At 59.8% G+C, this 57,671-nt stretch carries 26 protein-coding genes, 3 rRNA genes and 2 pseudogenes (1 of these 31 running past the window's edge); 12 read left to right on the top strand and 19 right to left on the bottom strand.

Annotated elements, in window-relative coordinates; genetic code table 11:
• A protein-coding gene (locus ACIP66_RS05185; RefSeq protein WP_038367377.1) for an efflux RND transporter periplasmic adaptor subunit crosses the window boundary here: on the bottom strand, nt 1-429 show its 5' portion. Its footprint begins 351 nt before the window's first position; the window shows 429 of its 780 coding nt (coding positions 1-429); it begins with the start codon at nt 427-429; its stop codon lies beyond the left edge, outside the window.
• Between the two features lie 486 nt (nt 430-915).
• On the opposite strand from ACIP66_RS05185, the pseudogene ACIP66_RS05180 reads away from it, so the two are divergent.
• Nucleotides 916-1,606 (top strand): annotated as a pseudogene (locus ACIP66_RS05180) (NYN domain-containing protein).
• Here the strand turns inward: ACIP66_RS05180 and ACIP66_RS05175 are convergent.
• The 11 genes from ACIP66_RS05175 to ACIP66_RS05125 all read right to left on the bottom strand — a co-directional run bounded on the left by ACIP66_RS05175 (nt 1,587) and on the right by ACIP66_RS05125 (nt 16,043).
• Complete coding sequence (locus ACIP66_RS05175) at nt 1,587-3,140, bottom strand: efflux transporter outer membrane subunit (protein WP_400646025.1); 1,554 nt, start codon at nt 3,138-3,140, stop codon at nt 1,587-1,589. The pseudogene ACIP66_RS05180 and the gene ACIP66_RS05175 sit on opposite strands and share 20 nt — an antisense overlap.
• Nucleotides 3,137-4,207 (bottom strand): HlyD family secretion protein, encoded by a 1,071-nt coding sequence (locus ACIP66_RS05170; RefSeq protein ID WP_400646022.1) that lies wholly within the window; start codon nt 4,205-4,207, stop codon nt 3,137-3,139. Before ACIP66_RS05170 ends, ACIP66_RS05175 begins: the two co-directional genes overlap by 4 nt.
• Before the next feature lie 27 nt (nt 4,208-4,234).
• Nucleotides 4,235-5,773 (bottom strand): MFS transporter, encoded by a 1,539-nt coding sequence (locus ACIP66_RS05165; protein ID WP_400646019.1) that lies wholly within the window; start codon nt 5,771-5,773, stop codon nt 4,235-4,237.
• Between the two features lie 224 nt (nt 5,774-5,997).
• Nucleotides 5,998-6,915 (bottom strand): LysR family transcriptional regulator, encoded by a 918-nt coding sequence (locus tag ACIP66_RS05160; RefSeq protein WP_400646016.1) that lies wholly within the window; start codon nt 6,913-6,915, stop codon nt 5,998-6,000.
• 175 nt (nt 6,916-7,090) lie between these two features.
• On the bottom strand, nt 7,091-7,957 hold the full coding sequence (locus ACIP66_RS05155; RefSeq protein WP_053116439.1) for an ABC transporter permease: 867 nt from the start codon (nt 7,955-7,957) through the stop codon (nt 7,091-7,093).
• A 21-nt stretch (nt 7,958-7,978) separates the two neighbouring features.
• On the bottom strand, nt 7,979-8,839 hold the full coding sequence (locus ACIP66_RS05150) for an ABC transporter ATP-binding protein (protein ID WP_400646013.1): 861 nt from the start codon (nt 8,837-8,839) through the stop codon (nt 7,979-7,981).
• A gap of 5 nt (nt 8,840-8,844) precedes the next feature.
• Entirely contained in the window at nt 8,845-9,870 is a 1,026-nt protein-coding gene (locus ACIP66_RS05145; RefSeq protein ID WP_400646011.1) for an ABC transporter substrate-binding protein, read from the bottom strand.
• An 18-nt stretch (nt 9,871-9,888) separates the two neighbouring features.
• Complete coding sequence (locus ACIP66_RS05140; RefSeq protein ID WP_400646009.1) at nt 9,889-10,785, bottom strand: TauD/TfdA dioxygenase family protein; 897 nt, start codon at nt 10,783-10,785, stop codon at nt 9,889-9,891.
• Between the two features lie 361 nt (nt 10,786-11,146).
• On the bottom strand, nt 11,147-12,514 hold the full coding sequence (locus tag ACIP66_RS05135) for an HlyD family type I secretion periplasmic adaptor subunit (RefSeq protein WP_053116435.1): 1,368 nt from the start codon (nt 12,512-12,514) through the stop codon (nt 11,147-11,149).
• Nucleotides 12,504-14,660, bottom strand: a complete 2,157-nt coding sequence (locus tag ACIP66_RS05130) for a type I secretion system permease/ATPase (RefSeq protein ID WP_053116434.1) — start codon at nt 14,658-14,660, stop codon at nt 12,504-12,506. Before ACIP66_RS05130 ends, ACIP66_RS05135 begins: the two co-directional genes overlap by 11 nt.
• Before the next feature lie 33 nt (nt 14,661-14,693).
• Nucleotides 14,694-16,043 carry a TolC family outer membrane protein gene (locus ACIP66_RS05125; RefSeq protein WP_053116433.1) on the bottom strand — a complete coding sequence of 450 codons (1,350 nt, stop codon included), beginning with the start codon at nt 16,041-16,043 and terminating at the stop codon, nt 14,694-14,696.
• 358 nt (nt 16,044-16,401) lie between these two features.
• Here ACIP66_RS05125 and ACIP66_RS05120 point away from each other — a divergent pair, with 358 nt between their 5' ends.
• Together ACIP66_RS05120 and ACIP66_RS05115 are read left to right on the top strand one after the other, a co-directional pair.
• Nucleotides 16,402-35,934: an immunoglobulin-like domain-containing protein gene (locus ACIP66_RS05120; RefSeq protein WP_400646006.1), complete on the top strand. Its 19,533-nt coding sequence runs from the start codon at nt 16,402-16,404 to the stop codon at nt 35,932-35,934.
• A gap of 148 nt (nt 35,935-36,082) precedes the next feature.
• On the top strand, nt 36,083-36,421 hold the full coding sequence (locus ACIP66_RS05115) for a hypothetical protein (RefSeq protein WP_053116431.1): 339 nt from the start codon (nt 36,083-36,085) through the stop codon (nt 36,419-36,421).
• 211 nt (nt 36,422-36,632) lie between these two features.
• On the opposite strand, the gene lapD is transcribed toward ACIP66_RS05115, so the two are convergent.
• Together lapD and lapG are read right to left on the bottom strand one after the other, a co-directional pair.
• A complete protein-coding gene (lapD, locus tag ACIP66_RS05110) occupies nt 36,633-38,579 on the bottom strand; it encodes a cyclic di-GMP receptor LapD (protein ID WP_400646003.1) in 1,947 nt (648 codons plus the stop codon).
• A gap of 14 nt (nt 38,580-38,593) precedes the next feature.
• Nucleotides 38,594-39,286 carry a cysteine protease LapG gene (gene lapG, locus ACIP66_RS05105; protein ID WP_212551643.1) on the bottom strand — a complete coding sequence of 231 codons (693 nt, stop codon included), beginning with the start codon at nt 39,284-39,286 and terminating at the stop codon, nt 38,594-38,596.
• A 194-nt stretch (nt 39,287-39,480) separates the two neighbouring features.
• Here lapG and ACIP66_RS05100 point away from each other — a divergent pair, with 194 nt between their 5' ends.
• The 5 genes from ACIP66_RS05100 (at nt 39,481) to ACIP66_RS05080 (ending at nt 46,556) form a co-directional block, all read left to right on the top strand.
• Nucleotides 39,481-40,191 (top strand): GntR family transcriptional regulator, encoded by a 711-nt coding sequence (locus tag ACIP66_RS05100; RefSeq protein WP_053116428.1) that lies wholly within the window; start codon nt 39,481-39,483, stop codon nt 40,189-40,191.
• A gap of 769 nt (nt 40,192-40,960) precedes the next feature.
• Complete coding sequence (locus tag ACIP66_RS05095; RefSeq protein ID WP_400645999.1) at nt 40,961-41,737, top strand: DUF3050 domain-containing protein; 777 nt, start codon at nt 40,961-40,963, stop codon at nt 41,735-41,737.
• Nucleotides 41,734-42,663, top strand: coding sequence for a diiron oxygenase (locus ACIP66_RS05090; protein ID WP_400645997.1), 930 nt, complete (start codon nt 41,734-41,736; stop codon nt 42,661-42,663). The genes ACIP66_RS05095 and ACIP66_RS05090 overlap by 4 nt, the downstream gene beginning before the upstream one ends.
• Nucleotides 42,664-42,673: 10 nt before the next feature.
• Nucleotides 42,674-46,066 carry a non-ribosomal peptide synthetase gene (locus ACIP66_RS05085; RefSeq protein ID WP_400645995.1) on the top strand — a complete coding sequence of 1,131 codons (3,393 nt, stop codon included), beginning with the start codon at nt 42,674-42,676 and terminating at the stop codon, nt 46,064-46,066.
• Nucleotides 46,067-46,088: 22 nt separating this feature from the next.
• Complete coding sequence (locus ACIP66_RS05080) at nt 46,089-46,556, top strand: SRPBCC family protein (protein WP_400645992.1); 468 nt, start codon at nt 46,089-46,091, stop codon at nt 46,554-46,556.
• A gap of 142 nt (nt 46,557-46,698) precedes the next feature.
• Here ACIP66_RS05080 and ACIP66_RS05075 read toward each other — a convergent pair whose 3' ends face one another.
• Both ACIP66_RS05075 and ACIP66_RS05070 read right to left on the bottom strand, forming a co-directional pair.
• The gene (locus ACIP66_RS05075) at nt 46,699-47,484 is read right to left on the bottom strand and encodes a methyl-accepting chemotaxis protein (protein WP_371262348.1); all 786 of its coding nucleotides are present in this window, start codon (nt 47,482-47,484) and stop codon (nt 46,699-46,701) included.
• 69 nt (nt 47,485-47,553) lie between these two features.
• Nucleotides 47,554-48,579: pseudogene (locus ACIP66_RS05070) on the bottom strand (cache domain-containing protein); the annotation flags it as partial.
• 359 nt (nt 48,580-48,938) lie between these two features.
• On the opposite strand from ACIP66_RS05070, the gene ACIP66_RS05065 reads away from it, so the two are divergent.
• The 4 genes from ACIP66_RS05065 to ACIP66_RS05050 all read left to right on the top strand — a co-directional run bounded on the left by ACIP66_RS05065 (nt 48,939) and on the right by ACIP66_RS05050 (nt 54,290).
• A complete protein-coding gene (locus tag ACIP66_RS05065) occupies nt 48,939-49,439 on the top strand; it encodes a sigma-70 family RNA polymerase sigma factor (RefSeq protein WP_026000801.1) in 501 nt (166 codons plus the stop codon).
• Nucleotides 49,439-50,440, top strand: coding sequence for a FecR domain-containing protein (locus tag ACIP66_RS05060; RefSeq protein ID WP_400645990.1), 1,002 nt, complete (start codon nt 49,439-49,441; stop codon nt 50,438-50,440). The genes ACIP66_RS05065 and ACIP66_RS05060 overlap by 1 nt, the downstream gene beginning before the upstream one ends.
• A gap of 88 nt (nt 50,441-50,528) precedes the next feature.
• A complete protein-coding gene (locus ACIP66_RS05055; RefSeq protein ID WP_400645987.1) occupies nt 50,529-53,033 on the top strand; it encodes a TonB-dependent siderophore receptor in 2,505 nt (834 codons plus the stop codon).
• A gap of 78 nt (nt 53,034-53,111) precedes the next feature.
• Nucleotides 53,112-54,290: a PepSY-associated TM helix domain-containing protein gene (locus tag ACIP66_RS05050; protein ID WP_400645984.1), complete on the top strand. Its 1,179-nt coding sequence runs from the start codon at nt 53,112-53,114 to the stop codon at nt 54,288-54,290.
• Between the two features lie 72 nt (nt 54,291-54,362).
• Here ACIP66_RS05050 and rrf (ACIP66_RS05045) read toward each other — a convergent pair.
• The 3 genes from rrf (ACIP66_RS05045) to ACIP66_RS05035 form a co-directional block, all read right to left on the bottom strand.
• A 5S ribosomal RNA gene (gene rrf, locus ACIP66_RS05045) occupies nt 54,363-54,478 on the bottom strand.
• Between the two features lie 105 nt (nt 54,479-54,583).
• A 5S ribosomal RNA gene (rrf, locus tag ACIP66_RS05040) occupies nt 54,584-54,699 on the bottom strand.
• A gap of 156 nt (nt 54,700-54,855) precedes the next feature.
• Nucleotides 54,856-57,671: ribosomal RNA gene (locus ACIP66_RS05035) — 23S ribosomal RNA — on the bottom strand; the annotation flags it as partial.

Raw genomic sequence — 57,671 nt, 5'->3', positions numbered from 1 at the left:
CACTTGATAAACCTGGGATTGCGCCTGGGTTTCGCTGACCTTGGCCTCGGCCCGCGCCACTTCGAATCGGCCGACAGAATTGAGGGCGGCCAACTGTTTGTTGTGCGCCAGCTCTTCACCAGCACCACGACTGGCCGCCTGTGCGGCATTGAGTTGCGCCTGATAGGCCGAGCAATCGAACTTCGCCAGCGTATCGCCCTTCTTGAACGACTCGCCCTCGCTGAAGGGCAACTCGACAATCCGCCCGGAAAGCTCACTGGCCAGCGTCGCCTGATCACGCGCCCGCAACACCCCGCGCGCCTCACTGCTCACGGTGGCCGCCGCCGTCCCCGGATTATCCAGCAGCGGATCGTCTGGCCCGGGCGTTTGCGCCTGAACTGCACACGTAACTAAGGTCAATCCGACAACCCAACCACGAAAACGCTGCATAACCGCTACTCCCTGACGGATGTGCGGAGTCTACGACAGCGGGGGTTAGCGTCAAGCGAAAGGCCATCACTCTTCGGAAATGTAATGTTTCAAAAGAGAAAGCCGCTCAATGACCGTTTAAGAGATGTAGGCAGGCTCCGCTTTCCTACACGAGTTAGGAATGCTACCGATAGCGCATTGCGAATAAGGCGATAGACAGGCTACCTATGGAAGTAAACACGGGCCGAATGTACCTCTTTCTGCAACAACTTCTAATATTGGCGCCCTTAAATGGCTTGACCCTAGTCGGCACTGGTAGCCAAAACTGGCAAGCCGGTGCTGGAAATAAACCAGTGGAGTGAGCCCGCAATTATTTGGTGATTGACCTGCATGACGCACTCAATCTAGGATTGCCTTACTCAACCCCGTACGTAGCGATTCAGTTCGCTGGCAGTTGGGGATGAAAAAACCGGCTTAGGCCGGTTTTTTCGTTTCTGAGGATTTTTTGTGCGCACCGCATTTTTTGTTGATGGCTACAACCTGTTTTACGGCTTGCTCGCTGGCACACCCTATAAATGGCTGAACTTGCACAGCCTGCTGACGCATATTGCCCTCATCGAAAACCCTCAGAGCTCAATAGTCTCGATTGACTACTTCACTTCTCCAATCAAACCCCAGTTGGCAACTCGCGGCCGCGTTTCCAAGGAAGCACAAGATGCCTACATAAGGGCATTGCGAGCGAGCAAAGTCACCGTGCATTTCGGACGGCATCAATTAGATGCCAGCCAAAGCACCAAGGTTTATAGATAGGAACACCCATGCGTCACGTCAAGACAAAGTCGATATCTGGAAACTGGAAGAAAAAGAAACCGATGTGCATATAGCAATCAGCATGTATCGCACTGCAAGCCGGCAAACAATGTCCGAATGTGCAGGGCGCATTGATCAAATCATTCTGGTTTCCAGTGATACCGACATGACACCTGCTCTGAAGGCGCTCCGAACAGATTTTCCTGCCCTGATCATTGGAGTGATCCTTCCTCATCGGACCGGATCTATCCGCCCGCCCCCAGGCTCATTGAAAGACAACTCAAACTGGTTGAGACGCGTTATTTCGACTGAAGAGCTGAGACTTCATCAGTTTCCAAAACAAGTAGCCACTCACAAAAAACCAGCGATCAAACCGGATTATTGGTAGTTACTTGCGCCGGATACACCGACTCCCAGCCCCCACCCAGCGCTTTGTACAACCCGACCATCGCCAACGAAACGCCGGTCGAACTTTCGACCCACTGTTCCTGCGTCGCCAACAAAGCACCCTGCACCGTCAGGACGTTAACGAAATCGACCACGCCTTCGACGTATTGCTGTTGCGCGGTGCGCAGGGCGATCTGGTTTTGCCGTACGGCTTCGGCGAGGCTGTCGCGGCGGCGCTGGCTGGCGTTGTAGGCGGTGAGTTGATCGTCGATTTCGTGCCAGGCGCGCAGCACGGTTTGCTGGTAGGCGATGGCCGCTTCCTGTTGCTGGGCTTCACGCAGTTGCAGCACGCCGCGCAGGCGACCGCCGTCGAACAGCGGCAAGCTGAATTGCGGGCCGATGCCGAACGCGCGCGAGCCCCACGAGCCGAAATCACTGAGCTGCATGGCTTGCGAACTGAGGTTGCCGGACAAGGTGATGCGTGGATAGAAATCGCCCTTGGCGACGCCGATATTGGCGGTGGCCGCGTGCAGCCGTGATTCGGCCTGACGGATATCCGGACGACGTTCGGCCAGTTGCGACGGCAGGCCGATGGCGACTTGCAGCGGCGACTGTGGCACGGCAGCATCTGTGGATAACTCTTTGGCCAAGGCTTGCGGTGGTTCACCCATCAACAGGCTGATCGCGTTGATCAGTTGCGATTGGCGTTGCTCCAGCGCCGGTAAGCGCGATTCGATGGCAGCCACTTGCGCGGCGGCTTCGGCGACGTCCAGATCAGTCGCGACACCATCGGCCAGACGCAGCTGCGAGAGGTTCAGGCTGTGTCGGGCGACGTCGAGGTTTTGCTCGGTGACGGCGCGGGTGTTTTGTACGCCGCGCAGCTGAATGTAGTTTTGCGCGGTATCGGCGAGCACGGCCAGCAGCACACCGCGACGGTCGTTTTCGGCGACTTCGAGATTGGCGTCGGCGGCTTCGGTTTCGCGGCGCACGCGCCCCCAGAAATCCAGCTCCCACGAGGCGGAGAAACCGGCGTCCCACAGGTTGAAGGCGGAATCACCGTCGAGTCCGGATGGATCGCTGAGGCCTCTGCCGCTGTTGCGTTCGCGGCCGTAACTGCCAGTGGCGGCGGTGTTCGGGTAGCGGTCGGCGCTGATGACCTGGCGGGCGGCGCGGCTTTGTTGCAGACGGCTGCTGGCCAGTTGCAGGTCGAGGTTGCTCTTCACCGCACGTTGGGTCAGCGTGGAAAGTTGCGGGTCGTGGAAGACTTCCCACCAGCGTTCGTTGAGGGGTTCGCTGACGGCTTGGCTCGGGGCCGATTTGGCGGGTTTGGTCCAGTCGCTGATTTGAGTGGCTTGGGGTTTTTGGAAGTCTGGGCCTACGGTGCAGGCGGTGAGACTGGCGGCGAGCAAGGCGCTCAGAGTGAGTTGCTGCCACTGGCCTCTTCGCGAGCAAGCCCGCTCCCACATTTTGGAATGCGTTGCCCCTGTGGGAGCGGGCTTGCTCGCGAAGGCGTCGGCGCGGTCAACACGGCTCATCGCTGGGTCACCTCACGCACAGACTTCGCCGAGCTGGCGGTATCAATCCGCGCCTCCACTGACATGCCCACCCGCAACCGCTCAGCCAACGGCTGACCCGGTTCGAGCATGATCTTCACCGGAATTCGCTGCACCACCTTAGTGAAGTTACCCGTGGCGTTGTCCGGCTTCACTGCTGCAAACGTCACACCCGTGGCCGGCGCAATGCTTTCGACGCGACCGCTCAAGGCTTCACCACCCAGACTGTCGACACGCACCTGCACCTCCTGCCCCGGCTGCACATCCGTCAGTTGAGTTTCCTGAAAATTCGCCACCACATACGCCTGCTGCAACGGCACCACCGCCAGCAATTTGCTGCCCGGCGTTACATAGGCGCCGACGCGCACCGCGCGCTCGCCGATCATGCCGTCCTGCGGCGCGGTGATGCGTGTGTAGGAGAGTTCGAAACTGGCGATTTCCAGCGCCGCTTGCGCGTGCTTCAGGCTGCCTTCGGCGGCATCACGTTGGGCGGTGAGGATGTCGACTTGCTTGCGTTCCGCCGCCAGTTTCGCGGAGGCGGTGTCGAGGTGCGCCGTCGCTTGATCGATACGCGTACGCGCCTGCTGTGCATTCTGCACAGTGCCGGCACCGACGCCGGCCAGGTGGTTGTAGCGATTCAATTCCTGCTGGGCAAAGGCCATTTCTGCTTTGGCCGACACCACCGACGCCTGCGCCTGAGCGATCACCGAGGTCTGCCGTTCCAGCGTCGCCTTGGCGTTCTGCAACTGCGCCCGCGCCACCAGTGTCTGCGCGTCCGCCGCTTCGGCGGACGCACGCAAATCGCGATCATCAATCAGCGCCAGCAACTGCCCGGCCTTGACGCGCTGGTTGTCTTCGACCAGCACTTCTTTGATAAACCCGGCCACACGCGGCACCACCAAGGTGTAGTCGGCAGAGACGAATGCGTCGTTGGTATTTTGCTGGGTGCGCTTACCAAACAGGCCCGGCATCGCCAGATACACCAGCACGCTCACGGCCAGCGCGGCGGCCACGGCCACGGCGAGTTTTTGCTTTGCTTGAGTTGTCATAAAAACCTTCATTGTTCAGTGCAGCAATCAGGTCGGCGCGCGCGGTGGAAAGATCCGCGTCGGCAGCCAGAAAATCAGCAGGATCAGCATCACCGCGACGCCAGCCATGCACACATAGAGATCGGAAGAAGTCAGCACCACGGCCTGTTCGTGCAGGCGATGGGCGAGGCCCGGATCGCTGCGATCGGCCAGCGGCGAATTGCCGAGGCTGTCGATCAACATGTTCGAATGGAAATGCAGACGCGACGTGGTCAGCGCTTCGATCACCCCGGTGGCGACCACGGCCGACAGGCCTTTCACCGTGTTAAACCACGCCGAAGCGAACGGCCCTTCCAGCGGCGAAATGCTCCCGGTCGACAACATCAACAACGGCAACACCGCCATCGGCTGACCGAAAATCTGCAGCCATTGCAGGACATAAAAGTCGTCGCGAATCCACGCCGACGTCAGTTGCGAACCACCGAGGCACGACAGCGCCAACATGCTCAAACCGATCCCGAGCACCCAGCGACAATCGACCCAACGCAGGTTGCACAGCGCCGCCACCAGCGGCAGCGCGATCAACTGCGGCAACGCGGCGAGCAGCATGATCGGCGCGGTTTGCACCGGGCGATAACCCTGCACCTGTGCCAGATAGCTCGACGGAATCAACACCACCGCCAGCAAAATCACCAACACGCCGGCCAAAGTCATCAGGGCGAATGACAGGTTGCGAATACCGAGCATCTGCAATTTGAAAAACGGAATCGGCTGCGACCATTCATTGATCAAAAACGCTACCAGCAACAGCGAACCAGCGCCGAGCAAGCCGCAGATCAGGCTCGATTCAAACCAGTCCAGTCGATTGCCCTGCAGCAAACCGATCACCAACATGCAGATCGCCGGGAAGCCCAGCAGCAGGCCTTTCCAGTTGAATGCCTTGAGGCGTTCCAGTCGTAGCGGATCCTGCGGAATGCCGTAAGCCACCATCGCCATGGCGATCAGGCACGGCACGATGATTTGCCAGAACGTCCATTGCCAGCCGACGTATTCCGTCCACAAACCGGCGAGCGGCGTACCGAGGCCGGGGCCGAAAGTCGCGGTCAGCGCGTAACCGGCCAGACCGTAGAGTTTGATGTTCGCCGGCAAGAAGCGCAGGGCCACGGTCATCAGCATCGGCGGCAGCGCACCGCCGGCCAGGCCTTGCAGAATGCGCATCAGCAGCAGACTTTCGTAATTCGGCGCGAACGGGCACAGCACGCCGAGCACGGTGAACAGGCCGATTGCGCAGAGGGTGAAACGGCGCAGCGAGAAGGTCACCGAGCACCACGGCGCAAACGCCATGGCCGCGACCGAGGTGGCGGTGTAACTGGCGACCAGCCAGGTGCCTTCGTCGTAACCGATGTGCAGCGCGCCACGGATGTCGGCGAGGGCCACTTTGGTGACCATCTCGTTGAGGCCCGACACCAGCACCGCCAGCAGCACGCCGACCAGACCGGTGATGATCCGCGCCCCGAACACCGGAGGCGCGGCCGCCGTCGCCGGGCTGGCCGCAGCGAGGGGCGCCGAGACCGTCAGGGATGTCATGAATGAAAACTCCGGGGGTGGGAAATACCGGAGCATTTTAGTGGGGCTTATCGCTGACGAAAATTGACTTATTGGCAGGTTATAAGTGCGCCAGACACAATGATTAACCCCTGTAGGAGTGAGCCTGCTCGCGATGGCATCGTGTCAGCCAACGTATGAGTGACTGACACGACGCCATCGCGAGCAGGCTCACTCCTACAAGGGAGTTTTGTGATGGCTGGTGATTAAGGTTGAGCAGCCAGCCAGGTTTCGTCGCAGCAGGTTTTCAGGGTTTCACGCAGCCAGCGGTGCGCCGGATCCTTGTCGAAACGCGGATGCCAGGCTTGTGTCAGCATCAGTGTTGGCAACGGAATCGGCAGGTCGAACGAGCGCAGTTTCAAACCCAATCGCCGCACGCTGAGCAGCGCTTCCTTGGGCACCGGCAGGATCAAATCCGAGTCCGGCAAGGCAAACATCGCCGCATGAAAACTCGGCGCAATCACCGCCACCCGCCGCTCCAGCCCCAACGCGTTCAACGCCGTATCAATCGGGCCCCGAGCGATACCTCGGCGCGACATGCTGATATGGGAAAAACCGGCGTAGAGTTCGGCGGTGATCTCACCGTCAAGCAGCGGATGATCTTCACGAACCAGACCGACGAAGTGCGTGGAGAACAGATTCTGCACTTTCACTTCAGGGCTGACCGGCCGGGTGTTGCTGACGCTGAGGTCGATCCGTCCTTCGCGCAACGCTTCATCATCGCCATCGCCCTCAGGGACAAAACGCAGCTCGCAGTGCGGCGCTTGTTGGTCGAGGGTGTCGAACAGCTTGCCGCCGTAGACGCCGATGAAAAAGTCATTGGCGCGAATGCTGAAGCGCCGGCGCAGCGTGCCCAATTCCACCGTGTCAGCGGAGCGGAACAGCAGCGCGGCTTGTTCGACGACGTCGCGCACCTGCTCACGTAATTCCAGTGCTTTGGGGGTTGGCACCAGGCCACGGCCGGCGCGCACGAGGATCGGATCGCCGATGGCTTCGCGGATGCGCGTGAGGGTGCGGCTCATCGCGGCGGGGCTGAGGTTCATCCGCCGCGCGGCGCCGACCACACTGCCCTCGTCGAGCAAAGCGTCGAGGGCGACCAGAAGGTTCATGTCCGGGAGCTGCATGGCAAGCACTCGTGGCGGATCAGGATTGATCTGCGTGCAATGCTAGCAAACATCTACCGCTCCTGTAGGAGCAAAGCTTGCTCGCGAAGAACGATTACGCAGGTCGTGAATTAATGCGCTGCCGAAGGCCTCTTCGCGAGCAAGCTCAGCTCCTACAATAAATCGAGCACACAGGTCAGCGCTGCATACCCCAGCGCTTCACAGTCACCCGCTCCAGCGTGTCAAACACCAGATTCTCCACCAGCAAACCAATCAGAATCACCACCGCCAACCCGGCAAACACCTTGTCGGTGTACAGCTCATTACGATTCTGAAAGATGTACCAGCCCAAGCCACCCTTGCCACTGGTCGCACCAAACACCAATTCCGCCGCGATCAACGTGCGCCAGGCAAACGCCCAGCCAATTTTCAGCCCGGCGAGAATCGACGGCAGCGCCGCAGGAATGAGGATGAACAGCACCAGCCGCAAACCTTTCAAACCATAATTGCGCCCGGCCATGCGCAGCGTCTCGGACACCCCAAGAAACCCCGCATAAGTATTCAGCGCCAACGCCCACAACACCGAATGCACCAGCACAAAAATCAGGCTGTTCTGCCCCAACCCAAACCACAGCAACGCCAATGGCAGCAGGGCAATCGCCGGCAACGGGTTAAACATCGAGGTCAGTGTACTCAGCAGATCGCGCCCAAACTGGGTCGACACCGCCAGTGTCGTCAGGGCAAACGCCAGAACGATGCCGATCAGATAACCCTTGAGCAGCACCACCAAGGATATCCACACCTTGCTCAGCAACTCGCCGCTGAGCAGGCCGTCGTACAACGCATGGCTGGTCTGCAGAAAACTCGGCAGCAACAGATCGTTGTTTTGCACACGCGCGACGATTTCCCAAAGCACCGCGAGCAATATCAGGATCAGGCTTTTGCGCAGCCAACCCTGTTGCCACAGCCGCGTACCGAGCGACAGTTCGCGTTCGACCGGCACTTCAGTCAGCGGCTCTAAAACAATTTCGAATTCTTCACGCACAGATGATGAATGGCTCATCGGGTTGATCCTCCTGGCCGCTCAATAGGCGATGCGAATGTCGTTGAAGTCGTGGTCACGCTCGGTTTCCGGCGACTGGCCTTCGTCGAACAGCAGACGATGAATGCGCCGCGCCGATTCCTGAAACGCCACGCCACCGAGGCTGTGCAGATCGTATTGATGGCTGTGCACTTCGGCGCGCACCCGCCCCGGATGTGGCGACAGCAACAAAATGCGATTGCCCACCACCAGCGCCTCCTCAATCGAGTGCGTGACGAACAACAGGGTGAAGCGCACTTCTTCCCAGAGCAGCAGCAATTCTTCCTGCATCTTGCGGCGGGTCAGCGCATCCAGCGCGGCGAACGGTTCGTCCATCAAGAGGATTTTCGGCTGCATCGCCAACGCCCGGGCAATCGCCACGCGCGCTTTCATGCCGCCGGACAAGGTGTGCGGATAAGCGTCGGCAAACGCTGCCAGCCCGACCTTCTCCAGATAGTGCAGCGCGCGTTCTTCGGCCTCTTTTTTATTCAGCGTGCGCGACGCCAGCAGCGGAAACATCACGTTCTGTTTGACAGTTTTCCACGGCGGCAGTTGATCGAATTCCTGAAACACCACAATCCGGTCTGGCCCCGGCGCGTCGACGCGCTGGCCTTGCAGACGGATCTCGCCTTCGCACGGTTGAATGAACCCGGCGACCGCTTTAAGCAAAGTGGATTTGCCGCAACCGGACGGGCCGAGCAGCACGTAACGATCGGCCGGGTCGATTTCAAAACTGACCTGGTGCGTGGCGCGCACCACACGTTGCGGCGTGCGGTATTCGAGGCTGACATGATCGACCGCCAACAGCGCTTCGCGGTTGACGATCAGGTTGCTGGCCGCGTGGCCTTGCAAAGGGGCGTTCATCTCGATCAGCTCCCTTGCAGCGGTTTGGCGTCCTGGAAGAAGTAGTCCTTCCACGATTCAGGTTTGTTTTTGATCGCGCCGACGCGGTAGAGGAATTCGGCCAGTGGATAAGTATTTTTCGGCGTCACGCTGAATTCGAACTGCGGGTTGTCGATGATTTTCAGCAACGCTGCGCGGTCGATTTTCGCTTTGGTCACGCGGATATAAGTGTCGGCCGCCGCGCCCTTATCGTTCTGCGCAAATTGCGCCGCCTCGGTCAGTGCTTCAACGAAGGCTTTGTAGGTTTTCGGGTTTTCCTCGCGGAATTTCTCGGTGGCGAACAGCACCGTCGGCGAGTTCGGGCCGAGCACGTCATACGAGTTGAGCACGACGTGAACGTTAGGATTTTCCAGCGCCTGATCCTGGAACGGCGGGTTGGAGAAATGCCCGGTCAGCTCAGTGCCGCCGGCGATCAACGCAGCCGTGGCGTCCGGGTGCGGAACGGCGATGGTGTATTTGTCGAGGCGATTGAATTCCTTGTCGCCCCACTGCTTGGCCGCCGCGTATTGCAAGATGCGCGACTGCACCGAAACGCCAACCGCTGGCACTGCGATGCGATCCTTCTCGGTGAAATCGGCGATGGTTTTGACCTTCGGATTGTTGCTGACCAAGTAGTAAGGGAAGTTGCCCAGCGAGGCGACGGCTTTGACGTTTTGCTTGCCGTGGGTGCGATCCCAAATGGTCAGCAGCGGCCCGACGCCGGCACCGGCAATGTCGATGGAACCGGACAACAGCGCATCGTTGACCGCGGCGCCGCCCGAGAGCTGCGTCCAGTCGACCTTGATGTCGATGCCTTCTTGCTTGCCGTATTTCTCGATCAGGCCCTGATCGCGCACCACGTTGAGCAATAAATAGACAATGCCGAACTGTTCGGCGATGCGGATTTCACCTTCGGCGTGGGCCACGGTCGGTGCCACCAGGCTGCCGGCAATCAGGCTGAAACCGAGGCCGATGGCGGCGGCCAGCGGGGCAAATGGAAGTCGTTTGGACATGATCGAATCTCCGGCAAATCAGAAAGGCGCGTCGCCCTGAATGGTCGTGCGATACAGCTTGCGGCGCAGGTGCGCGGGGCAGCCGGCGGCGAGGTGGATCAGCGAACGGTTGTCCCAGAACACCAGGTCGTGGGGCTGCCACTGATGGCGGTAGATGTTTTGCGGCAACACGCTGTGGGCGTAGAGCTCGCTCAGCAGTTGCTGGCTCTCGTCGTCCGGCAGACCAACGATGCGCGTGGTGAAACCTTCGCTGACGAACAGCGCTTTGCGGCCGTTTTCCGGGTGCGTGCGCACCACCGGGTGCACCACTTCCGCGACCTGAGCGAGTTGCTCCGGGGTTAGCGTCGGGCGCCAGTTGCCTTCGAATTTGGTTTCGCTGTAACGCGCGGTGTAGGAATGCGCGGCGCTGCGCCCTTCGACTGCTTTACGCAGCTCGGCGGGCAGGTTGTCCCAGGCTTTATGCATGTCAGCGAATAAGGTGTCGCCGCCCTCGGAAGGCAGCTCTTGCGCATGCAACATCGAGCCAAGGCTCGGCAGCTCTTTATAGGAAAGGTCGGAGTGCCAGAATTTGCCGGCGTCGCCGAGGCCGATGTTTTGGCCGTTTTCGACGATGTTGGAAACGATGAGAATTTCCGGGTGATTGGCCAGCAGGAACTGCTTGAGCACGTGGATCTGCAACACACCGAAGCGGCGGCTGAAGTCGATCTGCTGTTGCGGGGTGATTTGCTGATCTCGGAATACCACGACGTGGTGGTCGAGGTGCGCGCGATGGATGCGCGCAAAGTCTTGATCATTGATCGGCCGGGTGAGGTCGAGGCCAACGATCTCGGCGCCAACGGCACCGCTGAACGGGCGAATTTCGAAGGTTTGCGGCGCGGCGCTCGCGGCGCTTGGGGTAGCAGTAGCTGCGGACATCTTTCAATCTCCCACGCACGGCGCGCTCATGGGCGCGCTCGTCGATCAGACACTCACGCTGGATTGCGTGTCGGTTCAGGTCGTGCGGCGCGCCGATTGGTCGGCAGGTACGCAGGGGAGTGACTTTATAGCTATAAGAATCGGAAATTAAATACCGTTAATGAATAACGATATGGCGAATGGTGAGGAATGGACTGGGTGGTGAGTGACGGTTTTTGTCACTTGCTGACAGAGAAGTGCTGTTCCGGCTGACGCTATCGCGAGCAGGCTCACTCCTACAGGGATCGCATTCCATCTGGAGAAATGCGATTCCTGTAGGAGTGAGCCTGCTCGCGATGAGGCCAGCGAAGCCACTATAGAATCAACGCTCGTGTAGTGCCTCAGCCCGCGCGCGGATGATCGGCTTGAGCAGGTAGCTCAACACCGATTTCTTGCCGGTAATGATATCCACCGACGCGACCATCCCCGGAATGATCAGCAACGGCTTGTCATCCGTACCCAGATGACTGCGCTCCGTACGCACCTTGATCACGTAATACGTGGTCTTCTTGTCTTCATCGGTAATGGTGTCGGCACCGATCTGCTCAAGCTTGGCTTTCAGGCCACCATAAATGGTGTAGTCGTACGCGGTGAATTTCACCGTAGCTTCCTGGCCCGGATGCAGGAACGCGATGTCCTGCGGGCGGATTTTTGCTTCGACCAGCAAGGTGTCGTCCAGCGGTACAATTTCCACCAGATCGCTGCCCGGCTGGATCACGCCGCCGATGGTGTTGACCAGCAACTTGTTGACGATGCCCCGCACCGGCGAGGTGACCAGCGTACGGCTGACGCGATCTTCCAGCGCCTTGCCGGTAGCGCTGGCCTTGTTCAGGTCGGTGCGCGCCTCGTTGAGTTGGGTCAGCGCTTCGCTGCGGAATTTGCCGCGCGTCTCGTCGATCTTGCGCTGCACTTCCTTGATCGCCGATTCGGCACGCGGAATCGCCAAAGTTGTGGCATCGAGCTGACCACGGGTTTCCACTTCGGCACGCTTCAGGCGCAGCACTTCCACCGGGGACACTGCGCCCTGCGCCACCAGCGGCTCGGACATGTTGATTTCCTGACGCTGCAAGCCGAGTTGCTGGCGGTATTGTCCCTGCTTCGAGCCAAATTCGCGAAGCTCTTGCTGACGCTGAATCAACTGCTCCTGCAGACCGCCAATCTCGTCGTGCAGTTGCTGGCGGCGGCTGATGTACAGCGACTCTTCGCTTTTCGCCTGCCCCGGCACGGCTTTCAGCACGTCCTCAGGAAAATTCAGCGGACGGTCATCGACTTCGGCGCTCAGACGCTCAACGCGCAGCAACATCGACAGACGATCGGCCTCGGTTTCGCCGACGTTGGAGGCAAATCGCGTGTCGTCGAGACGAATCAGCGGTGCGCCGGCCTCAACGATCTGGCCTTCCTTGACGAACAGTTCGGAGACGATCCCGCCCTCAAGGTTCTGGATTTTCTGGATCTTCGACGACGGAATCGCCTTGCCGTCGCCCTTGGTCACTTCGTCGATCACGGCGAAATTGGCCCAGAGCATAAGAAAAACGAAGAAGCCGATGATCGCCCAAATGGTCAGGCGCACGACGCGCGGGGCGTCCTCGATCAGCGCCTTGTTCACCTCTGGCAGCGGCTGGCCCTGCAACGATGCCGAGCCCTTGAAGTAGCGACGGATCGAATCCTTGAAACCCGACTTAAGCAACACTGATCTGCCCCTTCTTCAACGCTTCCATCACGGCGGCTTTCGGGCCATCGGCGAGAATCTGACCACGGTCGACCACCAACAGGCGATCGACCAGCGACAACAGTGAAGCCCGGTGCGTGACCAGTATCACGGTCTTGTTTTCAATTACTGCCGCGAGGCGTTGCTTGAGGCGTTCTTCGCCGGTGTTGTCCATCGCGCTGGTGGGTTCATCCATCAGCAGAATCGGCGGATTGAGCAACAGCGCGCGGGCCAGCGCGACGTTTTGTCGTTGGCCACCGGAGAGGTTCTGCCCGCGCTCGCCGACTTGCAGCTCGTAGCCTTGCGGGTGCAGACGCGCGAATTCGTGGACGCCGGCCAGTTCAGCGGCTTGCAGCACCAGTTCGTCTTCTACATAACGCGCACCGGAAACCAGGTTGTCACGCAGGGTGCCGGCCAGCAGTTGGATGTCTTGTGGCACATAGCCGATGTTGTAGCGCAGCTCGCTGACGTCGATCTGGCGAATGTCCACACCGTCGACCAGCAAGGCGCCATCGTCCGGCTGATAGAGGCCAACCAGCAGTTTGGCCAGGGAGCTTTTGCCCGAGCCACTGCGACCGATGATGCCGATTTTTTCGCCGGGACGAACCACCAGGTTGATGTTCTTCAGCGCCGGGTTCTGTTGTTCCGGGTAGGTGAAGTTGAGCTGGCGGCACTCGATCGCGCCTTGCAAAACCTTGCGGCTCAGCGGGCGCTCTTCGAAGTTGCGCTCTTGCGGCAGCTCCATCATTTGATCGACCGAGGTCATGGTCACCCGCGCCTGTTGATAGCGAGTCAGCAGACCGGACAGCGAGGCCAGCGGGCTCAGCGCGCGACCGCTGAGCATGTAGCAAGCGATCAGACCGCCCATGCTCAGGTGCCCGTCGATGATCTGGTACACGCCGAAGACGATCATGATCACCCCGGCCAGTTGCTGGATCAGCAGGGTGATGTTCATCGCCAGGCCGGAGAGCATTTTCACCCGCAGTTCGAGGCGGCTGAGGGTGCCGATGGTCTGTTCCCACTGGTACTGGCGTTCGCTTTCGGCGTTGTTGACCTTGACCGCGTCGAGACCGGCGAGGGTTTCGATCAGGCTCGATTGACGCTCCGCGCCGAGGGCCATGGTGCGTTCCATCGTGGCCACCAGCGGCTTCTGCAAGGCGTAGCCGATCAGCAAGGCAATCGGGAACGCCAGCACCGGAATCCACACCAGATGCCCGCCAAGAATGGCGATGACGATGAAGATCAGGATGGTGAACGGCAGGTCGATCAGGCTGGTGAGGGTTAGCGAGGCGAGGAAATCGCGCAGGCTCTGAAACTCGTGAATGTTCTGCGCAAAGCTGCCGACTCGCGCCGGGCGATACTTCATCGACATGCCGACGATGCGCTCGAACAGCGTCGCCGAGATGATCAGGTCGGTTTTCTTGCCGGCCAGATCCAGGCACAAACTGCGCAGGCTCTTGAGGATCAGGTCGAACAGGTAAGCGCCGGTAATCCCGAGGGCCAAGACCCACAGGGTCGCTTCGGCCTGGTTCGGCACCACGCGGTCGTAGACGTTCATCACAAACAGCGGCGCGGCCATCGCAATGATGTTGATCAGGAAACTTGCGGCAATCGCATCGGCGTACAGCCAGCGCGAACGCTTGAGGGTGTCGCGGAACCACGAGCGAGCGCGCGGAATCAGCGTGCCGTGGTTGACGTCGAATTTGTGTTGCGGCTGGGCGAAGAAGACTTTGCCGGTGTAATCGTCGGCGAGCAGTTCGCGGCTGACCACGGACTCGCCGCCGTCGCTTTCGCTGAGCAGCACCCGCGCTTCATCTTCACCTTGCCAGCCCAACAGGACGGCGCTGCGGCCATCCTTGAGCAGCAACAGCGCGGGCATGGCGATCGCCGGAATTTCTTCCAGTTTGCGCTGCAACACCCGCCCTTGCAGGCCGGCGCGAGCCGCCGCGCGGGGCAGCAACTCGACACTCAAACGTTGTTTGGGCAGCGGCAGGCCGGTGGTCAGCATCGCCGCGCTGGCAGGCTTCTGATGCAGCATGCAAAGGGCGAGCAGACCGTCCAGTAACGGATCGTCGTGCAACGCGCGTGGATCATGACTGAGATGAACTCGACTGACTTCTGATTCCACGCTCGACACTCTTTAACAGTTGAAAGGGATAACTCAATTCATCCCAGGCAGCTGAACCTTGGGCTTCACGTCGTTCTGCACAACGGATGCCAACGGCGCGACCACTCCCTGGCTTCTGAGCAACTCGCCCATGGTCGCCTTGATTCGGTACTGAGTAAATAACTGAATGTTTTTGATTTCAGCCAGACGACGCGATGCGGTGAACAGCTCGTTTTCGCTGTCGAGCAAATCGAGCAGGGTGCGTTCGCCGAGGCTGAATTGACGCTGATAAGCAGTGCGTACGGCGGTGCTGTGATCGACGTATTGCTGCGCGATCGGCACCTGCGCGTTGGCGTTGTTCAAGGCGTTCCAGGCCAGGCCCAGCTCTTCGTTCAACTGACGCAGGGCGTTGTTGCGGATGTCCAACGCCTGGTTCGACAGGTACGACTTCGATTCCAGATCAGCCTTGTTGCTGCCACCGGAATAGAGGTTGAAGCGCATGCGCAGCATGGCTTGCCACTCGTTGTTGTGACCGTTCTGGCCATCGATATCGTTGTCGGCGGTGCGGCCCAGTTCAGCGTCGAAACGCGGGTAGAAGGTCGACTTGGCGGTCTCGTACTGCTTCTCGGCAGCGGCGATATCGGACTCGGCCGAACGCAGGATCGGGCTGTTTTCGACCATCTGCGTGCGCGCTTCATTGAGGTTGGCCGGCATCATCGCGATGAACGGCGCCGGGCGCTCCAGCTGATCCGGCATCTGGCCGACGGCGCTGAGGAAGTTGGTTTCCGAGTCGGCGAGGTTGGTTTGCTCGGTGATCAGGTTGTTGCGGGCCTGAGCCATACGCGCTTCGGCCTGATCGAGGTCGGCGCCGCTGCCGACGCCGCGCTGAGTGCGCAACTGGATCTGATCGTAGATACGCTGGTGGCTCTTGAGGTTTTCTTCGGCCAGACGCACGAACTCGCGGCGGGTCAGCACGTCCAGATAAACCTGGGCGACGGTCAACGCGGTGCGCTCGGAAGTGCCGAGCAACGAGTAAGCTCGGGAGTTAACGGTGGCTTGTTGACGCCCGACTTCGCTGGAAGTGGCAAAACCGTCAAAAACCATTTGCGAGAGACGTAAACTTGACTCGCTGCGGTTCAGGGTTTCGTAGTGGTTACCGGAATCGGCGCGCGTGGTCACGCTGTCGGTGCCTTCACGGCCATAACCACCCAGCAGATCGACCTTCGGCAGGTATCCACCTTTCGCTGCTCTTAATTGATAATCCGCCGCCAAACGACTGTTGACCCCTGCCTGGATCTCCGGATGGACATCCAATGCCTGCTGCATGGCTTCTGGTAAGGATTGTGCTTGTACAAAAGAGGCGGCGAGAGCGAAGGGTACGGCGAAAAGCAGGGGCGAACGCATGGTAGGAATTTCCCAGAACTTCTTGTCTTGAATCACAGCAAAAACGGGGCGCTGCGTCGGATGATGGCAACCAGATTGACCGTATGTCGGAAAGTTCAAAACAGGAACTGGATCACACGCTGAAGGACGGGTCGCCGCGGAAATATCAATGTGACATTACTGGGGCGATTGTTTAGGATGGCACCCAGAAGGTCAATAGTTTGGCATAAAGTTAATAGCGAAAGAATCTAGCCAAATTATTGACGATTAGACGCGTCAAACTTGCTACGCAAAATTTAAAAGTACGTCCAGACTGAATCGGCGCCCATGCCATCAGGTCCATGGAAGTCAACTGAACGTGACACCCGGAGAGTCTTCAATGAGCAGTGTTGTTGCCATCGTCAAAAGCATTGTTGGTCAGGTATTCGTGGTGTCACCAGAGGGCGTGCGTCGCGTACTCGTTGAAGGCGATCGCCTGTTTGTCGGCGACCAGATCGACACCGGCCTCTCCGGCGCCGTGTCGCTTGAATTGGCAGATGGCCGCACCCTCGACCTCGGTCGCGAAACGCAGTGGAGCGCCAACGCGCCCGACTCCAGCACTGACCTGGCCGAAGCCACCGCGCAGGCAGCGCCTTCTGTAGAAGAATTGCAGCAAGCCATCGCCGCCGGTGTCGACCCGACGACCGCCCTCGACGCTACCGCTGCCGGCCCAAGCGCCGCAGGCACTGGCGGTGCTGCCGGTGGTGGCCACAGTTTCGTGATGCTCGACGCCACCGCTGGCCGCGTTGACCCGACGATTGGCTTCCCGACCGCAGGCATCAACGCTGCCGGTCAGACCACGCAAGACATCACCGGCGGGCAGACCACCGACACCACCACGAATGCTTTGCGCGATTCGACTCTTAGCGTCAGCGCCACACCGACCATCACCGAAGCCGGTGGCGTGCTGGTGTACACCGCGACCCTGACCCAGGCGCCGCTGACCGACCTGACCATCACCTTGTCCAACGGCGCGGTGATTGTGGTTCCGGCCGGTTCGACCACGGGCACCGTCAACGTACCGCTGGCGCCGAACGACACTGTTTATAACGACTCGACCCAGATCGACGTGACCGTCACCGGCACCACCGGCGGCAACGGCATCAACGTGACCCCGCCAACCGTCCCGGCCACGACCCAGGTCACCGACACCATCGACACCACCACCGTCACTTTGACGGCGGGCACGAATGTCACCGAAGGCGGCCAGATCACCTACACCGCGACCCTGACCAACCCGGCGCAAACCCCGGTGACCGTCACCCTGTCGAACGGCTCGACCATCACCATTGGCGCGGGCCAGACCACCGGCACCGTCAACGTGCCAACGCCGCCGAACGACGTCTATAACAATGGCAGCACCGTCACCACGACCATCACTGGTGCCACCGGTGGCAACTTCGAAAATCTGGTGCCGAACCCGACGCCAGCGACCACCACCATTACCGATTCGGTGGACACCACCACGGTCACTCTGACCGCTGGCTCGACCGTCACCGAAGGCGGTCAGATCACTTACACCGCGACCCTGACCAACCCGGCGCAAACCCCGGTCACCGTCACCCTGTCGAACGGCTCGACGATCACCATCGAAGCCGGCCAGACCACGGGCGTCGTCAACGTGCCGACCCCGGCGAATGACGTCTACAACAACGGCAGCACTGTCAGCACCACGATTACCGGCACCACCGGTGGCAACTTCGAAAATCTGGTGCCGAACCCGACGCCGGCGACCACCACCATTACTGATTCGGTGGACACCACCACGGTCACGCTGACTGCTGGCTCGACCGTCACTGAAGGCGGCCAGATCACTTACACCGCGACCCTGACCAACCCGGCGCAGACCCCGGTGACCGTCACTCTGTCGAACGGCTCGACCATCACCATCGAAGCCGGCCAGACCACGGGCGTCGTCAACGTGCCGACAGCGGCCAATGACGTCTACAACAACGGCAGCACCGTCACCACCACAATCACTGGTGCCACCGGTGGCAACTTCGAAAATCTGGTGCCGAATCCGACGCCAGCAGTAACCACCATCACCGATTCGATCGACACCACCACGGTCACCCTGACCGCTGGCTCGACCGTCACCGAAGGCGGTCAGATCACCTACACCGCGACCCTGACCAACCCGGCGCAAACCCCGGTCACCGTCACTCTGTCGAACGGCTCGACGATCACCATCGAAGCCGGCCAGACCACGGGCGTCGTCAACGTGCCGACAGCGGCCAATGACGTCTACAACAATGGCAGCACTGTCAGCACCACGATTACTGGTGCAACCGGCGGCAACTTCGAAAATCTGGTGCCGAACCCGACGCCGGCAGTGACCACCATCACCGATTCGATCGACACCACCACGGTCACCCTGACCGCTGGCTCGAGCGTCACCGAAGGCGGACAGATCACCTACACCGCGACCCTGACCAACCCGGCGCAGACGCCGGTAACCGTCACCCTGTCGAACGGCTCGACCATTACCATCGAAGCCGGCCAGACCACGGGCGTCGTCAACGTGCCGACCCCGGCCAACGACGTCTACAACAATGGCAGCACCGTAACTACCACCATCACCAGTGCAACCGGCGGCAACTTCGAAAATCTGGTGCCAAACCCGACGCCAGCAGTAACCACCATCACTGATTCGGTCGACACCACCAACGTCAGCCTCACCGCCACCGGCACCGTCGTTGAAGGTGGCCAGATCACCTACACCGCGACCCTGACCAACGCCGCGCAAACGCCGGTGACGATCACCCTGTCGAACGGTTCGACCATCACCATTGAAGCCGGCAAAACCACCGGCAGCGTCAACGTGCCGACAGCGGCCAACGACGTCTACAACAATGGCAGCACGGTCAGCACCACGATTACCGGCGCAACCGGCGGCAACTTCGAAAACCTGGTGCCGAACACCACGCCAGCGACCACCACGATTACCGATTCGATCGACACCACCAATCTGTCGCTGTCCGCGACCGGCACCGTTGCTGAAGGCGGTTCGATCGTTTACACCGCAACCTTGACCAATCCGGCCGGCACGCCAGTCACCGTGACCCTGAGCAACGGCTCGGTGATCACCATCGACGCCGGCAAAACCACCGGCACCGTGACCGTCGCGGCACCGGCGGATGACGTCTATAAAGACGCCGGCCAAGTCGAAGTCAGCATCAATAACGTCACTGGCGGCAATTTCGAGAACCTGGTGCCGAGCACCGTTCCGGCCGTCACCGAAGTGACCGACACCGTCGACACCTCGACCGTGAAATTGACGGCTGACACCTCGGTGGCTGAAGGCGGCACCGTCACTTACACCGCAACCGTTGGCGCGCCAGTCACCGGCTCTCCGGTTGTCGTGACCTTGGCCAACGGCCAAAACATCACCATCGCGGTCGGCCAAACCACCGGCACCGTGACCACCACCGCGCCGAACGACGCGCTGGCCGGCAACGCGCCGCTGAGCAACTCGATCACCAATGTCAGCGGTGGCAATTACGAAAATCTGGTCGCCGACAAAACTCCGGTTTCCACTAACGTCACCGATGTTGCCGACACCACCAACCTGTCGCTCAGCGCCACCGGTTCTGTGGCTGAAGGCGGTTCGATCGTTTACACCGCAACCCTGACCAACCCGGCCGGCACGCCGGTGACCGTGACCCTGTCAAACGGCTCGGTGATCACCATCGAAGCGGGCAAAACCACTGGCACCGTGACCGTCGCTGCGCCTGCCGATGACGTCTATAAAGACGCCGGCAAAGTCGAAGTCAGCATCGACAACGCCACTGGCGGCAACTTCGAGAATCTGGTGCCAAGCACCGTTCCAGCTGTCACCGAAGTGACCGACACCCTCGACACGTCGACCGTCAAACTGACCGCTGACACCACCGTGGCTGAAGGCGGCACCGTCACCTACACCGCTACCGTTGGCGCGCCGGTCACCGGTTCGCCTGTCGTCGTGACCTTGGCCAATGGCCAAACCATCACCATCGCGGTCGGCCAGACCACCGGCACCGTAACCGCCACTGCACCGAACGATGCGCTGACCGGCCATGCGCCGCTGACCACGTCGATCACTGAGGTGTCCGGCGGTAACTACGAAAATCTGGTGGCTGACAAAACTCCGGTCAGCACCACCGTCACCGACACCACCGACACCACCAATCTGTCCCTCAGCGCCACCGGTACCGTGGCTGAAGGCGGTTCGATCGTTTACACCGCGACCCTGACCAACGCTGCCGGCTCGCCCGTCACCGTAACCTTGTCGAACGGCGCCGTGATCACCATCGAGGCTGGTAAAACCACCGGCACCGTGACCGTTGCGGCCCCTGCCGATGACGTCTACAAAGACGCCGGCAAAGTCGAAGTGAGCATCAAGGACGCCACCGGCGGCGACTTCGAGAACCTCGTTCCGAGCACCACGCCAGCCGTCACCGACGTGACCGACACCCTCGACACCTCGACGGTGAAACTGACCGCGACCGAGACCGCTGCTGAAGGTGGCACCGTCACTTACACCGCGACCGTCGGCGCGCCAGTCACCGGTTCGCCGGTCATCGTGACCCTGGCCAACGGTCAGACCATCACCATCGCCGTCGGCCAGACCACCGGCACCGCGACCGCCATCGCACCGAACGATGCGTTGACCGGTCACGCGCCTCTGACCAACTCGATCACCGAAGTCAGCGGCGGCAACTACGAAAATCTGGTCGCTGACAAAACCCCGGTCAGCACCACCGTGACCGACACCACTGACACCACCAACCTGACGCTCAGCGCCACCGGTACCGTGGCTGAAGGCGGTTCGATCGTTTACACCGCGACCCTGACCAACGCAGCAGGCTCGCCAGTCACCGTGACCCTGAGCAACGGCTCGGTAATCACCATCGACGCTGGCAAAACCACCGGCACCGTGACCGTCGCTGCGCCTGCCGATGACGTCTATAAAGACGCCGGCAAAGTCGAAGTGACCATCAAGGAAGCCACTGGCGGCGACTTCGAGAACCTGGTGCCAAGCACCGTTGCAGCCGTGACCGACGTCACTGATACCATCGACACTTCGACGGTGAAACTGACCGCCACCGAGACTGCGGCTGAAGGCGGCACCGTCACCTACACCGCCACTGTTGGCGCCCCAGTGACCGGCTCGCCAGTCGTAGTCACCCTGGCTAACGGCCAAAGCATCACCATCGCTGTCGGCCAAACCACCGGCACCGTGTCGACCACCGCACCGAACGACGTGTTGGCCGGTCACGCACCGCTGACCAACTCGATCACCAATGTCAGCGGCGGCAACTACGAAAATCTGGTCGCCGACAAAACCCCGGTCAGCACCACCGTGACCGACACCGTCGACACCACCACCGTTTCGCTGACCGCCACCGGCAACGTCAACGAAGGCGGGCAGATCGTCTACACCGCGACGCTGACCAACCCGGCCGGCACCCCGGTGACCGTGACCCTGAGCAACGGTTCGACCATCACCATCGACGCCGGCAAGACCACCGGCACCGTGACCGTTCCTGCGCCTGCCGATGACGTCTACAAAGACGCCGGCAAAGTCGAAGTGACCATCAAGGGCACCGACGGCGGCAATTTCGAAAACCTGGTGGCCAATCCGACGCCAGCGGTGACCAACGTCGCCGACACCATCAACACCACGCACCTGACCCTCAGCGCTGAAAGCTATGTGCTCGAAGGCACCTCGATCACCTACACCGCGACCCTGACCAACGCCGCGCAAACGCCGGTGACCGTCAACCTGAGCAACGGCCAGACCATCACCATCGAGGCTGGCAAAACCAGCGGTTCGGTGACCATCGCGGCGCCGAGCGATGACGTTTACAAAGACGTCAGCAAGCTCACCGTGACCATGACCGACGCAACCGGCGGCAACTTCGAAAAACTCGACGTCAGCAAGACCCCGGTCAGCACCACCGTCAATGACACCGTCGACAAAACCACGCTGACCCTCAGCGCCAGCGACACCGTCAGCGAAGGTGGCCAGATCACCTACACCGCGACCCTGAGCAATCCGGCCGGCACCGCGATGACCGTGACCCTGGCCAACGGCGCAGTGATCAACATTGCTGCCGGTGCGACCAGCGGTTCGGTGAATTTCGCCGCGCCTGCCAACACCCCGTACATTGACGGCGGCAAAGTACAGACCGCGATTGCCAGCCACAGCGGCGGCAACTTCGAGCAGGTTGATGCCAACCGTTCGGCGGTGGTCACCACCGTCACCGACACCGTCGACGCCACCAATATCAGCCTGAGCGCCACCGGTTCGGTCGCCGAGGGCGGCTCGATCGTCTATACCGCAAGCCTGACCAACGCGGCCGGCACGGCCATGACCGTGACCCTGAGCAACGGCGCGGTGATCAACATCGCCAAAGGCGCGACCTCTGGCACTGCCACCGTCGCCGCACCGGGCGATGACGTCTACAAGGACGCCGGCAAAGTCGACGCGAGCATCACCAAGACCACCGGCGGTAACTTCGAGAACCTGGTAGTCGACAAGACTCCGGCCGTCACCGACGTGACCGACACCATCGACAACAGCACCGTTTCGCTGACCGCCACCGCCGCCACCGTTGAAGGCGGCGTGGTGGTTTACACCGCGTCCGTGACCGCTCCGGTCACCGGCGCGCCGGTTGTCGTGACCCTGTCCAACGGCCAGACCATCACCATTCCGGTCGGCGCCAGCAGCGGCAGCGTCAACTTCACCGCACCGAACGATGCACTGGCCGGCGGCAACACGCTGAGCGTGAAAATCGACGGCACCAGCGGCGGCAACTACGAAAATCTCGTCGCAGACAAAACCCCGGCCGTAACGTCGGTGACCGACACCGTCGACACCACCAACCTGTCGCTGAGCGCGACCGGCACCGTGGCTGAGGGTGGTTCGATTGTTTACACCGCGACGCTGACCAACCCGGCTGGCACGCCAGTCACCGTGAACTTGTCGAACGGTTCGACCATCACCATCGAAGCGGGCAAAACCACCGGTTCCGTGACCGTTGCCGCGCCAGCCGATGACGTCTACAAAGACGCCGGCAAAGTCGAAGTGACTATCAAGGACGCCACCGGCGGCAACTTCGAGAACCTGGTGCCGAGCACCACGCCAGCCGTGACCGACGTCACTGACACCATCGACACCTCGACCGTAAAACTGACGGCCGACACCACCGTGGCTGAAGGCGGCACCGTCACTTACACCGCCACTGTCGGCGCGCCGGTCACCGGTTCGCCCGTCGTGGTGACCCTGGCCAACGGCCAAAGCATCACCATCGAAGTCGGCAAAACCAACGGCACCGTGACCTTCACCGCACCGAACGATGCGCTGACCGGTCAGGCTCCGCTGACCAACTCGATCACCGGCGTGACCGGCGGCAACTACGAAAATCTGGTCGCCGACAAAACCCCGATCACCACCACCGTGACCGACACCACCGACACCACCAACCTGTCGCTCAGCGCCACCGGTTCCGTGGCCGAGGGTGGTTCGATCATCTACACCGCGACCCTGACCAACGCTGCGGGCTCGCCTGTCACCGTGACCCTGTCGAACGGTTCGGTAATCACCATCGAGGCCGGTAAAACCACCGGCACCGTGACCGTTGCAGCGCCAGCCGATGATGTCTACAAAGACGCCGGCAAAGTTGAAGTGACCATCAAGGACGCCACCGGCGGTAACTTCGAGAACCTCGTTCCGAGCACCACCCCAGCCGTGACCGAAGTCACCGACACCATCGACACCTCGACCGTCAAACTGACCGCCACCGAGTCTGCTGCTGAAGGTGGCACCGTCACCTACACCGCGACTGTCGGCGCGCCAGTCACCGGTTCGCCTGTCGTCGTGACCCTGGCTAACGGCCAGAACATCACTATCGAAGTCGGCAAAACCACCGGCACCGTGAGCACTACCGCGCCGAACGACGCGCTGAACGGCCACACGCCGCTGACCAACGCGATCACTGACGTGAGCGGCGGCAACTACGAGAATCTGGTCGCCGACAAAACCCCGGTTTCGACCACCGTCACCGACACCGTCGACACCACCGATCTGACGCTGAGCGCGACCGGCACCGTCGCCGAGGGCGGTTCGATTGTTTACACCGCGACGCTGACCAACCCGGCCGGCACGCCGGTGACAGTGACCCTGTCGAACGGTTCGACCATCACCATCGAAGCGGGCAAAACCACGGGCACCGTGACCGTTGCAGCGCCAGCCGATGACGTCTACAAAGACGCCGGCAAAGTCGAAGTGACCATCAAGGACGCCACGGGCGGTAACTTCGAGAACCTCGTTCCGAGCACCACGCCAGCCGTGACTGACGTCACTGACACCATCGACACCTCGACCGTCAAACTGACCGCTACCGAGACCGCTGCTGAAGGTGGCACCGTCACCTACACCGCGACCGTCGGCGCGCCAGTCACCGGTTCGCCGGTTGTCGTGACCCTGGCCAATGGTCAGAACATCACCATCGAAGTGGGTAAAACCACCGGCACCGTGAGCACTACCGCGCCGAACGATGCGTTGACCGGTCATGCTCCGCTGACCAACTCGATCACCAACGTTTCCGGCGGCAACTACGAAAATCTCGTTGCCGACAAAACCCCGGTCAGCACCACCGTGACCGACACCACCGACACCACCAACCTGTCGCTCAGCGCCACCGGTTCTGTGGATGAAGGCGGCCAGATCACTTACACCGCGACCCTGACCAACGCTGCTGGCAGCCCGGTAACCGTGACCCTGAGCAACGGCTCGGTGATCACCATCGACGCTGGCAAAACCACGGGCACCGTGACCGTCGACGCGCCGAAAGATGACGTCTACAAAGACGCCGGCACCGTTGAAGCGACCATCAAAGGCGCAACCGGTGGCGATTTCGAAAACCTCGTCACCAGCACCGCCCCGGCCGTCACCACCGTCAATGACACCATCGACACCTCCACCGTGTCGCTGACCGCCACCGCCAACGTCGCCGAAGGCGAAACCGTGGTCTACACCGCTACCGTAACCGCGCCCGTAACTGGCTCGCCGGTTGTCGTGAACCTGTCCAACGGCCAGACCATCACCATCGCCGTCGGTGAAACCACCGGCACGGTGAACTACGTTGCGCCGAACAGCCCATTGGCCGGCGGCAGCTCGCTGAGCGTGACCATCGATGGCGCCACTGGCGGCAACTACGAAAAACTCGCGGTCGACGGCAAGTCCGCCGACACCGCGGTTTCGGACACCAACGACACCACCAACCTGAACCTGAGCGCGACCGACTCGGTGGCTGAAGGTGGTTCGATCGTTTACACCGCGACCCTGACCAACGCCGCCGGTACTCCGGTGACAGTGACCCTGTCGAACGGCGCAGTGATCACCATCGAAGCAGGCAAAACCAGCGGCACCGTGACCGTTGCTGCTCCGGCGGATGACGTTTACAAGGACGCTGGCAAAGTCGAAGCCACTATCTCGACCGCGACGGGCGGCAACTTCGAGAATCTGGTGCCGAGCACCGTTCCGGCCGTGACCAACATCACCGACACTATCGACACCACCACCGTCAAACTGACCGCGACCGAGTCGGCGGCTGAGGGTGGCAACGTCACTTACACCGCGACTGTGGGTGCGCCAGTGACCGGTTCGCCTGTCGTCGTCACTCTGGCCAACGGCCAGAACATCACGATTGAAGTGGGCAAAACCACAGGCACCGTGACCACCACTGCGCCGAATGACGCACTGACTGGCCATGCTGCGCTGACCAATGCGATTACCGACGTTTCTGGCGGCAACTACGAAAATCTGGTGGCTGACAAGACACCGGTTTCGACCAATGTGACTGATACCGTCGACACCACTAACCTGTCGTTGTCCGCGACTGGCTCGGTGGCTGAAGGTGGCTCGATCGTTTACACCGCGACATTGACCAACGCCGCTGGCTCGCCAGTGACGGTGACCCTGTCGAACGGTGCCGTGATCACTATCGAGGCTGGCAAAACCAGCGGTAACGTGACCGTCGCTGCGCCTGCCGATGACGTCTACAAAGATGCTGGCAAAGTCGAAGCAACCATTTCTGCCGCAACCGGTGGCGACTTCGAAAAACTGGTACCGAGCACTGTTCCAGCTGTTACAGAAGTGACCGACACCATCGACACTTCGACCGTGAAACTCAGCGCCTCCGAAACAGCGGCCGAGGGTGGCACCGTCACCTACACCGCGACTGTCGGCGCGCCAGTAACTGGTTCGCCGGTTGTCGTGACTCTGGCCAATGGTCAGAACATCACGATTGAAGTGGGCAAAACCACTGGCACCGTGACCTTCACCGCGCCAAACGATGCGTTGACCGGTCATGCGCCGATTACCAATGCGATTACTGGTGTCACTGGCGGCAACTACGAAAACCTCGTCGCCGACAAAACCCCGGTTTCGACCAACGTCACCGACACCGTCGACACCACAAACCTGTCGCTGTCCGCGACTGGCTCCGTGGCTGAAGGTGGTTCGATCATCTACACCGCGACACTGACCAACGCTGCTGGCTCGCCAGTCACCGTGACCCTGTCGAACGGTGCTGTAATCACCATCGAAGCGGGCAAAACTTCCGGCACCGTGTCTGTTCCAGCGCCAGCCGATGACGTCTACAAGGACGCCGGTAAAGTTGAAGCGACGATTTCGACTGCTACCGGTGGCAACTTCGAAAATCTGGTACCGAGCACTGCTCCAGCCATTACCGAAGTAACCGACACCATCGACACCTCGACCGTCAAACTCAGCGCTTCCGAAACAGCGGCCGAGGGTGGCACCGTCACCTACACCGCGACTGTTGGTGCGCCAGTGACCGGTTCGCCGGTTGTGGTGACCTTGGCCAACGGCCAGAACATTACGATTGAAGTGGGTAAAACCACCGGCACCGTGACCACTACTGCGCCGAATGACGCACTGACTGGCCATGCTGCGCTGACCAATGCGATCACCGACGTTTCTGGCGGCAACTACGAAAATCTGGTGGCTGACAAGACACCGGTTTCGACCAATGTTACTGATACCGTCGACACCACTAACCTGTCGCTGTCCGCGACTGGCTCCGTGGCTGAAGGTGGCTCGATTGTTTACACCGCGACACTGACTAACGCTGCTGGCTCGCCAGTCACAGTGACTCTCTCGAACGGCGCCGTGATCACCATCGAAGCCGGTAAAACGTCGGGCAACGTCACCGTCGCTGCGCCAGCCGATGACGTCTACAAAGACGCCGGCAAAGTTGAAGCAACCATTTCTGCCGCAACCGGTGGTGACTTCGAAAAACTGGTACCGAGCACTGTTCCAGCCGTTACCGAAGTGACTGACACCATCGACACCTCGACCGTGAAACTCACCGCGACCGAGTCCGCTGCTGAAGGTGGTGCGGTTATTTACACCGCTACTGTTGGCGCGCCAGTAACCGGTTCGCCGGTTGTGGTGACCTTGGCCAACGGCCAGAACATCACGATTGAAGTGGGCAAAACTACTGGCACCGTGACCTTCACCGCACCGAACGATGCGCTGACCGGTCATGCGCCGATTACCAACTCGATTACCGGCGTGACTGGCGGCAACTACGAGAACCTGGTGGCTGATAAGACGCCGGTTTCGACCAACGTTACCGACACCGTCGACACCACTAACCTGTCGCTGTCCGCGACTGGCTCCGTGGCTGAAGGTGGCTCGATTGTTTACACCGCGACATTGACCAACGCTGCTGGCTCGCCAGTCACCGTGACCCTGTCGAACGGCGCCGTGATCACCATTGAAGCGGGCAAAACTTCGGGCAACGTGACCGTCGCTGCACCTGCCGATGACGTTTACAAAGACGCAGGAAAAGTCGAAGCGACCATTTCTACCGCAACCGGTGGCGACTTCGAAAAACTGGTACCGAGCACTGTTCCAGCTGTTACCGAAGTGACTGACACGATCGACACTTCGACCGTGAAACTCAGCGCCTCCGAAACAGCGGCCGAGGGTGGCACCGTCACCTACACCGCGACTGTTGGTGCGCCAGTGACCGGTTCGCCTGTCGTCGTCACCCTGGCCAACGGTCAGAACATCACGATTGAAGTGGGTAAAACCACTGGCACCGTGATCTTCATTGCGCCAAACGATGCGTTGACCGGCCACGCGCCGATCACCAACTCGATTACCGGCGTGACTGGCGGCAACTACGAGAATCTCGTTGCTGATAAAACTCCGGTTTCGACCAACGTTACCGACACCGTCGACACTACTAACCTGTCGCTGAGCGCGATCGGTTCTGTGGCTGAAGGCGGTTCGATTGTTTACACCGCGACTCTGACCAACGCCGCTGGCTCGCCAGTCACCGTGACTCTGTCGAACGGCGCCGTGATCACCATTGAAGCGGGCAAAACTTCGGGCAATGTGACCGTCGCTGCACCTGCCGATGACGTTTACAAAGACGCCGGCAAAGTCGAAGCAACCATTTCTGCCGCAACCGGCGGCGACTTCGAAAAACTGGTACCGAGCACTGTTCCAGCTGTTACCGAAGTGACTGACACCATCGACACCTCGACCGTCAAACTGACGGCCGATACTTCGGTCGCTGAAGGCGGCAACGTCACCTATACCGCCACCGTCGGCGCTCCGGTTACTGGTTCGCCGGTCACCGTAAGCCTGTCCAACGGCCAGAGCATCACCATCGAAGTCGGCAAAACCACCGGAACTGTGATCTTCACCGCACCGAACGATGCGCTGACTGGCCATGCTCCGCTGACCAACGCGATCACTGGCGTAACCGGCGGCAACTACGAAAATCTCGTGGCCGACAAAACTCCGGTTTCGACCAATGTGACTGACACTGTCGACACCACCAATTTGTCGCTGTCCGCGACCGGCTCTGTCGCCGAGGGTGGCTCGATTGTTTACACCGCGACATTGACCAACGCCGCTGGCTCGCCAGTGACCGTGACCCTGTCGAACGGCGCAGTCATCAACATCGAAGCGGGCAAAACCACCGGCACCGTCACCGTCGCGGCTCCAGCTGACGACGTCTACAAAGACGCCGGCAACGTGCAGGCAACCATCAAAACCGCCACCGGTGGCAGTTTCGAAAACCTGGTGACCAGCACTGCGCCAGCCGTAACCAGCGTGACCGACACCATCGACACCACGACCGTGAAGCTGACGGCCACCGCTAGCACAGCCGAAGGTGGCAACGTCGTCTACACCGCCACTGTTGGTGCTCCGGTAACCAATTCGCCTGTGGTCGTAACGCTGGCTAACGGTCAGACCATCACCATCGGCGTGGGCCAGACCACTGGCACTGCAACCACCACTGCGCCAAACGACGTACTGACTGGCCATGCACCGCTGACCAACTCGATCACCAACGTCAGCGGCGGCAACTTCGAGAACCTCGTCGCCGACAAGACGCCAGTCAGCACCACCGTGACCGACACCGTCGACACGACAAACCTGACGCTGAGCGCCACCAACTCGGTCGCTGAAGGTGGCTCGATTGTCTACACCGCAACCCTGACTAACGCCGCTGGCTCGCCTGTCACCGTGACGCTGTCCAACGGTGCGGTAATCACCATCGACGCCGGTAAAACCACCGGCACTGCGACGGTTCCAGCGCCAGCCGATGACGTCTACAAAGACGCCGGCACTGTGCAGGCAACCATCAGCAGCGCCACCGGTGGCAACTTCGAGAACCTGGTACCAAGCACTGCTCCAGCGATCACCAGCGTGACCGATACCATCGACACCACCACCGTGAAACTCACTGCGACTACAACCGCAGCCGAGGGTGGCAACGTCGTCTACACGGCAACCGTCGGTGCTCCGGTAACCGGCTCGCCAGTCACCGTGACCCTGGCCAACGGTCAGACCATCACCATCGCTGTGGGTCAAACCACTGGCACCGCAACAACCACCGCACCAAACGACGTGTTGACCGGTCATGCTCCACTGACCAACGCGATCACTAACGTCAGCGGCGGCAACTACGAAAACCTCGTCGCCGACAAGACGCCGGTCAACACCACCGTGACTGACACCGTGGACACCACTAACCTGTCGCTGTCCGCGACCGGCACCGTGGCCGAAGGTGGCCAGATCACCTACACCGCAACATTGACTAACGCCGCTGGCTCGCCAGTCACCGTGACCCTGAGCAACGGCTCGGTGATCACCATCGACGCAGGCAAAACCACCGGCACCGTCACCGTCGCTGCTCCAGCTGACGACGTCTACAAAGACGCCGGCAACGTGCAGGCCACCATCAAAACCGCCACCGGTGGCAGTTTCGAAAACCTGGTAACCAGCACCGCGCCAGCCGTGACCAGCGTCACCGACACCATCGACACCACCACGGTGAAACTGACGGCCACCGCGACAGCGGCCGAAGGTGGCAACGTCGTCTACACGGCAACCGTCGGTGCTCCGGTAACCGGCTCACCAGTCACCGTGACCTTGGCCAACGGTCAGACGATCACCATCGCTGTAGGTCAAACCACTGGCACCGCAACCACCGCCGCACCTAACGACGTGCTGACCGGCCATGCACCATTGACCAACTCGATCACCAACGTCAGCGGCGGCAACTACGAAAACCTCGTGGCCGACAAAACTCCGGTCAGCACCACCGTGACCGACACCGTCGACACGACAAACCTGTCACTCAGCGCTACGAACTCAGTCGCCGAAGGTGGCTCGATCGTTTACACCGCGACATTGACCAACGCCGCTGGCTCGCCAGTGACGGTGACTTTGTCGAACGGCGCTGTGATCAACATCGAAGCCGGGAAAACCACCGGCACCGTGACCGTCGCTGCTCCGGCGGACGACGTCTATAAAGACGCCGGCACCGTGCAGGCAACCATCAGCAACGCCACCGGTGGCAACTTCGAAAGTCTGGTACCGAGCACGACGCCAGCCGTGACCAGCGTCACCGATACCATCGACACCACCACTGTGAAGTTGACGGCAACGGCGACAGCTGCAGAAGGCGGCAACGTCGTATACACCGCGACTGTCGGTGCTCCGGTTACCAATTCGCCAGTAGTAGTGACTTTGGCCAACGGTCAGACCATCACCATCGACATCGGCAAAACCACCGGCACCGTGACCTCCACTGCGCCGAACGATGCGTTGACTGGCCACACCCCACTGACCAACTCGATCACCAACGTCAGCGGCGGTAACTACGAAAATCTGGTAGCCGACAAAACCCCGGTCAGCACCACCGTGACTGACACCGTCGACACCACCAACCTGTCGCTGTCCGCGACCGGCACCGTGGCCGAAGGTGGCCAAATCACCTACACCGCAACCCTGACCAACGCCGCTGGCTCGCCAGTCACCGTGACCCTGAGCAACGGCTCGGTGATCACCATCGAAGCCGGCAAAACCACCGGCACCGTGACCGTGGCTGCTCCAGCTGACGACGTCTACAAAGACGCCGGCAACGTGCAGGCAACCATCAAAACCGCCACCGGTGGCAGTTTCGAAAATCTGGTGACCAGCACTGCGCCAGCCGTGACCAGCGTCACCGACACCATCGACACCACGACCGTGAAACTGACGGCCACTGCGACAGCGGCCGAAGGTGGCAACGTCGTCTACACCGCGACAGTCGGTGCGGCGGTAACCAACGCGCCTGTCGTGGTCACCCTGGCCAACGGTCAGACCATCACCATCGACATCGGCAAAACCACCGGCACCGTGACCACCATCGCACCGAACGATGCGCTGACTGGCCACACTCCGTTGACCAACTCGATCACTAACGTCAGTGGCGGTAACTACGAAAATCTGGTCGCCGACAAAACCCCGGTCAGCACCACCGTGACCGACACCGTCGACACCACCAACCTGTCGCTGTCAGCGACCGGCACTGTGGCCGAAGGTGGCCAGATTACCTACACCGCAACCTTGACCAACGCCGCTGGCTCGCCAGTGACCGTGACCCTGAGCAACGGCTCGGTGATCACCATCGAAGCCGGCAAAACCACCGGCACCGTGACCGTTCCTGCACCGGCTGACGACGTCTACAAAGACGCCGGCACCGTGCAGGCAACAATCAGCAACGCCACCGGTGGCAGCTTCGAAAACCTGGTGACCAGCAACACACCCGCCGTGACCAGCGTCACCGACACCATCGACACCACTACTGTCAGCATCACCGGCAGCAGCTCGGTGACCGAAGGCCAGACCGCCAGCTACACGGTCAGCCTGAACCACCCGGCGCAAACCGACGTGACCCTGAAAATCGTCTACAGCGGTACCGCCGCCGACGGTTCGGACTTCACCGGTGTGTACACCGTGAAGATCCCGGCAGGTGCGAGCAGCGCGCAGTTCAACGTCGCCACCATCGATGACAAGATCACCGAAGGCACCGAGAACTTCGTGGTCAAGATCGACTCGGCCACGGGCGGCAACTTCGAGAACCTCGCGATCAGCGCCACCAACGGCAGCGTCAGCACCTCGATCATCGACAACGATGCGCCGCCGGTCATCGACCTGGATGCCAACAACTCCAGCGGCGCCACCGGTGCCGACTACAAGGTGACCTTCACCGAAAACACCCCGGGCGCGGGCGTGTCGATTGCCGACACCGATATCAAGATCACCGACCCGGACAGCACCATGCTCACCGGCGCCACCGTGGTACTGACCAACCGTCAGGACGGCGATGCGCTGAATCTGGGCAACAGCGTCAATGGCATCAGCATCAATGCCAACAGCACCAACGGCACCGTGACCCTGACCTTGTCGGGTAACGCGACGCTGGCTGACTACATGCAGGCCATCAAGAACATCAGCTTCACCAACAACAGTGAAGACCCGAGCACCGTGCCGCGCATCATCACCGTCACCGTGACCGATGGCGGCAACTACTCCAACACCGCGACCACCACGGTCAACGTGGTGGCGGTCAACGATGCGCCGATCGCCGCACCGAGCAACGTCACCGGCACGGAAGACACGCCGCTGATCCTCGGCTGGTCGACCTTCGGTGTGACTGACGTCGACAGCCCGGCCAGCAGCCTCGGGGTGAAAATCACCCAGCTGCCGGGCGAAGGCAAACTGCAGTATCTGGACGGTTCGACGTGGAAAGACGTCGCCAACAACCAGACCTTCAGCAAGGCCGACATCGACGCGGGCAAGCTGCGCTTCATGCCGGATGCCAACGAGTCGGGCGCGAACGGCAATGCTGCGGGCATTGGCGATCAGAAGGCTGACTACGCACAACTGCAATTCCAGCCAACCGACGGCCAACTACTAGGCAGCACCGGCACGATCAAGATCGACATCACGCCAGTGGCTGATGCACCGACCCTGGGCGTGGCCGACAACAGCGTGAAGTCCACCGGGCTGATCAAGGAAGTCTGGACGGGCCTGTCGGGCCTCGGCACCAACGGCAACGGCGCCGATGCGACGACGTTGAAAAACGTCATCGACGCCGCCGGCAAACCGAACTCCAGCACCAACGTGACCAACGTGCAGTCCGACGGCAGCGTGACCGCCGGTACCGCATCGAAAACTTCCGGCCTGATCTATCTGGAAGCCGGCAAGAGCTACACCTTCACCGGTATCGGTGATGACAGCCTGTTGGTGACCATTGGCGGAAAAACCGTGGCCTCGACCACATGGGGCGTGGGCGGCAACCTCAACGGTTCGTTCACCCCGACCACCAGCGGTTACTACACCCTGGACATCTACCACCACAACCAGAGCGGCCCGGGCAGCTATGACGTCAACCTGTCGGTCAACGGCGGCACGGCGATCGACCTGAGCAGCGCTGGCGTGCCGATCTACACCGGCGTGCAGGATCTGGTGAACTCCGGCGTGACCGTTTCCGATCTGCATGGCAGCAACGGCGAAGGCTATTACGACGGCTACAAGCTCAACACCGGCGCCGAAGGCACCAGCGTCAAGTTGTCGGCCGTGACCACGGGCCTGACCGACACCGACGGCTCGGAAACCCTGAGCGTGAAGATCAGCGGCGCACCGGTCGGCTCGGTACTCACCGACGGCGCGGGCCACAGCTTCACCGTCACCGCGACCAGTGGCGACGCCAACGTCACTGGCTGGAGCCTCGGCACCCTGACCGTGACCCCGCCGACCTACTACAACGGCCAGTTCAACCTGACCGTGACGTCGACCTCGACCGAAGCGCTGGGCGGTTCGGCCAGCACCACCGCGACCATTCCGGTCACCGTGGTACCGGCGGTCTATAACGCCATCGTCGGCACCTCGGGCGATGACACCTTCAGCGGCACCGACGGCAACGACATCATGGTCGCTGACATCGGCGGTCTGACCGTGGTGCCGGGCACCAACTACAACATCGCGTTCATGGTCGACAGCTCGGGCAGCATGAGCGCTTCGTCGATCAGCGCGGCCAAGGACTCGCTGACGTCGGTGTTCAACACCCTCAAGCAGAGCCTCGGCGGCAACAACTCGGGCACGGTGAACATTTTCCTCGCTGACTTCGACACCCAGGTGAACAAGTCGGTGTCGGTGAACCTCAACGACCCGAACGCGCTGACGCAGCTCAAAGCCGTACTCGACTCGATGGCGTCCGGCGGCGGTACCAACTACGAGGACGTGTTCAAAACCACGGCCAACTGGTTCCAAAGCGCTGACGCTGTGGCCAACACCGGGGCGAAGAACCTCACGTACTTCATCACCGACGGCCAGCCGACCTATTACCAGAGCGGCGAGCAGACCAACCCGACGCTGTACGGCAGCGTTAAGCTCGACAGTGTGGTGACGACCAGCAATTACAAGCTGGGCGATAGCTTCGCCACGTACATCGACAGCACGCACTATCTGAGCATCAGTGCCGCCGGTGCTGCTGTTCTGCAAACGTACAAAAACGGCAGCTGGAACTGGAGCAGCCTGGGCACCGTTCACGCTCAGGGCGACGGCACCTATGAGTTGTCGAACCTGGCGGGCAGCGGCAGCAGCACCAGCACAACCACCACCGACAACTCGACCAGCAGTTTCGCGCTGCTCAGCGGTCTGTCCAACGTTGAAGCCATCGGCCTCAACAGCGGTGTCAGCCTTAATGACCTGAAACCTTACGACTCGGACAAAACGCCACAAACCAACATCGATCCGAAGGATCTCGCCAACTCGATCATCGGCCACACCGAAGCGACCCTGCCGGGCAACGACACGGTCAACGGTGGCGACGGCAATGACATCCTGTTCGGCGATCTGGTGAGCTTCAACGGCATTGCCGGCGAGGGTTATCAGGCGATGCAGGCGTTCGTGGCCAAGGAAACCGGGGTCGACGTCAGCAAAGTCACTACCAGCAACGTGCACCAGTACATCACCGAGCACTATCAGGCGTTCGATGTGTCCGGCGCGCATGACGGCAACGACACGCTGTTGGGTGGCGCGGGCAATGACATCCTGTTCGGCTCGGGCGGTAACGACACGCTCGATGGCGGCAAAGGCAATGACATCCTGCTCGGCGGTACCGGTAACGACACACTGATCGGCGGCTCGGGCAACGACATCCTTATTGGTGGTTCGGGTGCCGACACCTTCGTCTGGAAATCGGGCGACACCGGCAACGATGTGATCAAGGACTTTAAGGCCGCCGACGGTGACCGCATCGACCTGCGCGATTTGCTGCAGGGCGAGACCGGCAGCACCATCGACAACTTCCTGAAGATCACCACGGTCGACGGCACGTCGTCGCTGCAAGTCAGCTCGGCAGGCAAGTTCAACTCGGGCGATGCGGCTGCGGCCACGCCGGACGTGACGATCAAACTGGAAGGCAACAACTGGTCGAGTGCCAACATTCATAACCTGATTGCTGGTAGCGACCCGACCATCAAGGTCGACCACAACAACAGCTGATGCATGAACACAACGGCCGCCCTGATGGGGCGGCCGTCACGTTTACGCCAATCGTCACGGTGACGATTGCGTCGCCGCACCGCATACTCGCGCGCAGTTGGCTATGCTGCTGACAGCATGACGCTGGTTCATTTCTGAGGGATGCTCAATGTTTTACGTGCAACGCGATGCGCAAGGTGTGTTGACGCGCGTGGAAGCGGCGGCTTACGCCGAAGCCACGGAAACGCTGCCGGCCGACAACCATGAAATCCAGGCGTGGTTCGCCAACGCTGCGGTGGAAAACAGCCTCAAACAGCTCAAGCAGAGCGACTTTGAAATGATTCGGGTACTCGACGACCTGATTCAAGTGCTGACCAGCAAAGGCGTGATCCGCGTCACCGACCTGCCGCCAGCGGCCCAGGCCAAACTGCTGGATCGTAACCAGGCACGTGAGGCGTTGGGCGGGTTGAGCCAGCTGATTGATGAAGATGAGAGCGGGTTGATCTGATTCCTTTCTGGAATCAAAAGCCTACCCTCACCCCAGCCCTCTCCCGGAGGGAGAGGGGGCCGACCGAGGTGTCTGGCGTCATCCATCGACCTGCAAAATCTTGGCGATTATGGATTCACTGCAGGATGTTCAAGTCGGCGTAGTTCTCGAAAATCCCCCAATCAGTCCCCTCTCCCTCTGGGAGAGGGCTAGGGTGAGGGCAATTCACGACTCACCCCCAAGGCTTCGGCTCACCCAACAACTGCCCCTGAACCCCATACAAGCCCATCTCGCGAATCACCGACAACTCCCCTTCAGTCTCGACCCGCTCGGCAATCAGCGGCAGATCAATACTGTGCGCCGCGCGCTGAATCGCCTCGATAAACAGACGCTTGTCGCTCTCCTGATCGATCGCCCGAATGTAGCTGCCATCGATCTTCAGATACGCCAACCCAAGCCGCGCCAGGTTGCCGATCATGCTGAAGCGCCCACCAAAGCGCTGCAGGCTCAGCGAGAAACCCAACTCGCGCAGACGACGGGTCAACTGCTCCAGCACAGCCTGATCCGGCAACTGTTCCTCGCCAATTTCCAGGGTCAAACGCGGGCCAAGATTGGAATGTGCACGCAGAATCTCAAAGACTTTATTCAACGCCTGCGGATCCGCCAGCGTCGCTGACGACAAGTTCAGCGCCAGCGAATCTTCATGCCCTTTCATCTGCTCCAGCACGCGCTCAAGCATCAGGCGATCCAGTCGCGCCGTCCAGCCGAAGCGCTCCAGCCATGGCAGGAAACGCCCGGCAGGAATGGTCTGGCCGTGCTCATCGAGCAAGCGCGAGAGCACTTTGTAATGCAGCACCAGTTGCGTGTCCTGCGCCGCCACCACCGGTTGGAAATACAGCTCGAATCGCTGCTGAGTCAGCGCCTGATCGAGCAAGCGGTGCCAGGCATGGTGATCGTCGCCAACGTCGGCGGTCAGGCTCTGATCGAGGCACGCCCAGTTCTGCTCGCCCTGCCCTTCAGCTTGCGCCAACGCCTGATCGCCAAGGCTCAGCACCGATTGCGGCGAGTCACCGTGAGCGAATGGCGCCAGACCAATCGATGCCACGGCCTCAACATCGGTAGCGCCGGTGGCGTGCAAACTGCTCAGCGCGGCGTCAAGATTCTGCGCCAGTTGCAGCGCTTCCTCACGCACCAGGCCCGGCGCCAACACCGCGAATTCACCGCCACGAATACGCGTGACGAGGTTCTGGGTTTCCGGGTATTTGGCGCACTCGCGGGACAATTGCTCGCCCACCGCTTTCAACAATTCATCAGTACGCTGACCGCCCAGACGCTGGTTGAGCCCGGCCAGATCCTTGACCCGCAACAGCAGCAGATAACCGGAGCTGGCCTGCTCGGCATTGCTCACGCGGTTGTTCAGCTGCATCTCGAAATAACGCCGGTTGGCCAGCCCGGTGAGGTTGTCCTGATACGACTCGGCACGCAGTTTTTCACTGCGCTCGGCCTGCTCCTGGAACAGCGCTTTGAGTTTCTCGACCATCTGGTTCATCGCCAGTACCACGCGGCGCAATTCCGGCGTGCGCGGCAGGTCCGGCAGGCTGAGGAATTCGCGGCGGGCAATGGCGTGGGATTGCTTGACCATGTAGTCCAGCGGTTTCAATTGCCGGCGCAACAGCAGCGCGCCAAGCACCGCACTCACCGCGCCACAGACCAGCAGCCAGCCAAGGCTGCCCAACGCGCTCTGCCACAGCTTGGCCACAGCGAACATCGGGTGGCTGACCACCTCGACCCGCGCCGCCTGCTCCCAGCCACGGCTGACCAGCGCATCGCCACCAGCGGGTTCCAGGCCGATCAGTTTGACGAACCAGTCCGGCACGTTGGTGACCGCCGGGCTGCCGCTGCGCTCGACCATGGTTTTGTCGGTCTTCACATCAACCACACGAATGCTCGCGTAATAGCCACTGTCGAAAATCGAACTGACCAGCAACTCGACCATCGCCGGGTCGTCGATGTTCGGCGTCAGCGACAAGGCCAGCGCCGTCGCGGCGTCCTGGGCGTGCGAGCGCAACTGGTTGACGTACTGGGTACGCGAGCTTTCCAGACTGACCATGAAGCTGCCGGTGAAGGCGACCACCAGGAACAGACAGATAGCGATCAACAGCTGTTTGAACAAAGACATCTGAGCGCGTGCTCCTAGTTAGTCGTCTCGACCGGAAAACCTTCGGCCTGCATTTTCTTCAACACATCCTGCCAGCGTGACAGGCGTTTGGTATCACCGACCTTCTTGTTGCCCTTGGCGCCCGGCAAATACAACCCTTCAGCATTGAAAGAGTAGACCGGCAGCAAATCGGTTCGCTGCGACGCCGGTTGAATCTGATCGATCAGGCTGTCGAGTACCAGCGGCATGGCGTCGGGGGTGGAATAGTACGTCAGCACCATGTGCGCGCGATTCTGGCGCAGTGCCTTGACGTAGGTGATGCGCAGCTTGTCACTGGAAACGCCGAGATGGCGCAGGCTGAAATACTTGGCAATCGCATAGTCTTCGCAATCGCCAGCACCCTTCCACAGCGCCTCGATCGGCGTTTCCCAATAATCGACCTCGTGCCACAGGTCGATGTCTTCGACGTAGCGCACCTGTTTGTTGAAGAACAGGTTCACCACTTTCAGCTTCTCCGTTTCGCTGGCCTGTTGCTGCGTCGCCAACAGATTCTGCCAGGCATCGATGCGCTGCTGCCCGGCACCGAGCGGCCCGTACAGGGCGGTGGCTTTGCGGCTGATCGCGGAAAAATCCCAATCGGCATGCAGACCGCCCAGCATAAGACTGGCCAGCAGCAGTGCGCAGCCTAGCCAGCGCAGAGTCCGAGGGATCGCGAAACGTACCGCCACAGCAGGTTTCCGGGGGGCAGGAAGGAAAGCGTTTGATGGTGAAGCTTAGCCCGTTAAAAGACAATGGCACGATGAGATCATCGGCATCGCGCTAAACTGTTTGCCAAGTATTCCTCTACACAGTTTGACAACTTGTAGGGCAATCACTAGTGTCATTTGGATCCAAATTCAGCCGACCTACAGGGTGCGTAGTCGTGACACAGAAGCCCAAGCCGCTACACAGCATTAAAGTCGATGGGCCGATTCCTGCACACCTGGCCCGCTCGATCATCGAAGAAACCCTGCGCGCAGCCATTCTCGATGGTCGCCTGCCGTGCGGCACCGCCCTGCGCCAGCAGGATTTGGCCGATTTGTTCGGGGTCAGCCGCATGCCGGTGCGCGAAGCGTTGCGCCAGCTCGAAGCGCAAGAACTGCTGAGCGTGACCACGCACAAAGGCGCGGTGGTCGCCGCGCTGATTCAGGGCGACGCCACGGAAACCTACGAATTGCGCATTCTGCTTGAGGGCGAGGCGCTGCGGCAGTCGATCCCGTTGCTGACAGCAGCCGATCACGAGCTCGCCGCCGGCTACATCCGCGAACTCGAAACCCAACACGACTACACCGAAATCGGTCGGCTCAATCGCCTGTTCCACATGGCGCTGTACGCCAAGGCGCCGAACAAGCGCCTGCTGCGTCTGGTCGAGGACGGTCTCAATGAAGAAGAACGCTTTCTGCGTTTCAACCTTGAAGCGATGGGCCTGGGCAAGATTTCCCAGGACGACCACCGTGCCCTGCTGCAAGCCGCGATCGAGCGCGACGTTGAACGCTCGGTGATGCTGCTTGAGCAGCACCTCAACCGTGGTGTCGAGGTGATCACCCGCTATCTCGCCAGTCCTGCCGCGCAAAACCGCAAAGCCCTGCGCTAAAACCTTCACGCCGGACGCGGGCCATAGCGTCCGCCCGGCGAATAACCCGCTTACAAATCCCCTCAACCGGTCGCGCACAAACACTGTGGCGGATCGGCGTCTTCGCTCTAACCTCCCTGCGCCTGTGCGAACAAAATTGCCACCGTGGCAATAACCAAACGGTAATAGCCGTCGCGGCCATTTACCCGCACTCTTGAACGGCCAACCCCAATAAAGAACGGGGGCGCACCGCCTGGTGGTGCAGCCCCCGCAACAGGAACCTACGGAAGGAGCCTTGTCACGGGAAAAGGAAAGTCATGGCGCCGTTCCCGGCCAACTTTCACCCCTCAAACCACACCAATCTTTTTCATTAGAAAGTTGCTTCGAGTGAGGCATTCACTCTTGTCGATCAATTTTGGCCGTTATTGGCTGAAAGGAGTAACTACGCCCAAATAAAACTTAACCTGCAAGTTTTATCGGGGGCGCTCATATTTGAAAAACACCCAACTTAAAATAATTAAAATTACACTTGTTAAATGCTTTTGCCGTGTATTACTTTTCTCTCGCCGAGTTTGAACTTCGCTGCAAACTTCGGCACAAGCTATATGCCACACCCATGACGACAGCGGCCCTCCAGCAGGCCACAGGCTTCAATCGCCAGTACATTCAGTACAACAACTTCCGTCTGGAAGTCTTTGTCGCCCGTCGACAAGTCACATGTAAGCCTTCGCTCCACTGATTGCGCAGTTGAAACAAAAGTGCCATTCCATAATCAATGATAAAGGACATCATGATGCCCACTAAGCACCAACTCGCCCTGAAGAAAGCCGAACTTAGCATTCACCCGATCTTTTCCGAGATTACCTCGTTATCGGTCTTGCGCCGCTTTATGGAAACCCACGTGTTTGCCGTGTGGGATTTCATGTCGCTGACCAAACGCCTGCAGCAGGAACTGACCTGCACGCGTTTGCCGTGGCTACCGCCGCGTGATCCTCGCGCGGCACGGCTGATCAACGAAATTGTCCTCGGCGAAGAGTCCGACGACCGTCTGGCCCACGGTCACTACAGCCATTTCGAGTTGTACCTGGATGCAATGCGCGAAATCGGCGCGAGTACCACGGCAGTGGAGCGCTTCGTCGCGCTGCAACAGGAAGGCGTGAGCTACGACGTCGCGCTGCAAAGTGTCGAGGTCGATCCGGCCGCCGCGCAGTTTGTCCGCGACACCCTGCACACCGCGCTGCATGCGCCGGGGCACAGCGTTGCTGCCGCGTTTCTGCACGGTCGCGAAAGCGTGATCCCGACCATGTTCCAGCGCATCCTCGACGACTGGGGCATCGGCATCGAGCAAGCACCGACCTTCCGCTACTACCTGGAACGGCACATCGAAGTCGACTCCGAAGACCACGGCCCCGCCGCAGAACAACTGCTAGAGCGTCTGGTCGATGGCGATCCGCAGCGCGAAGCCGAGGTCTACGCCAGCGCCGTCGCCGCCGTCGAAAGTCGCATCGCCCTGTGGGACGGCCTGCGCCTGAGCATGCGCGAACCGTTGGCGGAGGTCGCGCAATGAATGCCGCCGACTATCAATCGTTCGCCGACACCTGGGAAAGCCGCGCGACCATCCGCACCCGCCCCCGTCGCGTGCTGGAAAACGATGAGCGCCTTATCTATCCGCTCAGTCGCCAGCCGCTGGTGCTCAGCGAAACCTTCCTGCGTGAGTGCCCGCAGCAGCGTGATTTTGCGTTGGTGCAGACCTTGTACAAATTCATCAACGATGTAGTGATTTTCGAGACGGAAATCGTCGACAAGACCGCGCGCAGCATCGCCAAAAATCGCTTCGCCGTGGCCTTTCCGTTCGCCTGTCGGTATGACGCGATGACCGTGGTGGTCGACGAGGATTACCACGCGTTGGTAGCGATGGATTTCATGCAGCAAACGGTGGCGATGACTGGCATCGAACCGATCCAGTTGCCCGATGAAATCGAACTCAGCCGAGCGATTCCCGCCGCCGTCGCATTGGCCCCGGAACACCTGCGCAGCGCTGTGGAATTGATCTGCGTGGCCATCGCCGAAAACACCGTGACTGGCGACGTTGCCGCGTTCGCCCGGGACGACACGGTCAAGCCGTCGATCAAAGGCCTGATGGCCGACCACTTGCTCGACGAGGGCCGCCACTCAAGTTTCTGGGCGCGGATGGTGCGCATCTATTGGCACACCGCGAGCGACGCCGATCGCGAAACCATCGCGCAGATTTTGCCGGTGTTCATCGGCCACTACCTGACCAACGACATCCAGAAATCCTTTGATCTGCGCCTGATCGATGCCCTGCCGGTCAGCGAGATCACAAGGCGATCCCTCAAGGACGAAATCGCCGGGCTGGCCTTCCCGATCAATCGCCACCATCCGCTGGTGGGCAACATCGTCAAGTTCTTCCACAGCAGCTCGCTGCTCGACACGCCTTGCGTGCAGCACGCCCTGCGCGACTACCTGGTTTGAGGAGGCCGACATGAAACGTCTCGACATTTTGCTGATTGGCGCCAGCCAGGCCATGACCGACCTGGCGCAGGAACTGGAGCAACACGGTCACGCATTGACGCGCAGCGGCGCCGCACAATCGACGGTGGATTTGATCATCGACGATGGCTTCATCGGCGCCGGTGATTTCTGCGCGATCCCGCATTTGCATCTGCGCTTAGGTATTGGAGCGCAAAGCGCTGCGGGTTTGCCGACACTCGATTTGCTGTGCTTTCTCGGCTCGTCTTTGATCAGCCGTGTGCCGATTGGTGATGAGCCATCCGGCAACGGTCAGACATTGCGCCAACGGGTGCTGACACACGTGGTGGACGAAGTGGCGTTGCTGGTCAGCCGCTTCTCCCGTGATGCGGATTATCTGCAGCAGGCTTCAACGGTGACCGCGCCAGATTTCGAGCGGATGGAAAACCTGCTGTTTCTCGACAGCCTGGCCTACGTCCATCGCCTCAACCACACGGCGAATCCGGCGCTGCTGAAACAGGCGCAAATCCCGCTGATCGAGCGGCTGCAACAGAGCCTGATCGAGCATGCCGAACGTCCGGCGCTGCACCTCGGCGAACGCTCCATCAGCTACCGCCAATTGCATGCCCACAGCCGCGCAATTCAACAGCGTTTGCTGCCGATTCTTGAGCAGCATCCACAGCCGTGGGTGGTTGGTATCTGCCTGCCGAAAAGCCCGGCGCTGTTCGCTTCAATTCTGGCGATTCTCGGCAGCGGTGCGGTGTATCTGCCGCTGGAGCCGAGCCATCCGTTGCAGCGCCAGCAATACATCCTGCACAACGCCGGCGCGCTGCTGTTGCTGCATGACGGCGAGCATCCGCTCAGCGCAACCATGGCAGGGCTGGACGTCAGTCGCATCGACAGCGCCCAAGCAGATCTCAGCCAAGCGTTGATGCGCCAGCGCCCCGCACTCGATGCGCCCTGCATGGCGCTCTACACGTCGGGCACCACCGGGCATCCGAAAGGCGTATTGCTCAGTCAGCACAACCTCGCGCACTTCACCGCGTGGTACGCCGACTACGTGCAATTGCACGCCGAGAGTCGGGTGTTGCAGTTCTCTTCGCTGAGCTTCGATTCGTCGCTGATCGACATCTTCCCAACCCTGCTCACAGGCGCCGAATTGGTGGTGCCGGACGACACGCAACGCCGCGATCCGCTGCAACTGGTCGCGTTGATCCGTCGTCGGCAACTGACCCACGCCTTCCTGCCGCCAGCGCTGTTGAGCATCCTGCCGCTGGAACAATTGGAAGGCGTGCAAGTGATGACCGGCGGCGATGTCTGCGAGCCGTTCGTCATTGAACAACTGACTCGCCAGGGCACGCTGCACAACCTCTACGGCCCGACCGAAGCCACGGTGTTGATCACTGCGCGACAACTCACACCCGGCGACAGCAACCGCAGCCTCGGCGCGCCGATTGCCAATAGCCAAGTGCTGATTCTCGATGACGATCTGCAACCGGTGCCCGAGCACACCGTCGGCGAGTTGTTCATCGTTGGCCCCGGCGTTTGCCTCGGCTATCTGAACAATCCGCAGCAGACTGCCGAGCGTTATCTGAACCTGCAATTACCCGATGGCGAAACCCTGCGCGCTTACCGCAGCGGCGACATGGCCAAGTGGGGCGAGCACGGCATCGAGCTGTGCGGGCGTCGCGATAATCAGGTGAAGATTCGTGGTTTCCGAGTCGAGCCGGAAGAGATCGAACGCTGCCTGCGCGAGAGCCAGCTGTATCGACAAATAGCCGTGGTGATTGATCCGCAGCGGCGGATTCTGGCGTTCCTCGCCCAGCCACAATCCGACGATTCCCGCGATGCACTGAAAGCCCACGCCCAGCAGTTTTTACCGGACTACATGCAACCGGTGGCGTGGACTGAACTGCCGAGCATGCCGTTCGCCAGCAATGGCAAAGTCGACCGCAAAGCACTGCTGGAATTGCCGGTGAGCGTGCAGGACAACGGCCCGAAATGTCTGCCGGCGAATGCTGATGAAGCGTTGTTGCTGGAGATCTGGGCCGAGTTGTTGGAGCTGCCCGTCAGCGACATCTCCACCGACGAAAGCTTTTTCAATCTCGGCGGCCATTCGATTTTGTTGTCGCGGATGTTGCTGCGTTTGCGTGAGGAGTTTGGTCGCAGCATCTCGATCAATCGCTTCATCGAACTGCCGACCATCATCAAACTCGCGACGCTGGTGCGCGGCACCGATGACAGCGCGGTACTCAGCGCTCAAGCGATGGCCGACGCCGAACGTGTGCTGGAAATCGAGCCGCTGCCGATCAGCCGCATGGGCGATGTGCACAAGGTCATCGTCACTGGCGCCAACAGTTTTGTCGGTGTGCACATCGTCGAGGCGCTGCTCGGTTGGGGCGCCAGCGAGGTCGCGTGTCTGGTGCGTGACGGCGGCGGGCAAACGGCGGCGCAGCGCTTTGCGCAGTCACTGCGCGAAAACCGGCTGGAGCATCTGGATCTGACTCGGGTGCGGGTTTACGCGGCAGATATCACTCGCCCGCAATTGGGCTTGGCCGACGACGATTATCAGCGTCTCGATCGCGAGTTCGGCGCGCTGGTGCACAACGCCGCCAACGTCAATCACGTGCTCGACTACGAGTCACTGGCGGCGGACAACGTCGAGCCGATTTTCGCCCTGCTGCGCCTGTGCGAAGGGCAGAGCAAAAAGGTCTTCAATTTTGTCTCGACGCTGTCGGCGTCCAGCACCGTCGACGACGCCGGCCAGGTGCTGGAATTGCCCGCAGCACTGACGCCACCGATCTACATTCGCAACGGCTACAACCTGTCGAAGTGGGTCGGCGAACGCATCCTCGAACGCGCGCGGGAACGCGGCGTACGGGTCAATCTGTATCGACCCGGCAACATCAGTTTCAACAGCCTGAGCGGCGTGTGTCAGCCGCACAAAAACCGTTTGATGCTGATGCTCAAAGGTTCGATTCAGCTCGGCCAGGTGCCGGCCTTCGCGTTGAATTTCGACCTGATGCCGGTGGACTTTCTCGCGCGGTTTATCGCCTTCCATGCCAGCCGATATTCGCCCGATCACGCGGTGTTCAACCTGCATAACCCAGAGCCGCTGAGCTGGGATGCCTACGTTGCTTCCTTCCGCGAAACCGGCAGCGAATTCTCACTGGTCAGCGTCGCCGACTGGCAGCAGCAACTCGGCCGCGTCGACGCCGATAACGCGCTGTTCGGCGTGCTCGGTTTCTACCTCAACGGCTTTGAAGAAGACATCGGCGACATCTCCCTGATCGGCCACGCCAACGCTGAAGCCGGCGTGCAGCAGATGGGTGCGCAATACCCGCAGAAATCCCCGGCGCTGCTGCGTCGCGGCTGCGCTTACCTGAAAGAAATCAACTTCATCTGATCCAACAAAAAGGAGCAACACCATGAGCACTCTGCAACCCGACACCCTGATCAAAAACCCGCATGGCTGCCACGTTGTGTCTTCGGTGGAAGTGCCGGTCGACGCGGCGCAGGTCTGGGCGGTGGTCGGCAATTTCGGCGGTTTCGACCGCTTCATTCCGGCGCTGTCGCACGTCGAAATGACCGGTGAGGGCGTGTCCTCGCTGCGCAAGAAATTTTTCAAGGATGGCAACGTGGTGGTCGAGCAACTCAACTCCCGCGACGACCAGGCGCTGAGCATGACCTGGACGACGATTTACAACACGCTGGGCGTGGCGAATCTGTGGGCGGCGATGAATGTGGAAGCGCTGGGCACGGGCAAATCCCGCGCGACGTGGACGATCATTGCCGAGCCTGCCGGCGGTGGCGAAGAGGCGCTGCCGGGGTTCAAGGATTTTGTGCAGGGGTTTGCGGATGAGGCGATGGGGAATGTTTTGAGGCTGTTTGTTTAAGTCTTTAGCTTTGCGGTGAGTTTTAGACCGCTATCGCGAGCAGGCTCACTCCTACAGTTGATCGCATTTCTCCAGAAAGAACGCGATTTATTTGTAGGAGTGAGCCTGCTCGCGATGAACGATAACTCGGTCTGACGTGCGGTCAGATTTTGAAACTGTCGACCAACTGCTTCAACCGATTCGCCTGCTGCGACAACGCATCGCAATCCTTCAACGTTTCATTGAGGTTGGCCACGCTCTGCTGGTTCAGCATGTTGATCTGGTTAACGTCGACATTGAGGGTTTCCACCACCGCTGTCTGCTCTTCCGTCGCCGCTGCCACCGACTGGTTCATGCCGTCGATTTCACCGATGCGCTGGGTCACGCTGACAAGACGCAAACCGGCCTGATTGGCCACTTCCACGCTTTGCTCACTGGATGCCTGACTGGCGTTCATCGTACTCACCGCTTCACGCGAACCGACTTGCAAGGAAGTGATCATTTTGTGGATCTCTTCCGCCGATTCCTGGGTGCGATGGGCAAGGTTACGCACCTCATCCGCGACCACGGCAAAACCACGCCCGGCCTCACCGGCACGCGCCGCTTCAATCGCCGCGTTCAACGCCAACAGGTTGGTCTGCTGCGAGATGCCTTTGATCACATCGAGGATGTGGCCGATGTTGTCGGTACTCGCATTCAGGGTTTCGATCTGCGTGCACGACAGGCTGATTTTCTGCGACAACTCGGTCATCGCCAGAATGGTTTGTTCCACCACCTGACGACCATCGTCAGCCTGCTCGCTCGCGCCGCTGGCGTGCTGCGAAGCATCGGCGGCATTGCGCGCGATTTCCTGAGTGGCGGCGCCCAATTCGTTGATCGCCGCCGCGACGCTATTGGTGCGCGCACTTTGTTCGTCGGAACCGACGATCGAGGCGTTGGACGACGCCATCACTCGTTGCGACAAGTCATGCACTTGGCGGGTCGCGGAGGACACTTCGGAAATCGACGCGTGGATACGTTCAACGAACTGGTTGAAAGCGCTGCCCAGTTCACCGAATTCGTCTTTGCTCTCTACGACCAAACGACGGGTCAGATCACCCTCGCCCTGCGCAATGTCCTGCATCGCACGGCCCATGGTGGTCAGCGGACGCATCAACACGTTGATCAACAGGCTCAGCAGCAAGGCAATCGCGCCCACGGCTACGAACATCGCGATCAGCGCCGAGGTGCGGAATTGGCTGAGTGCGGCGTAGGCTTTGTCGCGATCGATCGACAGACCGATGTACCACTGCGCATTTGGCAGGTCGCTGACCGGGGTGAACGACAGAATGCGTTCCTCGCCGTTGAGCAGCACATTCTGGTTGCCCTTTTCGATGCGCACGTTGCTGTTCGGGTAGATGTCCTTGAGGTTTTTCATCACCTGATCTTTGTCCGGGCTGACGATCACCTGACCGTCAGCGCTGACCAGAAACGCATGGCCGAGGCCACCGAAGTCCACCGAGTTGATGATCTTCACCAGGGTTTCCAGGCTCAAGTCACCGCCGACCACACCGAGCAATTCGCCGTTGTGTTTGACCGGCATGGCGATGGTCACCACCAGGCCACCGACAGCAGCCATGTACGGCGGGGTGAGCATGGTTTTATCGGCGGCGACCGCTTGTTTGTACCAAGGGCGCTGACGCGGATCGTAACCGTCCGGCATCTTCGCGTCAGGGCGCTGGGTGAAGACACCGTTGGCCTGACCGACGTAGGTGAACTGGAAGTTCTGAGTGAAGGCCGGTTGATCGACCAGACCCGGCAAGTCAGCGTCTTTGCCTTGATGGGCGACATTCTGCGCAAGATTTTCCAGCACCAGAATCCGCCCGCTCATCCAGTTCTGCACGCTGCTGGCGGTCAGATCGCCGGCCTGCTGTACGGAGGATTGGAGGTTCTGGCGAATGGTGTTTCGCTGCAGATAATCGTTGTAGAGGGTGAATAACGCGAAAGCCAGGACCACGACGCCCGAGGCGGCCAACAAAATTTTATGGCTGAACTTGAGATTCATTTCATGGGACTTCTTATGCCGAAGGTGGGGATGCGTTCCAGATGCAACATTCCATGTAGCTCCGATGTTCAGCAGCGCTGAGGGTCAGCCGCTCTGATTTCCAGTGACGGGTAGGCAACGTTCTGCCGGTCGCTCTACTTTGGTGCACGCATGTCTCACCAGTCTGTCGGCACGTGAAGGAGAAATCTTAGGGTTGCGTGGGAAATGGACGGCTTTTGCCTCGGATTCCCGCCGAACGGCGTGCTAGAGCCTGCGCAGCAAAATTTTTTGGACGGATGTTCGAGCGGCGGTTGCAAAACCTGTAACCCTTGATAACAATGCGACTAATTATCATTTGTGACGTTTTGGCAGCCGCGTTCATGTCCTCACCCGAGTTCGCCGTTCAGGCGCTTTACAGTAGTCATCACGGCTGGCTCAACGCTTGGCTGCGCGCACGGCTGGGCAACGCAGCGGATGCGGCGGATCTGGCGCAGGACACCTTCGTACGTCTGCTGCAACGCACCGAACGCCTCGAACTGAAAGCGCCCCGCGCCTTTTTGCGCACTATCGCCCGTGGTCTGGTAATCGACCACTGGCGCCGCGAGGAAATCGAACGCGCCTACCTGGAAACCATCGCCCATTTGCCCGAAGCCGAAACGCCGAGTGCCGAAGCCCGTGCGCTGGTGATCGAATTGCTCGAAAGCATCGCGCGCATGCTTGAAGGATTGAAGCCGAAAGTGCGTCAGGCATTTCTCCTGGCGCAGTGCGAAGGTTTAACCCACAAGCAAATCGCCGAACAGATGGGTTTGTCGCTGCGCTCGGTGGAACGCTACGTCGCCGATGCGCTGTATCACTGCTACGTGCTGCGGTACGAAAGCTGATGGCTGTGGATAACTTGTCCCTCGGCCGTCGCGCCGAACCTCCGCAAAAAGCAGTGAAGCAAGCCATTCACTGGCTGCTGCGTCTGCGTAATAACCATGGCAATGCGCGGCTGAATCGCCAGTGCGAACAGTGGCGCGCCGAGCATCATGAGCATGAATTGGCCTGGCAACGCGTGCAGTCGCTGCACGCCGAGTTGAGCAACAACCTGCGCGCGGTGCCGGGCGCACAAGTGGCGTTCAATACCCTGGAGAACAGCGCGCAGGGAATGAATCGTCGGCAGGCGTTGAAGCTGTTGTCTGGCGCCGTGTTGATGGGCTCCGCCGCATGGCTGGCCAAAGACACGGCCGCGTGGCAGCAATGGAGCGCCGATTACGCCACGGCCACCGGCGAGCGGCGTGGTTTCCAGTTACCGGACGGCACGCGGATCGAACTCAATACCGCCAGCGCGGTGGATCTGGATTACACCGCGCAACAACGGCTGATCAAACTGACGCGTGGCGAAATCATCGTCACCTGTGGTGGCGCCGATGAAGGCGCTGACTTCGAGCGACCACTGCGCGTGCAAAGTCGTGACGGATCCTACGAGCCGCAGAATGCGCGGTTCATCCTGCGTCAGGACAGCGATTGCACGCGGCTGAGCGTCACCCACGGGCAGGTGGCCATTCATTCTGCCGGGACTGTTATCGAAGCGCTGGCCGGACAGAGTTATCTGATCGATCCCTATCAAGTGCGTCCGGCAACGGCGCTGGATATGGATGCGGGCGCGTGGGTCGACGGCTTGATCGTTACCCGCAACATGCGTCTGGGCGATTTCCTCAAGGAAGTCGGCCGCTATCGTCAGGGTTTTCTGAATTGCGCGTCAGAGGTTTCCGATTTGCGCCTGTCCGGCGTGTTCCGCCTCGAAGACACCGACAAGTTGCTGGCCATCCTGCCGCAGACCTTGCCGGTGCAGTTGCGCTATCGCACACGCTGGTGGGTGACCCTGGAACGTGTGGTCTGAAATTATTTTGGCGGGTTTTTGCGGCAAGTCCGGCTTAGTCAGTAAGCACTTCAATTCAAGCGTTTGCGACTTCCTACGGAAACCTACAATGACTGTCCGCGCCACCTGTAAGAACCCTCTGAATTTCACCTGCGAATCGGGCCTGTTGCGCCACGCCATTCGGGCGGCGCTGTTTTCCACCGCGCTGGGCGTCGCTGTGCTGCCAAGCGTCAGCGTGGCGGCCGATACCGTTAACAGTGAAGTCGGCCAGCGCTACAACGTCGCTGCCGGGCCGTTGGGCGAAGCGCTGAATCAGTTCGCACGCCAGGCCGGCATCACCTTGTCGATGACGCCGCAGCAAACTCAAGGCCGGCAATCGCCGGGTGTACAGGGTGAATATTCGACCGATCAGGCGCTGAGCCATTTGCTTGGCGGATCCGGTCTGGAAGCGGTCAGTCAGGATGGCAGCAGCTACGTCCTGCGCCCGATCGCCGAAACCGAAGCGCTGGCCCTGCCGACCACCGACATCAAAGGCTTCGCCCTCGGCAACGCGCTGGGCAGCATGGACGGCTACAATGCCACGCACAGCCAGATCGCCACCAAAACCAGTACCGCATTGCTGGAAACCTCGCAGAGCGTGTCGGTAGTCACTCGCGAGCAAATGGACGACCAAGGTTCGCAAACCGTCTCGCAAACCATGCGCTACACCCCGGGTGTGCTGACCAATCCGTATGGCGCGACCCATCGCTATGACTACGTGGCGATGCGCGGCTTCAACGACGGCTCGGTGGATAACATTTACCTCGACGGCCTCAAGTCGATGGGCGACAGCGGCACTTACAGCACCATGCAGGTCGATCCGTATTTCCTTGAGCGCGTGGACATTCTCAAGGGGCCGTCGTCGGTTCTGTATGGCCGCAGTTCACCGGGCGGCCTGGTGGCACTGACCAGTAAAAAGCCGCTCTACGAGGCTTATCATCAGGTGCAAGCCACCGTCGGTACGCAAGGTCAGCGCGGGGTCGGTTTTGACTTCAGCGGCCCGGTCGATGACGACAAGCGCATTGCCTATCGTCTGATCGGGTTAACGGATCAGTCCGACACGCAGTTCGACCACAACAAGGAAAAACGCTTCGCACTGTCGCCAACCGTCAGCATCGATTTCAATGAAGACACGTCGCTGACTTTGCAGGCGTATCTGCAACACGATCCGGATGGCGGCTACCACGGCGGCGTGCCGGCGGACGGCACGATCCATCAGCGCAACGGCAACCGGATCTCCCCACACTTCTTCGAGGGCGAGCCGGGGATCGACGGTTACTCGCGTGATCAGCAGTCATTCGGTTATCAGTTCGAACATCGCTTCAATGATGTCTTCACCGCGCGACAGAACTTCCGCTACCTCGATTCCAAAGTGAACATGGATCAGGTCTACGCCTATGGCTGGACGACGCCGACCAGCAACGAGCTGAACCGCTACTACACCGGCGGTGATGAGCGCCTGCATGCGTTCATCGTCGACAACATGCTTCAGGCCGAATTTTTCACCGGCGCGACCAAGCACACCGTGTTGATGGGTGCGGATTACCAGCGGCGTAAAACTGTGGTCGACTGGACCAGCGGCGGACTCGCGCCGATCAATGCGTTCAACCCGGTGTACGGCAACTCGGCGATCGATATGTACGGCGAGACCAGCTATCTGCGTCGTCTGGAGCAGACCGGTGTGTATCTGCAAGACCTGATCGAGATGGATAAATGGCGCTTCTCGCTGGGCCTGCGACAGGACTGGGTCGAGACTTCCGATGAGAACCGCATCGCTGAAGCGGGGCGTCCGGAAGGTACAGAGATCAACGACCGACGCACCAAACTGACCGGCCGCGCGGGTGCGTTGTACCTGTTCGATAACGGTCTGGCGCCTTACGTCAGCTACTCGGAATCGTTCAACCCGAACTCCTATGCCGACAGCGCCGGCAATCCGTTGGCGCCTACCGATGGCACGCAGTGGGAAGTCGGTTTGAAGTACCAACCGCCGGGCACTGACAATCTGTTCACCGCGTCGCTGTTCCGCATCGACCAGGAGAACCTGGCGACCAAACTGCCGCAGGAAAACTTCTACCGCGCTGTAGGCGCTGTCCGCTCGCAAGGTCTGGAGTTGGAAGCGCACATGCAACTGACCGAGAACCTAAAAGTGCTCGGCAGCTACACCTTCACCGACATCGAATATTCGAAGTCGATGGTCAGCACCTTGAGCACGCCGACCGATGTGATCGAGAACAAAGGCAACTCGCCAACACAGGCGCCGCGACACATGGCGTCGTTGTGGGCTGACTACAAGTTCGACAGCGCAGCGCTCGATGGCCTGCGTCTGGGCGGTGGTGTGCGTTATGTCGGTTACAGCTGGGCGGATGCGGAAAACACCTTGAAGGTGCCGTCCTACACACTCTTCGACGCCTCGATCGGTTATGACTTGGGCAAGGTTGGCTTGAAGGGCGTCGACGTACGCCTGAACGCGAACAATCTGACCAACGAGTCCTACGTCGCTTCCTGCGCCAGTCTGAACTTCTGCTACATGGGCGAAGAGCGTAACGTCGCGGCGACGGTCAGCTACCAGTTCTAAGTCATTTGTCTCGTGCATAAAAAAGCCAGCCCCTGAAGTTCAGGGGCTGGCTTTGTCGTTTCAGTGGGGAAAATTTTCATGCGTGCGTTTCTGGTTTTGTTGCATCGCTATATCGGTTTGGCCACGGCAGTGTTCCTGCTGCTGGCCGGGATTACCGGAAGCATTCTGGCGTTCAACCATGAGCTGGATGAGTGGTTGAACCCGCAGTTTTATTCGGCGTCTGCCGAGGGTTCGCGATTGCCGCCGGGCGAGCTGGTTGATGCGGTGCAGTCTGCGCATCCGAAGCTTCAGGTCTGGTACATGGAGTATCCGCATGAGGCCGGGCATACCGCGCTATTGGCGGCGGTGCCACGTAACGATCCGGCGACGGGCAAGCCGTTCGATGAGCGCAATCAGGTGTTCTATCTGGATCCGGTGAATGCTGAACAAAAGGGTCAGCGTTATTGGGGCGAGTGCTGTTTTCAACGGGAGAATTTCGTCCCGTTCATTCTCGAATTCCACTACAACCTGACGCTACCGGGCAACTGGGGACTGTGGTTGATGGGCTTGGTGGCAATCGCGTGGGTCATCGATTGCTTTGTGGCGCTGTGGCTGACGTTGCCGCGTGGCAAGCCGTTCTGGAAGAAGTGGTCGACGGCCTGGAAGGTCAAGGGCGGGCATGCCTATCGGCTTAACTTCGATCTGCATCGCGCGGGTGGATTATGGCTGTGGCTGTTGTTGCTGCCGATCGCGGTAAGCAGCGTGGCCATGAACTTGCCGAGTCAGGTGTTCAAGCCTGCGGTGTCGCTGTTTTCACCGATTGAGCCGAGCGTCTACGAGGCGCGAGGACGAATGCCTCCCTCAGAGTTAGGGGTGACTCGATTGAGTTATCAACAGGCGTATGAGAGGGCATTGGAAGAGGGGAAAAGGTTAGGGCTGACAGCAGAAATCGGGGAGTTGTATTACAGCTTTGAGTACAACTTCTACGGCGCAGGATTCGGGCAGCATGACACTGAAGCACATGGCAAGTCCTGGCTGTTCTTTCACGGTACTGATGGGCGATTGTTAGGTCAGGAGATCGCGGGACAGGGGACGTTAGGGGAACAATTCTACCGTTTGCAGTTACCGATACACGGTGGACGGATCATTGGTGTGACGGGGCAAGTATTGATCGCGGTGTTAGGTGTTTTGATTGCGGGGTTGTCAGGGACTGGCGTCTACATCTGGTGGCGCAAATGGCAGGCTCGACGTATCAGCAAGGCACGTAAAGCGGTTTGATCGCTGAATTGTGCAGACCCTGAAATGACAAAACCCCTGTCTGCGTTAGCAGACAGGGGTTTCGGAATTTAATCTTGACGATGACCTACTCTCACATGGGGAAACCCCACACTACCATCGGCGATGCATCGTTTCACTACTGAGTTCGGGATGGGATCAGGTGGTTCCAACGCTCTATGGTCGTCAAGAAATTCTTTATCTGGCCCGTCAACACGGTAACAAGCCAGCAAAAACAGATACTTCTACTAAAACAAAACCCCAACTGCTTTCGCAATTGGGGTTTCGAAATTTAATCTTGACGATGACCTACTCTCACATGGGGAAACCCCACACTACCATCGGCGATGCATCGTTTCACTGCTGAGTTCGGGATGGGATCAGGTGGTTCCAACGCTCTATGGTCGTCAAGAAATTCGGGTACTGAGTCGTGGCCAGATGGCCTCGCTTCAGCAAATTGGGTATGTGACAGCTTTCGGTGTTTGTGAACATCGAACTTTCGGTTCGTTTCGTCTTCACACACCGCAATCTGATGCTCTTTCGAGTAGTCAAATTGCTTGGGTGTTATATGGTCAAGCCTCACGGGCAATTAGTATTGGTTAGCTCAACGCCTCACAGCGCTTACACACCCAACCTATCAACGTCGTAGTCTTCGACGGCCCTTCAGGGAACTCAAGGTTCCAGTGAGATCTCATCTTGAGGCTAGTTTCCCGCTTAGATGCTTTCAGCGGTTATCTATTCCGAACATAGCTACCCGGCAATGCCACTGGCGTGACAACCGGAACACCAGAGGTTCGTCCACTCCGGTCCTCTCGTACTAGGAGCAGCCCCTCTCAAATCTCAAACGTCCACGGCAGATAGGGACCGAACTGTCTCACGACGTTCTAAACCCAGCTCGCGTACCACTTTAAATGGCGAACAGCCATACCCTTGGGACCGGCTTCAGCCCCAGGATGTGATGAGCCGACATCGAGGTGCCAAACACCGCCGTCGATATGAACTCTTGGGCGGTATCAGCCTGTTATCCCCGGAGTACCTTTTATCCGTTGAGCGATGGCCCTTCCATACAGAACCACCGGATCACTAAGACCTACTTTCGTACCTGCTCGACGTGTCTGTCTCGCAGTCAAGCGCGCTTTTGCCTTTATACTCTACGACCGATTTCCGACCGGTCTGAGCGCACCTTCGTACTCCTCCGTTACTCTTTAGGAGGAGACCGCCCCAGTCAAACTACCCACCATACACTGTCCTCGATCCGGATAACGGACCTGAGTTAGAACCTCAAAGTTGCCAGGGTGGTATTTCAAGGTTGGCTCCACGCGAACTGGCGTCCACGCTTCAAAGCCTCCCACCTATCCTACACAAGCAAATTCAAAGTCCAGTGCAAAGCTATAGTAAAGGTTCACGGGGTCTTTCCGTCTAGCCGCGGATACACTGCATCTTCACAGCGATTTCAATTTCACTGAGTCTCGGGTGGAGACAGCGCCGCCATCGTTACGCCATTCGTGCAGGTCGGAACTTACCCGACAAGGAATTTCGCTACCTTAGGACCGTTATAGTTACGGCCGCCGTTTACCGGGGCTTCGATCAAGAGCTTCGCGTTAGCTAACCCCATCAATTAACCTTCCGGCACCGGGCAGGCGTCACACCCTATACGTCCACTTTCGTGTTTGCAGAGTGCTGTGTTTTTAATAAACAGTCGCAGCGGCCTGGTATCTTCGACCGGCATGAGCTTACGGAGCAAGTCCTTCACCCTCACCGGCGCACCTTCTCCCGAAGTTACGGTGCCATTTTGCCTAGTTCCTTCACCCGAGTTCTCTCAAGCGCCTTGGTATTCTCTACCCAACCACCTGTGTCGGTTTGGGGTACGGTTCCTGGTTACCTGAAGCTTAGAAGCTTTTCTTGGAAGCATGGCATCAACCACTTCGTGTTCTAAAAGAACACTCGTCATCAGCTCTCGGCCTTAAGATCCCGGATTTACCTAAGATCTCAGCCTACCACCTTAAACTTGGACAACCAACGCCAAGCTGGCCTAGCCTTCTCCGTCCCTCCATCGCAATAACCAGAAGTACAGGAATATTAACCTGTTTTCCATCGACTACGCTTTTCAGCCTCGCCTTAGGGACCGACTAACCCTGCGTCGATTAACGTTGCGCAGGAAACCTTGGTCTTTCGGCGTGGGTGTTTTTCACACCCATTGTCGTTACTCATGTCAGCATTCGCACTTCTGATACCTCCAGCAAGCTTCTCAACTCACCTTCACAGGCTTACAGAACGCTCCTCTACCGCATCATCCGAAGATGATACCCGTAGCTTCGGTGTATGGTTTGAGCCCCGTTACATCTTCCGCGCAGGCCGACTCGACTAGTGAGCTATTACGCTTTCTTTAAAGGGTGGCTGCTTCTAAGCCAACCTCCTAGCTGTCTAAGCCTTCCCACATCGTTTCCCACTTAACCATAACTTTGGGACCTTAGCTGACGGTCTGGGTTGTTTCCCTTTTCACGACGGACGTTAGCACCCGCCGTGTGTCTCCCATGCTCGGCACTTGTAGGTATTCGGAGTTTGCATCGGTTTGGTAAGTCGGGATGACCCCCTAGCCGAAACAGTGCTCTACCCCCTACAGTGATACATGAGGCGCTACCTAAATAGCTTTCGAGGAGAACCAGCTATCTCCGAGCTTGATTAGCCTTTCACTCCGATCCACAGGTCATCCGCTAACTTTTCAACGGTAGTCGGTTCGGTCCTCCAGTTAGTGTTACCCAACCTTCAACCTGCCCATGGATAGATCGCCCGGTTTCGGGTCTATTCCCAGCGACTAGACGCCCTATTAAGACTCGCTTTCGCTACGCCTCCCCTATTCGGTTAAGCTCGCCACTGAAAATAAGTCGCTGACCCATTATACAAAAGGTACGCAGTCACAGAACAAAGTCTGCTCCCACTGCTTGTACGCATACGGTTTCAGGATCTATTTCACTCCCCTCTCCGGGGTTCTTTTCGCCTTTCCCTCACGGTACTAGTTCACTATCGGTCAGTCAGTAGTATTTAGCCTTGGAGGATGGTCCCCCCATATTCAGACAAAGTTTCTCGTGCTCCGTCCTACTCGATTTCATGACCAAGAGATTTTCGCGTACAGGGCTATCACCCACTATGGCCGCACTTTCCAGAGCGTTCCGCTAATCTCAAAGCCACTTAAGGGCTGGTCCCCGTTCGCTCGCCACTACTAAGGGAATCTCGGTTGATTTCTTTTCCTCAGGGTACTTAGATGTTTCAGTTCCCCTGGTTCGCCTCTTGCACCTATGTATTCAGTACAAGATAACCATCTTATGATGGCTGGGTTCCCCCATTCAGACAACTCCGGAACAAAGTCAGTTTGCCGACTCCCCG

Source organism: Pseudomonas sp. NPDC088429, from assembly GCF_044753305.1.
GTDB lineage: Bacteria > Pseudomonadota > Gammaproteobacteria > Pseudomonadales > Pseudomonadaceae > Aquipseudomonas > Aquipseudomonas rustica.
The sequence above is the reverse complement of the archived record's forward strand: the minus strand, read 5'-3'. Positions and strand labels throughout refer to the sequence as shown.

Bases quoted from the DNA above. Each gene is read 5' to 3' on its own strand.
- ACIP66_RS05175 (WP_400646025.1), bottom strand. From the start codon at position 3,140: ATGAGCCGTGTTGACCGCGCCGACGCCTTCGCGAGCAAGCCCGCTCCC.
- ACIP66_RS05170 (WP_400646022.1), bottom strand. From the start codon at position 4,207: ATGACAACTCAAGCAAAGCAAAAACTCGCCGTGGCCGTGGCCGCCGCG.
- ACIP66_RS05165 (WP_400646019.1), bottom strand. From the start codon at position 5,773: ATGACATCCCTGACGGTCTCGGCGCCCCTCGCTGCGGCCAGCCCGGCG.
- ACIP66_RS05160 (WP_400646016.1), bottom strand. From the start codon at position 6,915: ATGCAGCTCCCGGACATGAACCTTCTGGTCGCCCTCGACGCTTTGCTC.
- ACIP66_RS05155 (WP_053116439.1), bottom strand. From the start codon at position 7,957: ATGAGCCATTCATCATCTGTGCGTGAAGAATTCGAAATTGTTTTAGAG.
- ACIP66_RS05150 (WP_400646013.1), bottom strand. From the start codon at position 8,839: ATGAACGCCCCTTTGCAAGGCCACGCGGCCAGCAACCTGATCGTCAAC.
- ACIP66_RS05145 (WP_400646011.1), bottom strand. From the start codon at position 9,870: ATGTCCAAACGACTTCCATTTGCCCCGCTGGCCGCCGCCATCGGCCTC.
- ACIP66_RS05140 (WP_400646009.1), bottom strand. From the start codon at position 10,785: ATGTCCGCAGCTACTGCTACCCCAAGCGCCGCGAGCGCCGCGCCGCAA.
- ACIP66_RS05125 (WP_053116433.1), bottom strand. From the start codon at position 16,043: ATGCGTTCGCCCCTGCTTTTCGCCGTACCCTTCGCTCTCGCCGCCTCT.
- ACIP66_RS05120 (WP_400646006.1), top strand. From the start codon at position 16,402: ATGAGCAGTGTTGTTGCCATCGTCAAAAGCATTGTTGGTCAGGTATTC.
- ACIP66_RS05115 (WP_053116431.1), top strand. From the start codon at position 36,083: ATGTTTTACGTGCAACGCGATGCGCAAGGTGTGTTGACGCGCGTGGAA.
- lapD (WP_400646003.1), bottom strand. From the start codon at position 38,579: ATGTCTTTGTTCAAACAGCTGTTGATCGCTATCTGTCTGTTCCTGGTG.
- ACIP66_RS05095 (WP_400645999.1), top strand. From the start codon at position 40,961: ATGATGCCCACTAAGCACCAACTCGCCCTGAAGAAAGCCGAACTTAGC.
- ACIP66_RS05090 (WP_400645997.1), top strand. From the start codon at position 41,734: ATGAATGCCGCCGACTATCAATCGTTCGCCGACACCTGGGAAAGCCGC.
- ACIP66_RS05085 (WP_400645995.1), top strand. From the start codon at position 42,674: ATGAAACGTCTCGACATTTTGCTGATTGGCGCCAGCCAGGCCATGACC.
- ACIP66_RS05080 (WP_400645992.1), top strand. From the start codon at position 46,089: ATGAGCACTCTGCAACCCGACACCCTGATCAAAAACCCGCATGGCTGC.
- ACIP66_RS05075 (WP_371262348.1), bottom strand. From the start codon at position 47,484: ATGGCGTCGTCCAACGCCTCGATCGTCGGTTCCGACGAACAAAGTGCG.
- ACIP66_RS05065 (WP_026000801.1), top strand. From the start codon at position 48,939: ATGTCCTCACCCGAGTTCGCCGTTCAGGCGCTTTACAGTAGTCATCAC.
- ACIP66_RS05060 (WP_400645990.1), top strand. From the start codon at position 49,439: ATGGCTGTGGATAACTTGTCCCTCGGCCGTCGCGCCGAACCTCCGCAA.
- ACIP66_RS05055 (WP_400645987.1), top strand. From the start codon at position 50,529: ATGACTGTCCGCGCCACCTGTAAGAACCCTCTGAATTTCACCTGCGAA.
- ACIP66_RS05050 (WP_400645984.1), top strand. From the start codon at position 53,112: ATGCGTGCGTTTCTGGTTTTGTTGCATCGCTATATCGGTTTGGCCACG.